Annotated in this window: 44 protein-coding genes; 34 read left to right on the top strand and 10 right to left on the bottom strand. The window is 42.0% G+C overall.

Features of this window, described 5'->3' with window-relative positions:
- Window positions 1-115 precede the first annotated feature (115 nt).
- The 12 genes from BUC07_RS16450 (at window position 116) to BUC07_RS16395 (ending at window position 15,260) form a co-directional block, all read left to right on the top strand.
- Entirely contained in the window at window positions 116-1,225 is a 1,110-nt protein-coding gene (locus tag BUC07_RS16450) for an outer membrane protein assembly factor BamB family protein (RefSeq protein WP_073172089.1), read from the top strand.
- 128 nt (window positions 1,226-1,353) lie between these two features.
- A complete protein-coding gene (locus tag BUC07_RS16445; protein ID WP_139279620.1) occupies window positions 1,354-2,640 on the top strand; it encodes a glycosyltransferase family 4 protein in 1,287 nt (428 codons plus the stop codon).
- A gap of 34 nt (window positions 2,641-2,674) precedes the next feature.
- Window positions 2,675-3,349 carry an ABC transporter ATP-binding protein gene (locus BUC07_RS16440; RefSeq protein WP_073172083.1) on the top strand — a complete coding sequence of 225 codons (675 nt, stop codon included), beginning with the start codon at window positions 2,675-2,677 and terminating at the stop codon, window positions 3,347-3,349.
- A 107-nt stretch (window positions 3,350-3,456) separates the two neighbouring features.
- Window positions 3,457-6,711, top strand: a complete 3,255-nt coding sequence (locus tag BUC07_RS16435) for an ABC transporter permease (RefSeq protein ID WP_175552552.1) — start codon at window positions 3,457-3,459, stop codon at window positions 6,709-6,711.
- Between the two features lie 369 nt (window positions 6,712-7,080).
- On the top strand, window positions 7,081-7,695 hold the full coding sequence (locus BUC07_RS16430) for a V-type ATP synthase subunit E (protein ID WP_073172076.1): 615 nt from the start codon (window positions 7,081-7,083) through the stop codon (window positions 7,693-7,695).
- Entirely contained in the window at window positions 7,692-8,558 is an 867-nt protein-coding gene (locus BUC07_RS16425; RefSeq protein ID WP_245792725.1) for a DUF2764 family protein, read from the top strand. The genes BUC07_RS16430 and BUC07_RS16425 overlap by 4 nt, the downstream gene beginning before the upstream one ends.
- Entirely contained in the window at window positions 8,542-10,308 is a 1,767-nt protein-coding gene (locus BUC07_RS16420) for a V-type ATP synthase subunit A (RefSeq protein ID WP_073172073.1), read from the top strand. Before BUC07_RS16425 ends, BUC07_RS16420 begins: the two co-directional genes overlap by 17 nt.
- A gap of 35 nt (window positions 10,309-10,343) precedes the next feature.
- Window positions 10,344-11,663, top strand: coding sequence for a V-type ATP synthase subunit B (locus BUC07_RS16415; protein ID WP_073172070.1), 1,320 nt, complete (start codon window positions 10,344-10,346; stop codon window positions 11,661-11,663).
- Window positions 11,664-11,746: 83 nt separating this feature from the next.
- The gene (locus tag BUC07_RS16410) at window positions 11,747-12,358 is read left to right on the top strand and encodes a V-type ATP synthase subunit D (protein WP_073172066.1); all 612 of its coding nucleotides are present in this window, start codon (window positions 11,747-11,749) and stop codon (window positions 12,356-12,358) included.
- A gap of 8 nt (window positions 12,359-12,366) precedes the next feature.
- On the top strand, window positions 12,367-14,196 hold the full coding sequence (locus BUC07_RS16405; RefSeq protein WP_245792724.1) for a V-type ATP synthase subunit I: 1,830 nt from the start codon (window positions 12,367-12,369) through the stop codon (window positions 14,194-14,196).
- A 32-nt stretch (window positions 14,197-14,228) separates the two neighbouring features.
- A complete protein-coding gene (locus BUC07_RS16400; RefSeq protein ID WP_073172060.1) occupies window positions 14,229-14,687 on the top strand; it encodes a V-type ATP synthase subunit K in 459 nt (152 codons plus the stop codon).
- A 114-nt stretch (window positions 14,688-14,801) separates the two neighbouring features.
- A complete protein-coding gene (locus BUC07_RS16395) occupies window positions 14,802-15,260 on the top strand; it encodes a copper resistance protein NlpE (RefSeq protein ID WP_073172057.1) in 459 nt (152 codons plus the stop codon).
- 38 nt (window positions 15,261-15,298) lie between these two features.
- On the opposite strand, the gene BUC07_RS16390 is transcribed toward BUC07_RS16395, so the two are convergent.
- A complete protein-coding gene (locus BUC07_RS16390; RefSeq protein WP_073172054.1) occupies window positions 15,299-16,597 on the bottom strand; it encodes an MATE family efflux transporter in 1,299 nt (432 codons plus the stop codon).
- Between the two features lie 179 nt (window positions 16,598-16,776).
- On the opposite strand from BUC07_RS16390, the gene BUC07_RS16385 reads away from it, so the two are divergent.
- The 13 genes from BUC07_RS16385 to fabD all read left to right on the top strand — a co-directional run bounded on the left by BUC07_RS16385 (window position 16,777) and on the right by fabD (window position 33,161).
- The gene (locus BUC07_RS16385; protein ID WP_073172050.1) at window positions 16,777-17,376 is read left to right on the top strand and encodes a superoxide dismutase; all 600 of its coding nucleotides are present in this window, start codon (window positions 16,777-16,779) and stop codon (window positions 17,374-17,376) included.
- Window positions 17,377-17,543: 167 nt separating this feature from the next.
- Window positions 17,544-18,533: a PAS domain-containing protein gene (locus tag BUC07_RS16380; protein WP_073172046.1), complete on the top strand. Its 990-nt coding sequence runs from the start codon at window positions 17,544-17,546 to the stop codon at window positions 18,531-18,533.
- Window positions 18,534-18,812: 279 nt separating this feature from the next.
- A complete protein-coding gene (locus BUC07_RS16370; RefSeq protein ID WP_073172039.1) occupies window positions 18,813-20,324 on the top strand; it encodes a peptide MFS transporter in 1,512 nt (503 codons plus the stop codon).
- Window positions 20,325-20,679: 355 nt separating this feature from the next.
- Window positions 20,680-22,707 carry a DUF4954 family protein gene (locus tag BUC07_RS16365; RefSeq protein ID WP_073172104.1) on the top strand — a complete coding sequence of 676 codons (2,028 nt, stop codon included), beginning with the start codon at window positions 20,680-20,682 and terminating at the stop codon, window positions 22,705-22,707.
- Window positions 22,708-22,714: 7 nt separating this feature from the next.
- Window positions 22,715-24,553 carry a glutamine--fructose-6-phosphate transaminase (isomerizing) gene (gene glmS / locus BUC07_RS16360; RefSeq protein WP_073172037.1) on the top strand — a complete coding sequence of 613 codons (1,839 nt, stop codon included), beginning with the start codon at window positions 22,715-22,717 and terminating at the stop codon, window positions 24,551-24,553.
- Window positions 24,554-24,692: 139 nt separating this feature from the next.
- Window positions 24,693-25,214 carry a DedA family protein gene (locus tag BUC07_RS16355; RefSeq protein ID WP_073172035.1) on the top strand — a complete coding sequence of 174 codons (522 nt, stop codon included), beginning with the start codon at window positions 24,693-24,695 and terminating at the stop codon, window positions 25,212-25,214.
- 204 nt (window positions 25,215-25,418) lie between these two features.
- Complete coding sequence (locus BUC07_RS16350; protein ID WP_073172033.1) at window positions 25,419-25,820, top strand: hypothetical protein; 402 nt, start codon at window positions 25,419-25,421, stop codon at window positions 25,818-25,820.
- A gap of 497 nt (window positions 25,821-26,317) precedes the next feature.
- On the top strand, window positions 26,318-28,024 hold the full coding sequence (locus BUC07_RS16340; protein WP_073172029.1) for a hypothetical protein: 1,707 nt from the start codon (window positions 26,318-26,320) through the stop codon (window positions 28,022-28,024).
- 163 nt (window positions 28,025-28,187) lie between these two features.
- On the top strand, window positions 28,188-29,000 hold the full coding sequence (locus BUC07_RS16335) for a ComEC/Rec2 family competence protein (protein ID WP_139279619.1): 813 nt from the start codon (window positions 28,188-28,190) through the stop codon (window positions 28,998-29,000).
- A 1-nt stretch (window position 29,001) separates the two neighbouring features.
- Window positions 29,002-29,694 (top strand): hypothetical protein, encoded by a 693-nt coding sequence (locus BUC07_RS16330; RefSeq protein WP_139279618.1) that lies wholly within the window; start codon window positions 29,002-29,004, stop codon window positions 29,692-29,694.
- A 384-nt stretch (window positions 29,695-30,078) separates the two neighbouring features.
- On the top strand, window positions 30,079-30,786 hold the full coding sequence (locus BUC07_RS16325; protein WP_073172101.1) for a polysaccharide deacetylase family protein: 708 nt from the start codon (window positions 30,079-30,081) through the stop codon (window positions 30,784-30,786).
- A 249-nt stretch (window positions 30,787-31,035) separates the two neighbouring features.
- The gene (locus tag BUC07_RS16320) at window positions 31,036-32,160 is read left to right on the top strand and encodes an ATP-binding protein (protein ID WP_073172021.1); all 1,125 of its coding nucleotides are present in this window, start codon (window positions 31,036-31,038) and stop codon (window positions 32,158-32,160) included.
- Window positions 32,161-32,273: 113 nt separating this feature from the next.
- Window positions 32,274-33,161 (top strand): ACP S-malonyltransferase, encoded by an 888-nt coding sequence (gene fabD, locus BUC07_RS16315; protein ID WP_073172017.1) that lies wholly within the window; start codon window positions 32,274-32,276, stop codon window positions 33,159-33,161.
- Window positions 33,162-33,617: 456 nt separating this feature from the next.
- Here fabD and BUC07_RS16310 read toward each other — a convergent pair whose 3' ends face one another.
- From BUC07_RS16310 to BUC07_RS16290, 5 genes are all read right to left on the bottom strand, one after another.
- Window positions 33,618-34,178 carry an FMN-binding protein gene (locus tag BUC07_RS16310; protein ID WP_073172014.1) on the bottom strand — a complete coding sequence of 187 codons (561 nt, stop codon included), beginning with the start codon at window positions 34,176-34,178 and terminating at the stop codon, window positions 33,618-33,620.
- A 12-nt stretch (window positions 34,179-34,190) separates the two neighbouring features.
- A complete protein-coding gene (locus tag BUC07_RS16305) occupies window positions 34,191-35,396 on the bottom strand; it encodes a hypothetical protein (RefSeq protein WP_073172097.1) in 1,206 nt (401 codons plus the stop codon).
- A gap of 91 nt (window positions 35,397-35,487) precedes the next feature.
- A complete protein-coding gene (locus BUC07_RS16300) occupies window positions 35,488-36,090 on the bottom strand; it encodes a response regulator transcription factor (RefSeq protein WP_073172011.1) in 603 nt (200 codons plus the stop codon).
- The gene (locus BUC07_RS16295; RefSeq protein WP_073172008.1) at window positions 36,087-36,782 is read right to left on the bottom strand and encodes a hemerythrin domain-containing protein; all 696 of its coding nucleotides are present in this window, start codon (window positions 36,780-36,782) and stop codon (window positions 36,087-36,089) included. The genes BUC07_RS16300 and BUC07_RS16295 overlap by 4 nt, the downstream gene beginning before the upstream one ends.
- Window positions 36,783-36,802: 20 nt before the next feature.
- Window positions 36,803-37,693, bottom strand: a complete 891-nt coding sequence (locus BUC07_RS16290; protein WP_073172005.1) for a cation diffusion facilitator family transporter — start codon at window positions 37,691-37,693, stop codon at window positions 36,803-36,805.
- A gap of 167 nt (window positions 37,694-37,860) precedes the next feature.
- Between BUC07_RS16290 and BUC07_RS16285 the strand changes: the two genes are divergently transcribed.
- The 7 genes from BUC07_RS16285 to BUC07_RS16255 all read left to right on the top strand — a co-directional run bounded on the left by BUC07_RS16285 (window position 37,861) and on the right by BUC07_RS16255 (window position 49,559).
- A complete protein-coding gene (locus BUC07_RS16285) occupies window positions 37,861-38,979 on the top strand; it encodes a glycosyltransferase (RefSeq protein WP_073172094.1) in 1,119 nt (372 codons plus the stop codon).
- A gap of 228 nt (window positions 38,980-39,207) precedes the next feature.
- Complete coding sequence (locus tag BUC07_RS16280) at window positions 39,208-42,279, top strand: tetratricopeptide repeat protein (protein WP_073172002.1); 3,072 nt, start codon at window positions 39,208-39,210, stop codon at window positions 42,277-42,279.
- Between the two features lie 13 nt (window positions 42,280-42,292).
- On the top strand, window positions 42,293-44,095 hold the full coding sequence (locus BUC07_RS16275; RefSeq protein ID WP_073172000.1) for a TonB-dependent receptor: 1,803 nt from the start codon (window positions 42,293-42,295) through the stop codon (window positions 44,093-44,095).
- Window positions 44,096-44,381: 286 nt separating this feature from the next.
- Window positions 44,382-46,352: a DNA topoisomerase (ATP-hydrolyzing) subunit B gene (gene gyrB / locus BUC07_RS16270; protein ID WP_073171997.1), complete on the top strand. Its 1,971-nt coding sequence runs from the start codon at window positions 44,382-44,384 to the stop codon at window positions 46,350-46,352.
- A 42-nt stretch (window positions 46,353-46,394) separates the two neighbouring features.
- A complete protein-coding gene (locus BUC07_RS16265) occupies window positions 46,395-46,985 on the top strand; it encodes an LOG family protein (protein WP_073171994.1) in 591 nt (196 codons plus the stop codon).
- A gap of 168 nt (window positions 46,986-47,153) precedes the next feature.
- The gene (locus BUC07_RS16260) at window positions 47,154-48,587 is read left to right on the top strand and encodes a Do family serine endopeptidase (protein ID WP_073171991.1); all 1,434 of its coding nucleotides are present in this window, start codon (window positions 47,154-47,156) and stop codon (window positions 48,585-48,587) included.
- A 111-nt stretch (window positions 48,588-48,698) separates the two neighbouring features.
- Window positions 48,699-49,559 carry a sigma-70 family RNA polymerase sigma factor gene (locus tag BUC07_RS16255; RefSeq protein ID WP_073171987.1) on the top strand — a complete coding sequence of 287 codons (861 nt, stop codon included), beginning with the start codon at window positions 48,699-48,701 and terminating at the stop codon, window positions 49,557-49,559.
- 116 nt (window positions 49,560-49,675) lie between these two features.
- Here BUC07_RS16255 and BUC07_RS16250 read toward each other — a convergent pair whose 3' ends face one another.
- Together BUC07_RS16250 and rlmD are read right to left on the bottom strand one after the other, a co-directional pair.
- Window positions 49,676-51,220: an OmpA family protein gene (locus BUC07_RS16250; RefSeq protein WP_083578308.1), complete on the bottom strand. Its 1,545-nt coding sequence runs from the start codon at window positions 51,218-51,220 to the stop codon at window positions 49,676-49,678.
- A gap of 58 nt (window positions 51,221-51,278) precedes the next feature.
- Window positions 51,279-52,691: a 23S rRNA (uracil(1939)-C(5))-methyltransferase RlmD gene (gene rlmD, locus BUC07_RS16245; RefSeq protein WP_073171981.1), complete on the bottom strand. Its 1,413-nt coding sequence runs from the start codon at window positions 52,689-52,691 to the stop codon at window positions 51,279-51,281.
- Between the two features lie 396 nt (window positions 52,692-53,087).
- Between rlmD and BUC07_RS16240 the strand changes: the two genes are divergently transcribed.
- Entirely contained in the window at window positions 53,088-55,040 is a 1,953-nt protein-coding gene (locus BUC07_RS16240) for an ABC-F family ATP-binding cassette domain-containing protein (RefSeq protein WP_073171978.1), read from the top strand.
- Window positions 55,040-55,774 carry a 23S rRNA (guanosine(2251)-2'-O)-methyltransferase RlmB gene (rlmB, locus tag BUC07_RS16235; protein WP_073171975.1) on the top strand — a complete coding sequence of 245 codons (735 nt, stop codon included), beginning with the start codon at window positions 55,040-55,042 and terminating at the stop codon, window positions 55,772-55,774. The genes BUC07_RS16240 and rlmB overlap by 1 nt, the downstream gene beginning before the upstream one ends.
- Here the strand turns inward: rlmB and BUC07_RS16230 are convergent.
- Entirely contained in the window at window positions 55,771-56,238 is a 468-nt protein-coding gene (locus tag BUC07_RS16230; RefSeq protein ID WP_073171972.1) for an Lrp/AsnC family transcriptional regulator, read from the bottom strand. The genes rlmB and BUC07_RS16230 overlap by 4 nt on opposite strands.
- An 81-nt stretch (window positions 56,239-56,319) precedes the next feature.
- Window positions 56,320-56,802, bottom strand: coding sequence for an Lrp/AsnC family transcriptional regulator (locus tag BUC07_RS16225; RefSeq protein ID WP_083578307.1), 483 nt, complete (start codon window positions 56,800-56,802; stop codon window positions 56,320-56,322).
- Window positions 56,803-56,962: the final 160 nt, after the last annotated feature.

Genomic DNA, 56,962 nt, shown 5'->3' with positions numbered 1-56,962 from the left:
CAGACAATGGAATTATTAGTGAATTTTCAACCTGCTAATAACGGAGTTGAACAATGCCTATTAAAAATAAATCGTTAGTTTTTCAGCAAACCCTATGTAGTTAAAAAAGAGTAATATGAAGATTATTATAAATACAATTTGCATTCTGTTTTTTGCAGTCGGTTTATCAGCCCAACCTACTGACTCCTGGCCCATTTTCAGGGGAGGGCAGCAATTAAACGGCATTTCAAAAACTGAAATCCCTGATCAGCCGGATTTGATTTGGACTTTTCAAACGGGAGACAATATTAAATCGTCGCCGGTAGTTGACCAGGGGAAAATTGTTGTTGGCTCAACCGACGGCGTGGTTTACTGCATTGATTTGGAAGGAAAGCTGATCTGGAAATTTGAAACGCCCAATACCATTGAAGCTCCGGCGCTTATTCACAACAATACGGTTTACATTGGCAACCTCGACGGAACCTTGTTTGCACTCGATTTAAAAACGGGCGATAAAAAGTGGGAATATGAAACCGATAATCAGATAATCGGTTCGGCCAACTGGTGGGAAGACGGTGACAAAACCTACATCTTTGTGGGAAGTTACGATTATTACCTCCATTGTGTTGATGCTGAAACCGGCGAAGTGCAATGGAAATACGAGTCGGATAACTTTATTAACGGTGCGGCCGGTTGTTTCAACGGGAAAGCTTTTTTTGGCGGCTGCGACGGCTATTTGCATCAGGTGGACATTGTTACCGGTGAGGCAGACAAGAAAATTGATGTGGCCACTTACGTACCGGGTTCACCGGCAGTAGAAAAAGACAGGGCGTACCTGGGCGATTACGACGGGCGGTTTTTTGAGGTGGACATTAAAAATGAAAAAACGACCTGGGAGTGGGAACACAGCGAAACCAATTTGCCATTTATCGCTTCCCCGGCAATTTCAGGCAATCGCCTGTTCACAGCCAATCACAATAAATTTCTGTATTGCTTCGATAAAAATACGGGCGAAAAAATTTGGGAATACAACACCGGTAACCGCGTGGAAGCATCGCCGGTTGTTGCCGGAAACAAAGTAATTGTAGCCAATATGCGTGGCGACCTGGCTTTGGTAAAACTTTCTGACGGGCAGGTTGTTTGGACATACGAAATCGGCAGTCAGATAATCAGTAATCCGGCAGTGGCCGGTGGCCGAATCTATGTGGCAGCGTCCGATGGATTTGTGTATTGTTTTGGGGAATAAGAGCCCCTCTGCCTTCGGCATCTCCCCAAGGGGAGAAAAATAACAGGAAGATGAGATATTTAGTACTATTAATAATTTAATCGCTCTTTCTCTCCCCCTTGGGGGAGCTGGTGGGGGCTGTGTTTATTATGAACATCATTCAAATTATACCCGGCTCGGGCGGGAGTTTTTACTGCGGCAATTGCCTGCGCGACAGTAAATATGTGGAAGCACTCCGCCAAGAGGGACACCAGGTGGTGAAAATCCCTATGTACCTCCCATTGTTTGCCGACGAGCACGATATTTCCGGCATTCCAATTTTTTATGGAGCCATAAGTACCTACCTCAAACAGGTGTATCCCATTTTCCGGAAAGCACCTAAATGGTTCGATCGCATGCTGAACTCGAAGCCAATGATGAAACTGGCTGCTTCGATGGCCGGATCTACACGTGCCAAAGGTTTGGAAGACATGACCATATCGATGTTGCTGGGCGAACAGGGGCAGCAAAAAGAAGAACTGGAAAATATGGTGAACTGGATTGCTGAACATTGCAAACCCGATATCATTCATCTTTCCAATGCGTTGCTGCTGGGCCTTGCCAAACGCCTGAAAGAGAAAGTAGGCGTCCCGGTCCTTTGTTCGTTGCAGGACGAAGATGTGTGGGTAGATGTCATGGACCCATCGGTTCAGGATAAAATATGGAAACTGATGCACACCCGTGCCGAGGATGTGGATGCTTTTGTGGCTGTGAGTAATTTCTTTGCTGAAGTCATGAAAAAGAAAATGGATCTGCCAGCCGAAAAGGTGAAAACATTTTATTTGGGAGTGGATTACGAAGATTACAAATTCATTTCGACAAAAGAAAAAAGCAGAAATGTGGGGTACATTTCGCGCTTGTGCCATGAGAACGGCTTCGATATTGTTGTGGATGCATTTATTGAGCTCAAAAAGAAGCCGGGGTTCGAAGATGTGAAACTGATTGCCACCGGCGGTTCTACCGGCGACGACACCAAATATATAAAAGAACAAAAGCGGAAAATAAAGGAAAACGGATTTTCGGATGATTTTAAAATTGTAGATGAATTCGAAGAGGAATCGATTCACAGCTTTTTCGAAAAGGTTTCACTGGTTTCGGTTCCGGTAAGAAATGGTGAAGCATTTGGCATGTACCTTCTGGAATCGATGGCATCAGGAGTTCCGGTTGTTCAGCCCGCGTTGGGCGCTTTCCCTGAGATAATTGAAACAGCGGGAGGGGGCACTGTTTATTCGCCCAACTCACCCGAAAAACTGAGCGAAAGCTGGGCCGAACTCTTAAATGATCCTGAAAAGCTGGAGAAACTCAGCCGGGCCGGGTACCAGGGAACAAAAGAAAAGTTCAACATTCATACCCATGCGAAAGAAATTATAACTTTATACGAAAATCTTAAAAAATAACACCCTTCTGCTAAGCTCAGGGTGACTGAAAACTATGTTATTACAATTGCAAAACATAACCAAAGGTTACGGCGAGCCGGGAAAACACAGCTACCGGCAGGTGCTGAAAACGTTAAACTTTGGTGTTGAAAAAGGCGATAAAATTGCCATCGTGGGACCGAGTGGTTCTGGAAAAACCACCTTGCTCAATTTAATTGGCGCCCTCGATTCTCCTGAGGAGGGAAAAGTTTTTTTCAACGAAAAAGACCTGACCAGTTATTCCAAATCGGAACTGGCCGGTTTTCGCAACAAAAACCTGGGATTCATATTTCAGTTGCATCATCTTTTGCCCCAATTGACTTTATTGGAGAATGTACTTTTGCCTTTGTTGCCACAAAGTAACTCGGTTTCCGGCGAGCAAAAAGAGTGGGCGGAACATCTCATAAAAAAAGTGGGAATTTGGGAACAGCGAAATCAAAAACCTTCGCAAATGTCGGGTGGAGAATGCCAGCGCACCGCGGTGGTGCGAGCCATGGTCAACAAACCCGAACTCCTGCTGGCCGATGAACCCACGGGCGCTCTCGACGAAGAAAACGCCAAAGCACTTACCGAATTGCTCATAAAATTAAGCGACGAAGAAGGCATAACGCTGATAACCGTAACTCACGCCGCTGATTTGGCCGACCAGATGGATAAAAAATATACATTGAAAAACGGGAAGTTAGTTTAAAGTTCAAAGTTTAAGGTTGGGTATGAATAGGACAATTAAGATTTGCACGATGATTTTGGATGACTTTTCAGTGTTCCCTATCTGACAGCATCAAACGAAAATGTTGTATGACGAGATTAAACTATATATTCAAATCGTTTTTTCATTACCTGAAAGCCAATATGCTGGTAGCGCTGGGCGTTGCAATCAGTACAATGGTGCTCGCCGGGTCGCTGATTATTGGAGACTCGGTACGATACAGTCTTGAGCAGTCAACCTTTTTCCGGCTGGGAGAAACCACTCACCTTGTTGCGGTGAAAGAACGCTACTTCAGGCAGGAAATGGCTGTTGAGATGCAGAATGAAAATCCCGGAATAGAGGCCGCTCCTGTTTTACTGCTCGAAGGAGTGGCTATTGCCGACGGTGGTCAGCAGCGGGTGAACCGCGTGCAAGTAATTGGGGTGGACAATAATTTCAGTAGAATAGCCAGCGACACACTTTACAATAACCTGGAAGGAAATGAAATAGTGATTAGCCGCAACCTGTCTGAAAGATTACAGGTGGAGGCCGGTGACAATATTCTGGTCCGCATTAAAAAAGCAAGTTTGGTGCCCTTGAACGCGCCGTTCGTTTCCGATGAACAAACCAGCGTTTCATTGCGGGCAACCATCAAAAAAGTGCTGACCCGCGATGAACTGGGGCGTTTCAGCCTGAAAAATTCGCAGTCGGCTCCGTATAATTTGTTTCTTTCCTTAGAACAACTGAACGATTTAATGGACTTCAGCAGCAAGGCAAATCATATCTTGGTTTCAACTGAATTAAGTAATGAAGAAGTTACTGAAGCAGTTGACCTGTCCCTGACACCTGTGGATGCAAGCCTTGTGTTAAAGAAGATTGAAAAAACCGGCGAAGTGGAAATATCCACCGATCGGGTTTTCATGGAACCCAAAGTGGCGCAAACCCTTGAACAGCTGCCCAAAGCGAAGCCATTGATTTCCTATTTCGTAAACGGCATTGAGCGAACCCGCACCGGCAGCGAAACGCCATATTCATTTGTTTCCTCGCTGGAAGGCAGTCAGCTGACTGACAACGAAATCATTCTTACCCAATGGGCTGCCAACGATTTGGATGCAAATCCCGGGGACACCATCCGGTTGAAATACCTTGAAATTGGACCGTTGCGCAAATTAATTGACAGGGAGGCCGAGTTTGTTTTAAAAGAAATTGTTCCAATGACGAGGCAGTGGGCCGATTCTACCCGGATGCCATTTATTCCGGGACTTTCAGATGCCGGTCATTGCCGCGAGTGGGAAGCCGGCGTGCCCATTGATTTGGATGCCATCCGCGATAAAGACGAAGATTACTGGGATGAATGGAAAGGAACGCCCAAAGCTTATGTTTCGCTGAACAAAGCCCTGGAAATGTGGGAAAACCGGTTTGGCGTTTACACCGCAGTGCGCTTTCCGGCTGATGCTTTTGATGAGGCGAATTACATGAGTGCCTTTTCCGAAAATATTCGTCCGGGCGATTTGGGGATGGCCATTGAGCCCATTCGTGAACAGGGCTTGCAGGCTGCCCGGAACGGAACCGATTTCAGCGGCCTTTTTCTGGGGCTGAGTTTTTTCATCCTCGCGGCATCTGTTATTCTTACGGCTTTGCTATTTCGCCTGAACCTGGAGACGCGTTCCTCAGAAGTAGGGTTGCTTGGTGCGCTTGGTTTTCAGCAAAAAAAGGTGCGCAGTTTCTTTCTGCTCGAAGGTATTGTAATTGCTTTTGTGGGTGCCATTATCGGGTTGGCATTGTCGGTTTTTTATACTTCCGGCGTTTTCCGGATCCTCAACACCCTTTGGTTCGAAATTGTAAGAACCAATGTGCTGCTCATAAAAATTTATCCTGCCACACTTGTTCTGGGATTGGTAATTAGCATTGTCGTTTCGCTCGGTGCCATTTTTATCTCACTCAGACGATATCAAAACCGCCAAACTGCCGAATTGCAGAAACGCACCGGACAGCAGCTTAAAAAGAGTACAAGACTGATTCTCGATATAACAATGTACATTTCGCTGATTATTCCGGTGATTATTTTTCTTTGGCAGTTATTCCAATCCGGAAACTTAAATACTATTCTGTTCTTTTTATCGGGCGGTTTGCTGCTTGTTGGCCTGCTGCTGGTTTTCCGAAAAATACTTTTCCGTTTGGAAGCCCGGAAAACCCACACACTCAGTTTGCAAAACGTAGCCCGTTTAAACCTGACCCGGAACACCGGCCGGTCGCTTACAATCGTTATTTTGTTTGCACTGGGAACATTTCTGGTGGTTTCCACGGGCTCGTATAAACTCGATTTGTTTGCCAATGCGCAGGATCAATCGAGCGGGACAGGCGGTTTTCTCTATTTTGCAGAAACTACAATGCCGGTGCTTTACGATTTAAATGATGAGGAAAGAAGGGCAGAGGAAGGCATTTACGAAGATTTTAATGCTGTGCAATTCCGCCAGGTGGAAGGCGACGATGCCAGTTGCCTCAACCTGAACCGGATTTCACAGCCTGCCATTCTGGGAGTCAATCCCGAAAATTTAAGCGGGCGTTTTTCATTTGCCACTCACATGAAGGGATTCGATACAGACGATCCGTGGAAAGCCCTGAACCAACAACTGGATGATGGTTCCATCCCGGCCATTGCCGACCAGACTGTTATTCAGTGGGGGCTGGGCAAAAAAGTGGGCGACGAGCTGCTGTATCAAAATGAAAAGGGCGATACCCTGCGCCTTAAACTAATTGCCGGAACAACGCCTTCGGTGTTTCAGGGGTATGTTATCATTTCCAATAAACATTTTCTCGAAAACTACCCCAGCAACAGCGGTTCCCATATTTTCCTGATTGATGGTGAACCCGAAAATCAGGAGCAAATTGCGGAGGAGCTGCAATCGGTTTTTCGCGATTATGGCTGGCGGATGGAATCAACTGCCAAAAGGTTGGTTGAGTTTTATTCGGTAACCAACACGTACCTGAGCATTTTTCTGGCGTTGGGAGCGTTGGGGATGATTCTCGGAACAGTGGGGCTGGCAGTTATTCTGGCGCGTACTATTTTGGAGCGCCGCCGCGAAATCGGACTCATGCAGGCCATTGGTTTTCATACACGGCAACTGTTCCGCTTGCTGGTGAACGAATATTTGCTCCTTTTGGTAGCAGGCGTTTTAATTGGTTTTGTAACCGCAGTGGCCGCAACACTACCGGCTTTCCTTTCGGCCAACTCCGATGCGTCGCTGAGTACCGTGGCGCTGGTTGTGGCACTTATTCTTATTAACGGAATTATCTGGATTGCCGCGCTGAGCTGGTTCTCCCTACGTAAAAAAAGATTGGTGAATGAGTTGAGGGAGGAATAATTTTTTGCGAATTAATCACGAAATAGAAATTATTTATTATAACGTTAACCTAATGTTAAAAGATGTAAAACTCTTTTGTTTGCCGGGGATTCGAGGATTTATTGTTTAATCGCCTATCTAATAATCTGTTTAACCAACTGATTCCCATAAATAATTAACCATTATTTATTCTGGCATTGTTTTTCATTAAACGTTTGTTTGATAAATATCAATCTTTTTCAAAAACATATTCTGCGACATAAAACCCCAAAAATTGCTGATTTTCCTTCATCCTTATTAAAATCTTGTTAGTACATTTACGACTCCGGCTTTCAAAATAAATGCGAAAATCGGACATCAGAAAACGAAATTTTTAAATATCAGGAATATATGGATTCGAAAATTCAACAATTAACTGAAACCATTTACAACGAAGGCGTTGAAAAAGCAAGAGAGGAAGCGGATGCCATTCTGAAAGAAGCCAATGAAAAGGCTGAGCAGATTGAAAAAGATGCGCAGAAAAAAGCCGACAAAATTGTGGAAGATGCCAATGGTAAATCGGAAGAGCTTAAAAAGCAGGTGGATTCAGAAATTAAAATGACGCTGAACCAGGCGGTTTCGGCGATGAAACAGGAAATCACTTCGCTTATTACCATGCAGGTAATTCAACCTTCGGTAAAAGAGTTATTCAGTAATAGCGATTATCTTAAAAAACTGATTTCGGATGTGGTGAAAGGATGGATGGATAAAGAAGATTTCGATTTGAATGTTATCCTGCCCGAATCGGAACGGGAAGATCTCGAAAAATTCTTTAAAAACAATTTGGCCGATGAGCTCAATAAAGGGTTGGAAGTGTCATTTGCCAAAAACCTGAAATCGGGTTTCAAAATCGGACCATCCGACGGGAGCTATGTCATCAGCTTCACCGATGAAGATTTTATCAATTTTCTGAAAAGTTACCTGAGGCCGAAAACCAGTCAACTTCTTTTTGAGGAGGAAAAATGATTCAACGAAACTATTATTGTCTAGTAGCCGGATTACCCGACGTTATTCCTGATGATAAAAAACTCCATTACTCATCAGCCGAATTGCGCGATTACTTGCAGGAGGAACTTCATCCTGATGATTTCAGGCTTGTGAAGTTGTTTTACCTGCCCCGGGACCACGAAAATTTGCTCAACCTGCTCTTTGAAACAGAATTTGAATGGGACGACCGGGGAAATTATTCGCGCGAATTGCTCGAACAAATGGCCGATAAAAAGCAGTACGAGTTGCTGGACACATCGGACTTTCCGCCCTATTTTGTTGAATTTATTGAAACATTCCACAACGACGAGGAAGACTTCCCCAAAGCCCAGGCTATCCGGTTTCTCACCGAGGGATGGTTTAAATGGCTTAGGGCATCCGGAAATGATTTTCTCAGGAAGTTTGCCGACTATAAACAAAACATGTCCAACATTATGATGGCGTTAAACGGTCGCAAACACGATATCCCATTCGAGGAAGCCATTATTGGCGACGATGAGGTGACCCACGCGCTGAAAAAAAGCAGGTCGCGCGATTTTGGCCTTTCAACCGAGATCGACGATATTGAAAACCTTATTCAGATTTTTGAGACCGAAAATATTCTCGACCGGGAATTGAAAATCGACAATCACCTGTGGAAGTTTCTCGATGAAATAACCTTTTTCAACTATTTTACGACTGAAAAAGTACTGGCCTTTGTGCAGAAAATTTTTATTGTTGAACGCTGGTTCGAACTCGATAAAGAAAAAGGACAACAGATATTTAATCAATTACTTGAAGAATTACAATCCAATTTTGAATTTCCTGAAGAATTCGCAATAACTTATGGAAAAAGAAAATAAAACAACTGGTACAGTGGTTGGAATTGTGTCCAACCTGGTTATGGTAGAAGTTAACGGTCCCGTTGCCCAGAATGAAATTTGTTTCATTGCGCTCGACCAAGAGCATCTGATGGCAGAGGTGATTAAAGTGGTGGGAAAACACGCCTATGTGCAGGTGTTTGAAAGTACCCGCGGCCTGAAACCCGGATCCACCGTTGAGTTCCAGGGGCACATGCTCGAGGTGACACTCGGCCCGGGAATTCTTTCCCGTAATTACGACGGCCTCCAAAACGACCTCGATAAAATGGAAGGTGTTTTCCTGAAACGCGGCGAATACACCGACCCGCTCGACAGGGAAAAGAAATGGGGATTTAAACCCATTGCCCAAAAAGGAGACGAAGTGCAGGCCGGCGACTGGCTGGGCGAGGTGAACGAAAATGACCAGCCGCATAAAATTATGGTTCCTTTTAAAATGAAAGGAACATATAAAATAAAAGAAATTGTGGGCGAAGGTGAATACACAGTTGACCACAAAATTGCAGTGGTAACTGATGCCGACGGAACCGAAACCGAACTGACGATGGTGCAAAAATGGCCGGTAAAAGTGGCCATGAGCGCTTTCAGGGAAAAACCGCGCCCGTTTAAACTACTCGAAACCGGTGTGCGTTGTATGGACACGCTCAACCCGATTACTGAAGGAGGAACCGGCTTTATTCCCGGCCCGTTTGGTACCGGAAAAACCGTGTTACAACATGCCATTTCAAAACAGGCCGAAGCTGATATTGTAATTATTGCAGCTTGCGGCGAGCGTGCCAACGAGGTAGTGGAAATTTTTACCGAGTTTCCCGAACTGGAAGACCCGCGTACCGGTAAAAAACTGATTGAACGTACCATTATTATTGCCAATACATCCAACATGCCGGTGGCAGCCCGCGAAGCCTCGGTTTATACCGCCATGACGATTGGTGAATATTATCGGGCTATGGGGTTGAAAGTGTTGCTGATGGCCGACTCCACTTCACGCTGGGCACAGGCGCTGCGCGAAATGTCGAATCGCCTCGAAGAACTTCCCGGACCGGATGCATTCCCGATGGACTTGTCGGCTGTGATTTCCAACTTCTATTCGCGTGCAGGGTTTGTTTACCTGAATAACGACAAAACAGGCTCCATCACTTTCATTGGAACGGTATCGCCGGCAGGTGGTAACCTGAAAGAACCGGTAACCGAAAGTACCCGAAAAGCTGCCCGCTGTTTTTACGGATTGAGCCAGGCCCGCGCCGACAGTAAACGCTATCCGGCAATCGACCCAATCGATAGTTATTCGAAATACCTCGAATACCCGGAAGTACAAAAAAATCTGGAAGAAAATGTCAGCGAAGAATGGCTCAGCCAGGTGAATAAAGCCAAAGATGCCTTGTTGCGTGGAAAAGAAAGCATGGAGCAAATCAATATCCTGGGTGATGACGGTGTGCCCATCAGCTTTCACGAAACATTTTGGAAATCGGAGTTAATCGATTTTGTTATTCTGCAGCAGGATGCTTTCGATAAAATCGATTCCTCCACGCCCATGAAACGGCAGAAATACATGTTGACTAAAGTACTGGAAGTGATCAGCAGGGAGTATTCGTTTAACCATTTTGAAGAAGTAGGTGGCTTTTTCAAGGAGGTAATTAACGAGTTCAAACAGATGAACTACTCCGAGTATGAATCGGATAAATTCAGGCAGCATGAAAAAGAGCTGGAAGAATTGTTGAAAAAACAGGCAAATTAATATTGAAAAGAATATAACACTGAAAAAGAAATATAATGGAAAGCCAGGCATTTCAGAAAGTATATACCAAATTAACAAATATTACCAAGGCTACCGTTACCCTTAAGGCCGATGGCGTAGGTTACGACGAGATAGCCAGTGTTAACGGCAAACTGGCCCAGGTAGTAAAAATTACAGGAGACGAAATTACGCTCCAGATTTTTGAGGGAACAGAAGGCATTCCTACCAACGCCGAAGTGAGTTTCCTGGGAAGGCCGCCACAGCTGAAAGTCAGCGACGAACTGGCCGGGCGTTTCTTTAACGCATTTGGCGATCCCATCGATGGCGGCCCCGAAGTTCAGGGTGAAGTGCGGGATATCGGTAGCCCGTCGGTAAACCCGGTTCGGCGCGAACAACCTTCCAATCTTATTGCTACAGGTATAGCAGGTATCGACCTGAATAATACGCTGGTGTCGGGGCAGAAAATTCCGTTTTTTGCCGACCCCGATCAGCCCTACAACCAGGTGATGGCCATGGTGGCCCTGCGTGCCAAAGCCGATAAAATTATCCTCGGGGGAATGGGATTGACCAACGACGATTACCTTTATTTTAAAAATGTTTTCGATAATGCCGGGGCGCTCGACCGTATTGTTAGTTTTGTGAATACCACAGAAAATCCACCGGTAGAGCGGTTACTGGTTCCGGATATGGCGCTGACTGCTGCCGAGTATTTTGCGGTGGACAAAAACGAGAGTGTGCTGGTACTGCTAACCGACATGACACTTTTTGCCGATGCACTGAGTATCGTGTCGAATCGCATGGACCAGATTCCGTCGAAAGACAGCATGCCCGGTTCGCTCTATTCCGACCTGGCAAGAATTTACGAGAAAGCTGTTCAGTTTCCCGAAGGCGGCTCAATTACCATTGTTGCGGTAACCACATTGTCGGGTGGAGACATTACGCATGCGATTCCTGATAACACAGGTTACATTACTGAAGGGCAGCTCTTCCTGCGCCGCGATTCCGAAATTGGAAAAGTAATTGTGGACCCGTTCCGTTCGCTTTCGCGCCTGAAACAGTTGGTAATTGGTAAACAAACCCGCGATGATCACCCGCAGGTGATGAACTCCGCTATCCGCTTATATGCCGATGCTGCAAATGCACGCACCAAGCTGGAAAATGGTTTCGACCTGACCGATTACGACGAGCGTACCCTGGATTTTGCAAAAGAGTATTCCAATCGTCTGCTGGCTATTGATGTAAACGTAGGAACAGACAAAATGCTCGACATTGGATGGGAATTGTTTGCAAAACACTTCAAGAAAGCTGAGGTGGCTATTAAAGAGAATCTGGTTGAGAAATACTGGAAAGATTGAGGAGAAAGTAGCTGGAAGTTTGATGACCAGCGACCGATGACTAATAACTCATGATCAAAAAAATAAGATAAAGAACAAAATACGTGGCCATAAAATTTCAATATAACAAAACAGCATTACAGGCACTCGACAAGCAGTTGAAGGTTCGCGAACGGGCTTTGCCAACCCTGAAGAACAAGGAGTCGGCATTGCGTGTGGAAGTGAAAAAAGCAAAAGATAAAGCTGCATCGCTTGAAGAAGAGTACAACAAGCAGATTCAATCGTTTGAAAATATGGCCCGTTTGTGGGGCGAGTTCGATCAAAGCCTGTTAAGCATCAGCGATGTGGAGCTCAGTTCGAAAAAAATTGCAGGTGTTTTTACGCCGGTGCTGGGCGAAATTCAATTTGAAATAAACAACGAAAACTTGTTTAACCAGCCAGTTTGGTTTCCCGACGGAGTGGCCATCATCAAAAAAGTGGCTGAAATAGCTATTCAGCGGGAAGTTTTTCTACGTAAAATGGAACTGCTCGATTTTGCCCGCAAAAAAACTACACAGAAAGTGAACCTGTACGAAAAGGTTCAGATTCCGGGATTCCAGGATGCCATTCGTAAAATCAAGCGTTTCCTCGAAGACCAGGAAAACTTGTCGAAAGCAGCGCAGAAAATTGTTAAAGACCGACAGGAAAAACAAAGACAGGAGGAGGTTGAAGTATGATTGTACCCATGTATAAATACTCGTTCCTGGTGTTTCACTCCGGTTATCAGGATTTCCTGAAGGATATCCGGAAAATAGGAGTGGTTCATATCAACGATAAAATTAAAGAACCAACTCCCGAAATGCAGGATCTTTTCAGGCATCTCACCGAGGTTTCAAAAGCCATTCAAAAGCTGGAGATGATTGAGCCTGAAGCAACCGAAAAGAAACCTGAATTAAAAACGGGCGAAGCGGTTTTTAATCGGTTGAAAGAAATTGAGAAGGAGGGCGAACACAATCATCACCAGATGCAACAGCTCGAAAAGGAACGCAAACAGTTGGTTCCGTGGGGCGATTTCGACTGGAAGATGATTGAGAAACTGCAGAAACAGGGCGTTGAAATTCGTTTCATGTCATGCCCCATCCGAAAATTTGAGCCTGAATGGGAAGAGGATTTTTATATTAAAGTGATTAAAGACTGGGAGGGTTACCGGTACTTCGTAAAACTCGAAAAAACTGACAAGGAAAATGAGGAGAATGGGTTCGAAGAAATTTCGGGTGCCGATGAGCTGATTTTGCCCAACCACTCCATTAGCCAGCTGGATGCTGAAATAAAAAAACTGAAAACCGAAGCTGACGAACTGCGTCACGAACTCCATCGGATTGCTTATTTCTGCATTCCTTTACTGGAAGAATATTACCAGGCTATTGAACAGCAGCTTTCGGAAAAAAATGCGTTGCTGCAAACATCCGAAGAGGTGGAGGGCAAAGTAAAAATGCTTGAAGGCTGGGTGCCCGAAACAAAAAAAGAAGAGCTGGATAATTACCTCGAAGAAAATAAAATACTTTATACAGCCGATCAACCTTCCGATGATGAAGAAAAGGTGCCTATTTTGTTGAAAAACAACCGTTTTGCAAAGCTCTATGAAATCATCGGTAAACTTTACGAACTGCCCAATCATAAGGAACTCGACCTGGTGCCGTTTTTTGCACCGTTCTATATGATGTTTTTCGGATTCTCGCTTGGCGATGCCGGTTACGGACTGGTTATTATTGGCCTGGCAGAGTATATGAAACGAAAAATGCCCAATCTGCGTTCGGTTATGAAACTGGCCCAGTTGCTGGGGTTGGCAACGGTTATTTTCGGTATTCTCACCGGAACATTCTTCGGAATCGATCTCATCAATTCCCAAATTCCCTGGCTCGAAAATATTAAAGAGTACATGGTTGATACCGATGAACTATTCAATCTGGCTATCATTCTGGGAGTCATCCAGATCTTGTTTGGTATGGTGCTCAAGGTGATTAATATTTCCCGGGTGAAAGGATTTATGTATTCGCTTTCAACCATTGGCTGGCTGATATTGATTATTGGCCTGGGCGCGGTTATCGGGTTAAAAACCGTGGGAACATTAGATGAACAGACTGCCAGTGTTGCACAATATGTGGTTTTGGGAGTTGCCGGAGTTTTCATTCTGGTGCTTAACAATCCCAAACGAAATATATTAATGAACATTGGTGCCGGTTTGTGGGATGTTTACAACATGGCCACCAGCCTGCTGGGCGATATTCTTTCCTACATCAGGCTGTTTGCGCTGGGAGTATCGAGTGCTATTTTAGGAATGGTTTTCAACAACATGGCCATGAGCATGAAACCGGATAACGTGATTTTTGGCCCGCTGGTCATGATTATAATTCTTGTAATCGGGCATGGCATCACCATATTTATGTCGGGGCTGGGCGCATTTGTGCACCCTATCCGCTTAACTTTTGTTGAATTTTATAAGAATGCCGGGTTTACGGGAGGCGGAAAACCTTACAAACCTTTTGCAGAACCGGCATCAAAAATATCAGAATAATAATAAGTAATAACGTTTAAAATAAATCGAGAATGGAACCTATTGTTTTAGCTTACATTGGAATTGGATTAATGGTCGGCCTGTCAGGGGTTGGCAGTGCTTTTGGTACTACTATCGCAGGAAATGCGTCGGTGGGGGCAATGAAAAAGAACGGAGAAGCATTTGGTAATTACATCATGCTCACGGCGCTCCCGGGCAGCCAGGGGCTGTATGGTTTTGCCGGGTACTTCCTGCTCGACAGTTTCGGCCTGTTGCAAAGCGATATTGGCTGGGGAGTTGCTGCATCTGTTTTTGGTGCCGGCCTTGCACTTGGTTTGGTTGGATTGCTGTCGTCAATTCGTCAGGGACAGGTTTGTGCCAACGGTATTGCCGCAGTTGGTGCCGGACATGAAGTAGCTGGTAAAACACTTATACTTGCCGTATTCCCCGAGCTGTATGCGATTATTGCGCTGGCTGCTACCTTCCTTATCGGAAGCGCAGTTGCTGTATAATCAGAAAGAGAGCATTAAATTTCCGGCATGTTATCGTGCCGGATGAGTTATAATTTATAAGTATCCATTGCCAATAAATGGCAATGGATACTTTTTTATTTTATTCCGGGAGAAATGAAAGACACTGTTTTTTTATTCATCTTTTGTTTGGGTTTTCTGGTTTTTGTTGGGTGTCGTAATTCGACAAAAGAAACAGAAATTTCAAAAGATGGCACTGAAACTCTTGCGGCACTACCCGATATGCACACATCGCAAATCGCAATCGATTATCATGGAACCTACAAAGGAGTTGTTCCATGCGCCGATTGTGAAGGAATGGAAACCGTTATTACTTTGAAAGAAAACGAAGAATATGAGATTGCTGTAAAATACCTCGGGAAAAGTGATGCTGTTTACAAAGAGTCAGGCAATTTCAGCTGGGGTGATGACGGCCGGATTATAACCCTTGAAGGCCTTGAAAACAGGGCATCGCAATACCAGGTTGGCGAAAACAAACTGTTTCAACTCGATTTGGAAGGCAATCGAATTACCGGGGATCTTGCTGAAAATTATATTCTTGAAAAAACGAACTGACGAAAGTTGTGATTCATCCTCCGGGGAAACAGAATAATTCACTGCGCCTTTAAAATGGCTTTTTTGAAGAAAAGCGTTTGAAAAAGTCCTCTGCCGAACATGAACAGAAACATGGCCAGCCAAAGCGCATGATTTTCCCAAACCGGGTGGAGCAGATAATAAATAGGTGCAAACACCAGAAATGCCGAAATCAGCAGTGAGTTTCGCATGGCTTTTGAAGCTGTTGCTCCAATATATATCCCATCCCAGATGTAGGAACTGAAACTGGCCAGGGGAATGAAAATAATCCACACCAAAAATGGCTGTGCGCTTTGTATCACTTCTTTTTGCGAGGTCAGTAATTTCAAAATAATATTCATTCCTGAAAAATACACCAATGTGAATGCTGCCGCAAGGCCGGTCCCCCAGAAAAAAAGCAGCTTAACCACTTTTTTCAACTGAGCGATTTCCCGGGCGCCTACATATTTTCCAACCATGGCTTCACCTGCAAATGCAAATCCGTCGATAAAAAATGAAAAGAAGAGTAACATTTGAATCAGCAGTGAATTTACAGCAAGAATAGTGTCGTTGGTGCTGGCCGATTCCGAAGTGAAAAATGTGAAAACAAGTATGATGCAAAAACTGCGGATAAAAATATCAGTATTTACCCGGAAGAATTCTGTTAACCGTTTCAGGTTGAAAATCAGATGTGGGTGAACGTGGACAAGCAGTTGACGGTATTTTTTCATGAAAAGTACAACTGCCAATAATAACCCTGCATATTGCGAAAGTGCTGTTCCCAGCGCCACACCCTCCGATTTCATGTTCAGCCCAAAAACAAAAAGCACGCTCAGTAGAATATTGATGACATTTGCTGCAATCGCAATTATCATGGGGTAGCGGGCATTTTGCATACCCAGAAACCAACCACTGAAAACAAACAGGCTCAGTGCTGCCGGGGCTGCCCAAATCCTTATCAGAAAATATTCGCGGGCAAGTGTTTTTACTTCATCGCTGCCGCCAATTACTTCAAAACCTGCCCATGCAATGGGGAGTTGGAGTGCAAGAATAATTATACCAGCAAACAGCGCAACAGCCAGCGCTCGGGCCAGCACAGTAGTCGTTTCAGTGGTATCGGTTTTACCATAAGCCTGTGCCGCAAACCCCGAGGTACTCATGCGCAAAAATCCAAAACCCCAGTAAATAAAATTGAAAATAACACCACCCAGCGCAATGGCGCCAATATAAACTTCAGAATTTAAATGCCCCATTAAGGCCAGGTCGATTAAACCCAGCAGCGGCACTGTGATATTGCTCACAATATTCGGAATGGCTAAACGAAGTATTTCGCGGTTCATAAACACTAATTGAAAAATGCAAAGGTAACAGAATTCAAAATATTGTAATGGTCAATGAACAATAGGGGATTTAAATGTGTTTTTATCCTAAAATATTTGGAAGGCGGTTAACCGTTACTTATATTTGCAAATAAAGACTTAAAAGTATTTAATTAATAAAAATAAAAAGTTAAAAAGATATGGCATTTGAACTACCAAAATTAGGATACGATTACAACGCACTTGAACCTCATATTGATGCACGAACAATGGAAATACACCATTCAAAACATCATGGAGGTTACACAACAAAATTAAACAATGCAGTTGAAGGAACAGATTTGGAAGGAAAAAGCATAGAAGAAATTCTGAAAAATGTTTCGTCACATTCTACTGCAGTAAGAAACAATGGAGGAGGATATTACAATCACAATTTATACTGGCAGGTAATTGCACCGGGTGGTGCAAAATCACCCTCGGGCGAATTGCTCGATGCCATTAACGAATCATTTGGATCATTGGAAAAATTCCGGGAAGCTTTTGTTCAGGCTGCTTTAACGCGGTTTGGATCAGGTTGGGCCTGGTTGGTTCTTCAAAACAATAAGCTGGCGGTTTCGTCCACGCCCAATCAGGATAATCCGCTGATGGATGTTGCGGATGTTCAGGGAACACCCATTCTGGGAATCGACGTGTGGGAACACGCGTACTACCTGAAATACCAAAACAAACGTCCGGATTATGTAAATGCTTTCTGGGAACTCATCAACTGGGATGAAGCCGCCAGGCGGTTTAAAGGTTAGTTGATTTTTGGTTTTTTTCCCCGGGGCAGAGGCTCCGGGGTTTTTCTTACATTTACTTCAAATATTATGTTAAAAACAAATTTCACTGTTGTGAATCTTAATACGATTGTTTAATTTTATTGTCTCATGCCAAATAAATTTCATTTCAAAAAAATTATGTTTTTAAGATGAGTGGCAGACAAAATGAACAGGCTTCAAATCGTGCAAAGGAACTGGAACTAAAACTTTCGGAACTAAAATTTGAATTTGAAGAAGTAAAAGCGCAACTCCATGAAGAGCAGGAACAACGCCTGTTTTATCAGCGGATAGCTGACTTTACCTTTAGCTGGGAGTTGTGGTTTCATCCCAACGGAAAAATTAATTATTGTTCCCCTTCATGCCACGATCTTACAGGCTACACGGCCAACCAGGTTATGTTGGCACCTTCGGTTTCCGAACTGATTGTTTATAACCCTGATCGCGAAAAATTCGATACGTTTATTTCCGGGGCACTCGATCAAATGTTCGTGAAACCTTCGCTCGAATTCAGGATTCTCACACGCACACGGCAAATGCGCTGGTGCTCAATTAATGTTCGCGGGGTTTATTCCAGGCAGGGGCGCTACCTCGGTATCCGTGCTTCTGTTCACGATACCACAAAACTCAAGCGGGCGCTGGGGCACATCAATAATCTTTCGGAAGGCAGGGAAATTGAATCCCGGAACAAACAGCGCCTGAAGTCGGAACTGGAAATGAAAGAGCGCGACCTGATTACTTTTCTGCTCCAGCTGTCTCAAAAAAATGAACTCATTGCCACGGTTACTCGGCAGTTAAAACGCCTGAAGGAAGAGGCGCCCAATCAAAAAAGCGAGCGAATGCAGCAACTTTTGAAACTTTTGGATAAAGCTGCTGTCACAACCATTGACTGGGAAATGGTAGAAAGCCAGCTGGAAAAGCTGCACCCGGGCTACATGGACCGCTTGCTGCAAAAGCATCCGCGGATTAGCTCAAACGATAAAAAATTATGTGCCTGCCTGCGGCTCGGCCTTTCAAGCAAGGAAATTGCAGGGCTGAAAAACCAGTCGCCGCAAAGTGTTGAAGTAGCCCGCGTGAGGCTTCGAAGGAAGCTGAAAGTCAGTCATGAAGAGCGGTTGGCAAATTATCTCTCCGAAATTTAATTCCTTTTATAAAGTTTTCGTTTGTTGCACTTTTCCAGTTGCCACGTAATTTTGAAAATTTAAAGTTTCCACATATTTTTTTTCACAATATGAGAAATAACACCTAAATATTTCTGACAAACTGTATTTTTGCCTTGTCTTGCGGATGAACTTGTGGGTTTCTATATTAATTTTCGGCCTGTTTATTTGTTGTCTTTTTAAGCAAGAGTTGACAATGAGAAAGGTTTCATCCTCATTTTTGAGAATAAATGAAATTTTAAAATTATAAAATTTGAAAGAATGAATACACCATCTCAAAAACATCCATCCGGACTTTGGGTGCTTTTCTTTACCGAAATGTGGGAAAGGTTTAGTTACTATGGCATGCGTGCCCTTTTAGTATTGTACCTAACCTCAACTATTGTGAACGGTGGTTTTGCCTTTGCCGAAAACCATGCACTTGAAATTTACGGAATATTTACAGGACTTGTTTATCTGACGCCGATTATAGGTGGGATTGTAGCCGACCGTATGATTGGCCAGCGAAAAGCCATTATGATTGGCGGTCTTGTAATGGGCCTGGGGCAGGCAGCCATGGCCTATTCCGAATCCATTAGAAGTGTGGTGAGTATGTCGCCCGAGGCGATGATGGAAGCTCGTCAATACTGGCTCTACATTGGACTGGGATTGCTTATTTTGGGTAATGGCTTTTTCAAGCCCAACATTTCCACAATGGTAGGGCGGCTGTATGCTGACGGCGACCCGAGAAAAGATTCGGCATTTACTATTTTTTACATGGGAATCAACATTGGTGCTTTCCTTGCACCACTGGTGGCCGGATACCTTGGCGAATCAGTCGGCTGGGCATGGGGATTTGGCTCAGCATCGGTTGGTATGTTTGTAGGTACTTTCTGGTTTTGGACCCAGGAATCCAAACTGGGGACAATCGGTTTCGGTCCCAAACGTAAGTTTACTACCGAAAAAGCGAAACTTAACGGACGCGACTGGTTGGATGTGTTGGTTTGGGCAGGTGGTATGATTGCCGTTGTTTATCTTTTTGTGAAAACATGGTGGACATTGCCGGAAACAACTACAACCATAATTATTCGTGTAGGAATTTTTGTTGCAGTTGCTGCTATTGCTTATATCATTATTAAAAATACAACGGGAAAAACAGAGTGGAGCCGTATCGGGGCTATCCTTGTTTTTGCCTTCTTTAATGTGTTCTTCTGGTCAGGTTTTGAACAGGCCGGTGGCACCTTTAACCTTTTTGCCCGCGATTTAACCAACCGCATGGTGGGCGACTTTGAAATCAATGCCACATGGTTCCAGTCGGTGAATGCCATTGCCATTGTTGCACTGGCACCGGTTTTTTCCATGTTGTGGGTGGCACTGGGCCGCAGAAATCCCTCAACACCCGTGAAATTTGGATTAGGATTGTTCCTGCTTTCACTGGGGTTTGTGGTAATGTTTACTGCCGATTCAATGGCTTCACCGCAAAACCTGGTTAGCCCAATGTGGCTGGTGGGAGTTTATGTGCTTCATACCACAGGCGAACTTTGCCTGAGCCCAATCGGACTGAGTATGATCAGCAAACTTTCTCCACCCAAAATTACTTCGCTGATGATGGGATTGTGGTTTGCTTCTATTGCGCTTGCCAACTACCTTGCAGGTGCCCTCAGGAGTATTCTGGAAAATTATTTGCCCGATATGAATATTTTCCTCTTCCTGGTAATTACATCCGGGTCGGCTGCATTGCTCATGTTCGCTATTTCTCCCTGGCTGAAAAAGATGATGCGCGGAATAGATTAATTTCCGTTGGTTAGCGGATAACGAGGGTAGCTGAAAAGTTTTTTGCAACGTCATTCTGAAATTCCTGCCGACTGGTCAGGGGCAGAATTTAACCTGAAATTCAAGGGGACGTGTATTGCAGAAACAAAACCTTTCAGCTACCTTTTTTTATTCATGAAATTTTAATTATATCAGGTTTTTTTTAATTTGTTTTAACTTTGTGTTTTGTTTTAATATAATTTTTTTTGTTTAAAATCAGTTTATTGGATTTTAAGTGATAGGTTTACTGATTGGTTATTTATGTTTTTGTTATGTTTTTTGATGGGTGATTGGTTTTAACTGCCATATATTTGGTTCATCGAAAACATACCAGAACATGAAGAGACACAAAGTAGAAGATTTCTATCGCCCGATAAATAATGATGAAATTGGCCAGTTGATTTACCAGGGGTGTTCTTCGCCCGACTGGAACCTGGTTAAGGTCTCCCCCGATTTTTCGCCCGATAATATAGAAAATACCAAGTTCACTGGGTACATCCGCCTCAACAGTTTCATGAAGTCGGTGAATCTGGTGGGTGGGATTACCTTCCATACAGGTATTTATAATGCCTGGTTGCATAATTGTGAGGTAGGTAAAGACGCACTGATTCACAATGTGCGAAGCTATATCGCCAATTACTACATCGGCGAGGGGGTGGTTATCCACAATGTGACTACAATTGCCGTGGATGGTGAATCGGCGTTTGGCAACGGAGTGGAGGTGGAAGCCATAAATGAAAGCGGAGGCCGGGCCATTCCAATTTACGACTTCCTTTCAACCCATATTGCATACATGCTGACACTTTACCGGCACCGGCCCACAGTGGTAGCCAACCTGAAAAAAATGGTGGGCAATTATGTTGAAAACATTAAAAGTTCGGTGGGGACCATTGGCGCCCATTCCAAAATATTAAACTGCAACACAGTGCTGAACGTGAAAATCGGACCGCAGACTTCGATTGACGGGGGAAAAAAATTGCAAAACGGGAGCATTAACAGCACCCGCGAAGCGCCGGTAGTTATTGGAGAAGGGGTGATTATGGAAGATTTCATCGTTTGTTCCGGAAGCCGGATTACTGACGCTACACTTATTTCAAAATGTTTTGTAGGGCAGGGGTGTATTCTCGATAAGCACTATTCGGCAGTAAACTCGCTGTTCTTTGCCAATTGCCAGGGATTTCACGGCGAGGCCTCCTCTGTTTTTGCCGGCCCATACACAGTTACGCACCATAAATCTACCCTGCTGATTGCCGGAATGTTTTCGTTTTTAAATGCCGGGAGTGGCTCCAATCAGAGTAACCATTTGTATAAACTGGGGCCAATTCACCAGGGAATTATGGAGCGCGGTGCCAAAACCACCAGCGACTCGTACCTGCTCTGGCCATCGCGTATCGGCGCTTTTTCGCTTGTGATGGGGCGCCACTACAAACACTGCGATACCGCCGATTTCCCGTTTTCGTACCTGATTGAAAGCAACGACGAAAGCATACTGGTACCGGGCATAAACCTGAAAAGTATAGGAACCGTGCGCGACACCCAAAAATGGCCCCGCCGCGATAACCGAAAAGATTCCAATTTGCTCGATTTGATAAATTTTAATCTGCTCAGTCCTTACACCATTCATAAAATGCTGAAAGGCCGGCAAAAGCTGATGGATATCCAAAAATATTCAGGCGAATTTGCCAGTGAATACAGCTACGACAAAATGAAAATTGAAAAGCGGGCACTCGAACGCGGCATTAAGCTTTACGAAATGGCTATCTGGAAATTTTTGGGCAATTCACTGATTTCCCGTCTGCGGGGCAAAAACTATCGCTCAAACGATGAAATTAGGGAAACACTTAATCCGGACACCCCCGTAGGCAAAGGGTTTTGGGTTGATTTGTCGGGGTTGATTTGCCCTTTTGAGGCGCTCGACAGATTATTAAAGTCGGTTGAAAATAGTGAAACAACCACCCTGGAAGAGGTAAACGCTGCTTTGTTCGCCCTTCATAAAAATTATTACAATTACGAATGGACCTGGGCTGCCGATGTGTTGGGCGCGTTTTACGATAAACCCATAAACGAATTCACAGCTGCTGACGTGATTACAGTGGTGGAAAAATGGAAAGAGAGCGTGTTGGGCATCGACCGGTTGCTCTACGAAGATGCGAAAAAAGAGTTTTCACTCACTAAAATGACCGGCTTCGGAGTGGATGGCCAAAACGGCGCCCGCGAGCTCGATTTTGCTGAAGTGCGGGGAGAGTTCGAAAAAAATGAAACGGTAAATGCCATCCGGCAACACATGAAAACCAAAGAAATGCTTGGCGACGAGTTGATTACCCGGATGAAGCAGACCATGAAACTGAAGGTTGAAATAAACTGAATTAATTATGTGCGGAATTGTAGGATACATTGGAACCCGGGAAGCATTCCCTGTTTTGTTAAACGGATTGAAAAAACTGGAGTACCGCGGATACGATTCGGCGGGTGTGGCCTTGCTGAACGGATCGCTGGAAGTTTTTAAAAAAGCGGGAAAGGTATCCGATCTTGAACGGTTTGCCGGAACACAAAATATTTCCGGCGACACAGGTATTGGGCACACCCGCTGGGCAACACACGGCGAACCCAGCGACAAAAATGCGCATCCGCATTTATCGGCGAACCGGATTTTTTCGGTAGTACATAATGGGATAATCGAAAATTACGCCCGGCTGAAAACTGATCTGGAAAAACATAAATTTAGTTTCAGAAGCGAAACAGACACCGAAGTGCTGGCTAACCTGATGGAATATTTTTACATGCAAAGTGATGAGGTAACCGCTGAAATGGCGGTTCAGCTGGCATTGTCGAAAGTAGTAGGTGCATACGGAATTGCCGTGTTGTGCAGCCGCGAAAAAGACAAGCTGATAGTTGCCCGGAAGGGCAGTCCGCTGGTGGTGGGACTGGGAAAAAACGAATACTTTGTGGCCAGCGATGCCTCGCCCATTGCCGAATTCACCAGCCATGTGGTTTACCTGAACGATTACGACATGGCCGTTCTTCAAAAAAATAATTTCACCCTGAAAAATATTGAAAACAAACCGGTCTCGGTTACCATTTCAAATCTCGACATGCAAATTGGCGAGCTGGATAAAAATGGTTTCGAACATTTTATGCTGAAAGAGATTTTCGAGCAGCCGCAAACCATCGAAGATACGTTTAAAGGCCGCCTTAAACCCGAATATTCGGATATTGTGCTGGGGGGCCTGCACCATGTTTTTCCGCGAATTGCCAAAGCCGGGCGGATTGTTATAATTGGCTGCGGCACTTCATGGCACGCGGCGCTTATTGCCGAATACCTGCTGGAAGATTTTGCCCAAATTCCGGTTGAAGTGGAATATGCATCCGAGTTCAGGTACCGCAAACCTTTACTAAACAAAAACGATGTGGTGATTCTGATAAGCCAGAGCGGAGAAACGGCCGATACGCTGGCTGCCCTGCGGCTGGCCCGTGAAAAAGGTGCGCTGGTGCTGGGCATCTGCAACGTGGTGGGCTCCACATTGTCGCGCGAAACAGAGGCGGGCGTTTACACCCATGCCGGTGTGGAAATCGGGGTGGCTTCCACCAAAGCATTCACGGCGCAGGTGACGGTGCTCACCCTTTTTACCCTGAAACTCGCCAAAACCAGGGGGACGATTTCAGATGAAGAGTACAGTTTGCTGGTGAAAGAGCTGGCTGAAATACCCAAAAAGGGGAGGGCCATTCTCGAAAACAATGAAAAAATCAGGCAGGTGGCCGAAAAATACAAAGATGCGGTGAATGCCCTTTACCTGGGACGCGGTACCCTGTTCCCGGTGGCGATGGAGGGCGCGCTGAAACTGAAAGAGATTTCCTATATTCATGCCGAAGGGTATGCCGCCGGCGAAATGAAACACGGCCCCATTGCCCTGGTTGACGATAACCTGCCCGTGGTGGTGGTTGCCCCGCAGGATGCGTGGTACGAAAAGATTATCAGCAATATACAGGAGGTGAAAGCCCGGAAGGGCAATGTAATTGCCATTGTTACCGAAGGCGACACCGGGCTGAAAGAGCTCACCGACGATGTCATCGAAATCCCTCGCTCACATCCGGCGCTGGCACCGCTGCTGGCAGTAATTCCGCTGCAACTGCTGGCCTACCACATTGCCGTTTTGCGCGGCTGCAATGTGGATCAGCCCCGCAACCTGGCAAAATCGGTTACCGTGGAGTAGTTTGAAATGGGGTGATTTGATTTTTCCGGAAAGGTTGCCTTGTTTGTTTACCTGTATAACGAATATTTCAGGTAACTTGTCGATAAATTTTCATGTACAGGTTTTTGCTACGTAGTTTCATCATACTGTCGGGGCAGTTATGGAAAACAAAAAACTATCGATACCGAAAATAATTGGTGTAATCCTTCCACTGGTTGCAGCAATTGTAATATTTTCGCTAACCATTGGCAGAGAATTGTACGCCGACCGAACACAAAGCATCCAGTCGTTCGTGCTCATTCATTTTTCAGGCTACCTCTTCTTTTTGCTCATGCCGGTTGAAATGGCATTTGTATATTACCTCTCTTTTTTCAATGCTGCCCAATTGATTGCAATCGCACTTTTAACAGCCACAGCCGCGCAAATTATCGATTACTTTATCGGGCTTTCATTTAGCGGAAAATTCATTCACTATTTTGTGGGAGAAAAACGGATCCGGAAGGCTGAAAAAAACATTCGAAAGTATGGTATGCTCACTGTTTTTATTTTTAACCTGTTCCCGCTTTCATCGCCCATTATCGCACTTGTGGCCGGAATGTTAAAATTCAGGTTCAGGGATTTTTTGATTTACAGTGTTGCAGGTCTTTTGATCAAGTATCTCGTTTTGAGTTTGATTTTTTGAAACTGCTGTGCTTGAATTGCTTTTTAACAAAATATTGGTATTTTTAACCGGTGGAAAAATTACAAAGTAATAAGTACATCTGCTCAAGCGTTGTGGTAAAGCATGCAAAAAAGATATAAAAACCGCGTCATATAGAGGCTTTAGCCATTAAAGCCGGACAATAGTGGTACTAAGCATAAATTATAAATCTTTAAAAATTACCGAATGGACCAAAAACAATCTTTTAACCTGAATGCCGACTTTTTAGGAGGCTTTACCTCGATTTTCATAAAATTGGTTTTTGCAATTATTGTAGTTTACCTTCTTGTAATGGTATTAAATTTCCTGAGGGACAAATACATTAACAAAGAGACAAATAAGCAAAAAGACGATATTTCCGACTTGCTAATCATTTTAAATAAATTATTCTATATCTCTGGGTTTGGATTTGTAATAGCAAATATTTTTCAATTTTTACTCTCCCAAATTGGTGGTCGGCAAAGTAATTTTTCATCAGTGAATTTCAGAGGTGAATGGGACTATTTGACATTTGGGATTATTATAATCTTTGTTGGTATTGGTTTTAAGGTGGGGTATAAGATGTTAAAAAAGAACCCAAAAGAATAAATGCCAGTCGCCGCTGGCGGTGGTGCTGACGGAAACAAAATAACAATGCAGTTTTTTCTGAGGAAGTGGAATACCTGAATTTCAGCACATTTTCTTGCCCTTCCAAAAATGTTTTTCTACTTTTAATGGCTGAAAACCAATAATCAACCATTGAACAAAAAACTGCAAATACCGCTTGGCAACACAACATTTCACTTCCAACAGCGAAAAAGGTTACCGTATATTCAGCTTTTACCGGTTTCAATGGATTCCGGTGCACCAGTTTTTATTTCCGGAGGGAGTGAGAATTGTTACCCATTAAAAACCCGTTCGGTGAAATGGAAATACGAAATAAGAAAGGTTTACAATATTTCCGCTATAAAGAAATATTGTATAGCTGTGGATCGCAGACAACAGAGTTATGTGGCATTTTGAAATACTGGGATAAAAATATAAGCCTTTATTATGTAATTACTTTTTAAACCTTATAAAATCGCATTTACCTAAAACTAAATATTATGAAAAAGACCGAATTAGTTAAGACGGAGAAAAAATTAATTTCTGTTGAGAAGCAACTGATTGGTGAATTATTCCTTACCAGAAATACTAATGATATAATAGCTTTTACACAAACTTATGTGACCAATTATATCCCAATTCTATATTATGCGGTGAAGCACTTTGACACAAATCAAATTGCTCGATTAATGAATTCAAGCATTCTTATTGACAGGTTACTTTCAGGTCGGATAAATGATGCAATAAACCTTCAAGTCCACAATGATGTGAAAGAATTTCTTTCTAAAAACCAGATGAAAGATAAATCAGAAGTAATTAAATTAATTAATAATCAAACGATTGTTAATAAAGCAAATTTATCATCTACTATTCTATTTATGTTTTCTTTTATGAGAAGTACCTTATTCTCTCTATACTGTAATAAAAAACTTTATTTGAACTATGGAGTGGGTTGGAATAACATGTTAATACATTTTGTTCAAAACCCACACTTGATTTTTTTACTAGACAATAAAGATATCGAAAAAGCAGAAAAGGAGCTTAAATTTATTAAAGATGATATTGCATTAATTAATGGAAAACTGGCAAATGAGATAAAACAAGAATTGCTTGAAAACAACCTTTGTACTAAAAAAGAATTTTCCAAAATTACTATTCATTTTGTTGGTCTTAAAATTGATTGGTTAAAAAGTAAATCACTTTTGTCATATTGCAAATACTTAAAAACAAGCGATAAACGTGAACTAAATAAATCAATTAAATATTCGAACTTATTATTGGATACTTTGGAGAATGAAGAAATAGATTATCATAAATTTAGTTTCAGAAAAAAAATTACTTTTCCTGGCCCTGCTCCCGATTTGAAAGAAATTATTGGAGATAAACAAAAGTATTCGTCGATAATAAAGTTATTCAATTATATAGCATACTTTGAATCAAAAGACGATAAGATGGTTATTGTTTTTCCGACAAGTTTAGAGTATTACTTTAATTTAGACCAGACATATAAGAAAAACGATGTTGATGTTAGAATATTAGAGGATGAAAATTTTATACTTGAAATTAACAATGGAGGTTGTGGAAGTATAATTGGCTATCTAAATTCAATAGTAAAACCATATGAATCACAATTTCATAGAGATTGGTTTCCAATACATGAAATTCTAACTTCTTTTAAAAAGGATGGTATTTCAAACAAATTTATTTATGACCAATTAAAAAAATCAGAAATTAAAGACCAAATAATCTCAAACTTTGAAAGAAAAATAAATAAAAAAAGGTTACTATCTAACGCAATGGGCGTATCCTTCCTTGCAGGGATAAACTATTATGCAGAAGCAAAAGGTTTTACTCAGGTTCCGCTATATTTAAGTACAACCGTACCATTACTTACGGAAATAGTTCTAAAAGCCTTATACAAATCAGGATATGAAGAGATTTTAGTTGACCTGACCAAAGAAGATAAAGATGAAACAAATGCTCTTGGTTTAAGTGACATGGATGATGAATATGGTTCTCTTAAAGAACTTGAAGAACAAATAGAAAATCTTGAGAGTACCTCAGAGGAGCTAATGGATTACGTCAAAATGGATGGTTTAAAGTTAGTTATTGATACAAATACCAAAATAAGAAACTTAATAATGTCTTCTCGTCCGATTAATGAAATCAATTCTGAGTTAAAAAAAATATATGAATCATTAGAATAAAAAACGCCACATAACAAATTGTAAATTGCATTGCGGGGTTCGTGGTAAGTCGTTCGCTGGATTCTCGCAACATCGTTCCGCCCTACCGGACAAGAACGAGCTCCGAAATCCGCAACGACAACTTACAAGTGACCGTTGGGGGTAATAGTAAAAAATAATCGACATGGAAGTACATTTTATTAACGTTGGACAAGGGAATATGGTATTAATAAAAATACCTAATAGTAAAATAATCGTAAAAGATTGTAATATAACGGATGAAAACGAAGAGAGAATCCTAGATTATGTAGAAAGTGAAATAGGAGAATCCTCTATAGATATTTTTATTAACTCACACAGAGATGGAGACCATTCAAGAGGTGTAAAAAAACTGCATGACAAATTTGGAATTAAGGAAATTTGGGATAGCGGAGTTGCTGGAACAACAATTGAATCATCCGTTTATAAACAGTATATGAATTTAAAAAGGCAAATAGGAAAAGAAATCAGTGCTAAGAAATACTGGACTTTTGGCGAGTGTAAGCTGAGGGTAATGAATGGTAAGAACTCAGATTTTGATGATTCCAACGACCAAAGTTTAGTAGTTAAACTTGAGTATAAAGGAAGTAGTATTATGTTACCAGGGGATACAAGTTATAAATCATGGAAAGATTTTATTATTCCAAATTATTCAGCCAGTAGCTTAAAATCTACGATACTTTTAGCCAGTCATCATGGTTCTATCTCATTCTTTGATGACCCTGATGACAAACAATACTATTATACATCACACATTAAAAAAATAGCACCAAAATTAACAGTTATATCTGTTGGAGATAACAATACTCATCCCAATCCTGAAGCTGTAAAGATGTACGAAAAATATTCCACAGGTTATGGTGATAAGAAAGTTAAATTATTGACAACAAAAGACAACAATACAATTAAGTTTGAGTTTGGACCAAATGGTTCAAGTAAATATAGATGTAATCTTTAAAATGAAAGATTTAATAAATAAATATAATATACAAGCTCGTTTGATTCCTTCAATATTAATTGCCATACCCTTATTTCTTTTTCAGTATGTGAATCTGGATTCATCGCAAATAAATTTTTTAAAACAGCTTGGTGAAATAGAATTCTTGGGAAATATTACAATATCTATAGCATTGATTTACTTTTTTATGCAATTAAATAGATATTTAGGTAAACACCTTTTTGAAAAATATTATTTTAAAAAGCAACTTTATTTCCCTACAACAACATGGTTAATGCTATATGACACTAGCCTATCAGAAAACTTTAAAACTAAGCTAAGAACTAAAATACAGTCTGATTTTAATATAGTTTTACTTAATATAGACGAAGAACAAGAGAATGACAATTTAGCTAGAAAAACAATTAGAGATGCAAATGGATTAATAAGAAGGAAAGTCGGTAATGGTAAATTAACTTTACAACATAATATTGAATACGGATTTTTTAGAAATCTAATTGGTGGGACTATAATAGCGTTACCTATCACAGTAATTATTTTTCTAATTAACTTAGATAATAATAATTTTATTTTGGGATTGACAGTATTATTAGGATTTATTTATTCTTTATTATTAATATTTTCAAAACAAATTTTATGGAACAAAGGATGTTTATATGCAGAAATATTGTTTCAAGAATTTATGACACAATAAACTACTACCCCCAATAAATAGGAATATGAGCGGTCGGCACGACCCAGCGATTATTCTGTGTTGAACTACAACCGGTTTCTTTTGCAGGATTTTTTTCTATGTACTTAACGACGGTTTTAGGTTTGGTTCTTGTTGAAATTCAGGTAATTATTTATTTTTAAAATTACTCTGTCAGAAGAAGTGAGTTATACAAAAATAAGAATTTTGCTTGTGACATACTATAAATTTTTAAGGAGAATAATAATTGGAACATTGAATTAAAATGAAATACGTTTTCAACAGAATAAATGAACACTTTGAGCGTACTTTTGAATCAGCTATCCCGCAGGGATTTAGTTCAACATGTACCAAACGTTAGCGGTTATTATGAAAACGACAATGTCAATGATAAACAAAAAAACATATAAAATAGTAGCCTTCATACTACTGATTTTTATGTTATTAGTGGGTTTGTATTATTTAGCTAGTTCAAAAACATTCCAGTTTTTTGGAGGAATTTATCCGAGAATAGAAACAAACGAGAAAGTTGTTGCATTAACATTTGACGATGGACCTTCTCCTAATACAGACACGGTTATAGCAATATTAGAAAAACTGAATGTAAAAGCAACGTTCTTCCTGACAGGAAATTCCATGCACCATTATTTTTCAGAAACTGAAAGAATTATTGCTTCAGGACACGAAATAGGAAATCATACATATTCACATAAACGATTAATTTTCAGGTCATACAAAACCATTGCCTCCGAGATAGAGAAAACTGACTCGTTGATAAGAAAAGCCGGATACAAAGGAGACATTCATGTTCGACCACCTCATGCTAAAAAGTTGTTGGCATTACCTTACTATCTTGAACAGAATGCCCGCAAAACAATTTTATGGGATATTGAACCTGAATCAATTGAAAAAATTTCAGATAGTTCTGATTTGATGGCACAATATGTTGTCGAGCATTCAAAAAATGGCTCAATAATTTTATTACATCCCATGTATGATTGGGGAAATGAATCAATAAATGCAATTGAAATGATTGTAAATGGTTTAAAGAATAGAGGATATGAATTTAAAACTGTTTCAGAACTGCTTGAATAAGAGGGGGGTGGAGTGGATTCACAACCGCTAATAAACAGGACTCTGAGCGACGTGCAGCGCCCGGCGATGAGTTCCCGGTAACTGTCGGAATTGCACCCGCCTGAATGACACCGCCGGGCAGGCTCTTTGGAATCCGCTTCGCAACATTTACCAACGTTAGACACAAGCGAAATTCGTGAACACAATCCGCAAATAACATAACAAACAGGGAATATAATCGCTAATTATTAGTATATTTGCTAAAAAAAGATGTATAACAGATATTTAACCGATAGAATAATCAAAAGAATTGGTTCAGGAAAAGCAATTGTTGTAATCGGTCCCAGACAAGTAGGAAAAACCACAATGATTGAATCAATATTAAAATCAAATGATTATTTACTTCTTGATGGAGACGACCCAAAAACCAGAACATTATTAACCGGACCAACAACACAACAAATCAGGTCAATTCTTGGTAAGTATAAGTATATTTTTATTGATGAAGCACAACGGATTGAAGGAATTGGGTTGACTATGAAAATTATCACAGACAGGTTCAAAGATGTGCAACTATTCACGAGTGGTTCTTCCTCATTTGATTTGTCAAACAAAATAAACGAACCCCTAACCGGTAGAAAATGGGAATATCAGCTCTTTCCTATTTCCTGGGAAGAATATGAAAACCATCACGGATACTTATACGCAGAACAAGATATAGAAAACAGATTGTTATATGGATTCTACCCTGATGTTCTAAATAATGTTGGCGATGAAATTGGTATTCTACGCAATTTGGTAAACAGCTATCTATACAAAGATATTTTATCGTTTGCCGATATTCGTAAGCCAGAGATACTTGATAAATTAGTTCAAGCATTAGCTCTTCAAATAGGAAGTGAAGTGAATTATTCAGAACTAAGTCAAATAGTTAATGTGGACAAAAAAACAATTAGTAAATATATCGATATTTTACAAAAAGGATATATAGTTTTTAAGCTAAGTAGCTTTAGTAGAAATGTAAGAAACGAAATAAAAACCAATAAAAAGATTTATTTCTACGACAACGGTATTCGAAATATGGTAATTGGAAACTTTAACCCTCTTAGTTTAAGAACGGATAAAGGCGCTTTATGGGAAAATTTCCTAATCTCGGAGAGAATTAAGCAGATTGAATACAAGGAAAGTCTGGCTCGCACGTATTTTTGGAGAACAAGACAACAACAAGAAGTCGATTTCGTGGAAGAATATGAAGGTAAAATATTTGGTTATGAATTTAAATGGAACAAAAAAAAGATTCAAAAACTACCAAAAACTTTCACAAAAGCATATAATTCTGAAAATAAAGTAATTGACAGAAATAATTTTAGAGATTTCGTAACGATAAACAAATAAATTCTTGCTGGCGCAGATTTGTAATCTGTGCCGTTTAATACCTCTTTCTCAGCTGTCTTCCCGCAACCCATCCAAAATTTATATATTTGCCCCGAAATTAAAAAGCAGCAAAAATGAAAGCATTCGTTTTTCCCGGACAGGGAGCACAATACCCCGGCATGGGGAAAGACTTATACGAGAATTCGGCGGAAGCAAAACAACTGTTTGATAAAGCCAACGAAATTTTGGGTTTCCGCATTACAGATATCATGTTTGAAGGTTCGGCTGATGATTTAAAGCAGACCAAAGTTACACAGCCCGCTATTTTTCTGCACTCGGTGCTGCTGGCCAAAACACTGGAAGATTTCGCGCCCGGCATGGTGGCCGGTCACTCACTGGGCGAGTTTTCGGCGTTGGTGGCTGCTGGCGCGCTGACGTTTGAAGACGGCCTGGCGCTGGTATCGAAACGTGCAATGGCCATGCAGAAAGCCTGCGAGGTGGAGCCTTCCACCATGGCGGCCATTGTTGGCCTCGACGATGAAGCCGTGGAAGAGGTGTGCAGCTCAGTTGCCGGTGTGGTGGTGCCCGCCAATTACAACTGCCCCGGTCAGCTGGTCATTTCGGGGTCGGTTGAAGGAATTGACAAAGCCTGCGAATTGCTCAAAGAAAAAGGGGCCAAACGTGCCCTGAAACTGCCGGTGGGCGGTGCTTTTCACTCACCCTTGATGGAGCCGGCCCGCGAGGAACTGGCGGCAGCCATTGAAACCACCGATGTTCAGAAACCGGTTTGCCCGGTGTACCAAAACGTGAACGCGCAACCGGTTACCGATCCTTCGGAAATAAAACAAAACCTGATTGCCCAGCTGACAGCTCCGGTGAAATGGACGCAAACGGTGAAAAATATGATTGCCGGTGGCGCCACATCATTTACCGAAATTGGCCCGGGAAAAGTGTTGCAGGGACTCGTGAAAAAAGTCGATCGCAGCATGGAAACTTCCGGGATAGATAAATACGAAAAATAAATTATCAAATAACAAATATCAAATAACAAAAAAGATCCAAAAAACAATATTCAAAATTCAAAACAAGATTAACTTGAGAATTTTGAAGATTCACTGTCATTTCGACGACGCAGGAGGAGAAATCTGTACAAACAGGCAGGGATTCCTCGTCGCTTCCCTGCCAATGACAGATTTTTATAAATAACTAATAATGAGATAAATTAGAAAACCATACGCTGATGTCATTTCACGCGAAGCCCACGAAGTGATGCCAATGGCAGATCACTTTGTGAGAATCCCGGTATTCCGGGAGAGAAATCCCTGTAATTGAAACAGATTTCTCCTCGCATACTCGTCGAAATGACAGTTGCCGGTTATGTCATTTTCTCATTATGCCCAATAAAATTGGGTGGACACTCGGAATGACAGCAAGTTTAAGCTCTGTCATTACCACGAAGATTACATTGAGCATCAATTTCATCGTTCAGACAAAATCATTTCCTTCAGCAATTGCGTTTTCCACTGCACATCGTCGGTAATGGCATGAACTGAAACCGTGGCCCCGGAAATGCCGTCGATGTTTTTTCCTACATCAAGTGTGTCGTCCGTTGTAAAATCCCGGAACTGTTTCAGCCATCCACGGGCAGCTATTTCGTGCCCGTAACTGGCCTGGTAGTTATAAATTTTTACTGCCTGCACGCTGGCATCGGTGCCAAAAACAATCAGGTAATCGAAATATTCGCTGTCGGTTCCACTGTCGTTTCCCCCGGGCAGTGCGCATCCTCCGGCCCGGCAGGTTTTTACCCGTCCGTAGTGCAGGTAACCTTCGGTGGTGGAATCGCTGTCGGACAGAATTCTGAAAAATTGGCCCGTTTTGTCAGGTAAAGCAGCGTTGTTTTCTTCTGCCAAAACAACTTCATTCTTGCCAAATTGCTTTTTTAACTCCCGTGAAACCTGGCGGGGCAGATCATCCGGTATTCCATTTCCAAACGAAGCCAAAGCAGTGAATAAAAATGAAAATAGAAAAAGTTTTTTCATAACGACTGGTTTTTAAAACATGATGCCCACACCTGCGTTGAACGTTTTCACGTATTCGGATTGCGCGGCTGATTTTACAAACTGAATGTCGGCCTTAAGCAATGCTCCACGGGCCATTTCCCATTCCAGTCCGCCGATAATGGCTTTTTTATCGTAAGCCGGATTTGGCGACCCCTGTTCCACCGAGTTTTGGGTGTTCCATTTTTCGTAACGGACAAACGGCGTGAGCTCCGACTGCACGTTGGCCAGCGGCCGGAAAACGTTATATGCAGCTTCCAGGTAATAACCTGTGAGCGAACTTCCCAGGTCGTTGGGAACTCCGGTAGCACCGGCTGTAAATTCGTTGTATTGTCCGGTATTTGAAATTCCGGTGTAATAGTATTGTCCTTTCAACTGAAGTCCTTTCACCGAATAGCGGGCATCGAGGCCCAGCATGGCAACTCCCACCACTGACGAATCGGCTGTAGCCAGCGCCGTGTTATTCTCTTTTTCAACACCGTTGTATAGTGTACTCTGCGTGTTTCCTGTATAAACCGATGCCCCCACGTTGAGTCCGCGAATCCCGAAATATTCTACTTTACCTGAAAAACTGGGTGAGCTGAAAATGCTTTCGGCACCTTTTTGCCGCCCGCTGCGCAAACCACTTCCGTTGAGAATGGCACCGCCGTCGTAACTTTTAAATCCATTCATCAGGTACGCCTGGTATTTTAAAGAAACCGGCAGAATGTAACCCATGAAACCGGCGCCAATTTCGCGCCAGGTAGTGGGCGAAATGTGCTTGTCGATGAGCGGGCGTTCCACTCCCCTGAACAGGTTGGGCTCGTGGTACTCGTTGGTAATACCCATGGGCGTGAGCATCAGTCCGGCCCTGAAATTGATGGAATTGTTGATTTTGTGCTGCAAAAAGGCCTGTTCAATATACACCTCTTTTACATGTTCAAACTCGATTTCGGAAATAAACTGGGTGTTGTTGCTGAAACTGTACCCAAGCAGCATGATAAAACGGTGCACGTCCATGTTGCCGTTTAGCTTCATTTCCGAATCGAAGGGCTGGTTGTAGTGCACGCCGCCGTAACCACCAATTTTCAGATTGCCGTCGGTGTACAAAAGTCGTTCGGCAACATTCATATAAAGATTGCCCGGCAGACTGTCAGCGGGTTGTGCATTTACTAAGACGGAGCATATAAAAAGAAGTATAAAAATCAAATTTCGTTTCATGTTGTTTTTATTTAGATTAATTACCAATAACTTTTTGGTAAAACTACATGAACGAAACGGGGCCGGAAATCCCAACATGTTGGGATTTTAATCAGATTAAATCTTCGGGATTGATATTTTCGGTGTCGATGAGGTTGTTGAGGATGGCGTAAACCGTTAATCCTGAGATGGATTTAATGCCGGTTTTTTCGGTTATGTTCTTCCGGTGCGAAATTACGGTGTGAATGCTGATGAAGAGTTTTTCGGCAATCACCTTGTTGGAATGGCCGAGTGCCACCAGTTTCAGCACCTCTTTTTCGCGCACTGAGAGTTCTTCGCTTTCGTTATTCTGGGTTTGTTTCCTGGTCTTGTTCAGGCAGCGCGAAACCATTTTTTGCAGTTGGACGGCCCCGGTTTGGGTGGTGATATAAAACTTGCAAAAGGGGAGCGGTTCATCACGATCTTCTTTTTCATTGATGAAATCAATCCACTTCACCTCGTTGTTTGTTTGCAGCAGCTTATAGTTATTGATTTTTGTGGCTGTAATATTCTCGCCGATAATAACAATTTCCTGGCCTTTCAATTCGCAAAATGCCTTCAGCTCTTCAGTTTTTTCGAGCATAATAATTTCAGCATTGAAATAACTGCGCAAAATGGCGTTTATACCTTTGCGGATAATTTCCGAGGAGTGGATGATGAAGATCTTTCTGTTCATTTCAGCAGCTTGTTTTCAATTTCAATGGTTAAGGGCATTAAAATTTTATCCTCAATCCGCGCGTGATCTTCCAAATCTTTTTCAAAAAGGGAGAGGGTAATTAAAAAGTCGTTGCAGATATTTTCGTCGTAATCGGGCGTAATGTATTTAATAAGAAGGTGTTTCAGGTCATTTAACTTTTCTTCCACATTCGAGTGTTCTTCTTCAAAATTACGGATGGTGTATTCGCTGTCTGGTTGTTGTGTTTTTACGAGGTTGATTACATACGGAAAAACTTTCTCTTCTTCGTGGTCGATGTGTTGCCTCAGCTCTTTTTTGTATTTTTTGTAGAAAACATCCACCATTTGGAGTCCTTTGAAGTCGGAGGGGCTGCTTGCAATCAGCCGGTTCAGCAAATCGTCGAGTTTGGGTATGGTGTACGAAAAGTAGTAGCTGTGTGTTTTTCGCAGGTAGCTGATTATTTCCAGCGGCGAAAAAGTGAGCAGTTCATTTCTTGGAAAATACTCCTCGTTGTGGTAGGTGTTCACAATGGCCATGAAAAAACCGGTGTTGATGTTATGTTCAAGGCAAATTTCTTCCACTGTTTTATCGCGAAACCCCAAATTTATCCCAAACCGGTTCAAAACGGGCAACAGGTGATAGTTGTGGTCGATGATGTGGTACAGTTTGTCGTTCTTCTTAAAAATTTCCATGCTGTTTTAAAATTTCATGTTTAGCAATCGGTGTCGCATAACTGTTGCAGGTCACTGTTTTCAATTTGAAATGTGGTGTGACCGATGTTAAACTTTTCACTCAGTTCTTTTTGTAAATCGGTAATAAACCGATCATTGTTTCCGTTGGGCATAACCAGGTGTGCCGTAAGTGCCACCTGCGTGGTGCTCATGGCCCAGATGTGCAGGTCGTGGAGGTTTTCAACGCCCTCTTTTTCTTCAATAAAGGACCGCACTTTTTCCACGTCAATATTTTTGGGAACCGCGTCCAGCGCCAGATTTACCGAATCGGAGAACAGTTTCCAGGTTCCCCATAAAATCACGGCAATAATGATGAAACTCATCACGGGGTCGATCCAGAGTTTTCCGGTAAGCAGAATGAGCAATCCGGCAACAACCACCCCCAGCGAAACGCCTGCGTCGGCAGCCATGTGTAAAAAGGCACCACGGATGTTCAGGTCGTCTTTTTGTCCTTTAATAAAAAGCAGCGCGGTAATTGTGTTGATAACAACGCCTATTCCGGCAACAATCATAATTTGTGTTCCGCCCACGGGCTGCGGGTTTTGCAGTTTCATTACAGCATCCCAGCCAATGGCCGTTACGGCACCAAAAAGCAATATGGCATTTAAAATGGAGACCAGAATGGTTGTTTTCCGCAATCCGTAAGTATATTTTCCGCTGGGCTTGAGTGAGGCCAGCCAGGCAGCTGCCCATGCAAAGGCCAGTCCCAGCACATCACTGGCATTGTGACCCGCATCGGCCAGCAGTGCCGATGAGTTGGCAATGAGCCCGTAAACAATTTCAATCGCCACAAAAATTATATTCAGTGCAATGCCAATGGCAAAAGCTTTGCCGTGGGTTACCTGATGTGTATGTCCGTGCGAATGTGCCATGTTACAATTTTATTTGCTGCAAAATAACAAAAAATTAAGCGTAAAAAGTCTTTTTCATTGTCCCCTAACAAACGAACGGCGGCGGGGTTCGGTGTTAGTTTTCATCGTTATGTTGCATGGCTTCAAAATTTTTTCCGATTTTTACAGTGAAATCCAAAAACAGTAATTTGAAATTAGCAGCCAGAAAAAGAATAATTGTATCGGTTACCAACGATTTGGTTTCGGACAATCGCGTGCACAAAACCTGTTCTACATTAGCTGACATGGGTTTTAACGTGTTGCTTGCGGGCCGGAAATTGCATCACAGTCCCAAACTCACTCCGCGAAGTTATTCCACCCGAAGGTTTAAACTGCTGTTTAATAAAGGCCCGTTGTTTTATGCCTGTTATAATTTCAGGCTGTTTTGGATTTTGATTTTCAGGAAGTTTGATTTGCTGCTGGCCAATGATCTGGATACGCTTCCGGCCAATTATTTGGCAGCGAAAATTAAAAAGAAACCGCTGGTTTACGACAGCCATGAGTATTTTACCGAAGTGCCTGAGCTGGTGAACCGCACCACGGTGCAGCGGATTTGGGAAGGACTGGAAAAGCAACTCGTTCCGAAAGTGAACGCGGCTTACACGGTGTGCGATTCCATTGCCCGCATTTATACTGAAAAATATGGAGTTGATTTTCGGGTGGTGCGGAATGTGCCGGCTAAGCAAAACTTTAACCCCGGCGATGATAATACTTCAGAAAACCACGAGAAAATAATTCTTTACCAGGGAGCAGTGAATATTGGCCGCGGACTGGAGCAGGCCATTTTGGCCATGAAATATTTGCAGGGCGCAAAACTGCTCATTGCCGGCGACGGCGACATTATAACTGAACTGCAGCAGTTGACCGAAAGGGAAGGGTTGCAAAACAAAGTGCAGTTTTTGGGGCGTCTGCCCATTGACGAGCTGGCGCAACTCACCCCGCAGGCCCATCTGGGATTATCAATTGAAGAGGATTTGGGCCTTAATTACCGCTACGCGCTGCCCAATAAGTTGTTCGATTACATCCGGGCGCGGGTGCCCGTGCTGGTAACTGATTTGCCTGAAATGGCCACGTTGGTAAAGCACTACCAAATTGGCGAAACCATCCACGCGCTGGAACCGAAACTGTTGGCCGAAAAAATGGAAGAAATGTTGGAAAATCAAGCAAAACAGGCCGAATGGAAACAAAACCTGGAAACCGCCGCCCGTGAGCTGAACTGGGAAAACGAAAAAGGTATTTTAGTAAAAATATTTCAGCCTTTTTTATAACTCAGGGCTGCATTTCAGTTTTCTCATTATGTACATGCAATTTTAATTTTTTCATCCGTTTGAATACTAAACAAAAGAAATAAACAGTTTCTTGTTAAGAAAATTGAATGTTTTTTAGCAGTCCATGAAAGCGATTATGTCTATTTTAGAAATTTGATTCAGGCTGAAAAATGCCGCGTTAACAGGCAGTCAGCAGGAAGAATCAAATGATTTTCAAAAAAATAAAGCATGAGAACTATACGAATTTTAGTAGTTATTCCACTTTTTCTATTTTTTTCTTTCCCGGCATTTGCGCAGCAAACTGACTATTTTGAAGATATTAGCGAGCGGATTCAAATGGCGCGTGAACTGTACAGGCAGGAAAAATACAACTCTGCCTACCAGGAATTTGACAAAATTACCCGGCAGGTTGATCCCAAATCGGAAATCTATTCGGAGGCCCAATTTTACAAAGCAGTATCGGCTTTAAAGTCAGGATTAACGGCAGGCTACAAAATGGTTGACCGGTTCATTGAAGATTTTCCTGAAAGCCCTTATCTCAACCGCGCGTGGTTCAACCTGGGCAGCTATCAGTTTGAGCGGAAGCATTATGCCGCTGTTTTGCGAAGCTACGCCGAGGTGGATCAGGCTGAGCTGGATGAATTTGAACGCGTTCAGTTTAAATACCAAAATGGTTACTCGCACCTGATGATGGATAACGAAGAGCAGGCCCTTGCGGAGTTTGAAGAAATTAAGGATGCCAATAATATTTACAGCCGGCCAGCCAGCTATTACTGGGCGCATATTATGTACCTGCGCGAGAATTACCAGTCGGCACTGGAAGGGTTTTCCAAACTTGACAACGATCCCACCTATTCACGTGTTATTCCGCTTTATGTAAGCCATATTTACTACAAGCAGGAAAAGTACCAGGAAGTTGTTGATTATACCGTTTCAATTTTAGATGACGTGGAGGAGGAGCACCGCACCGAATTGTCGAAAATTGTGGGCGACTCCTGGTTTCATTTGCGCGAATACGAAAAAGCAATCCCTTACCTTGAAACCTATTACGAAACTTCCGGTCCCAAAACCCGGGAAGACAACTACATTCTGGGGTATTGCTACTACACAACAGAAAATTATGAAGGAGCCGTTCCACTGCTCGAAAATGCTTCGAAAGGAAAAGACGAAATGGCTCAAAACGCCTACTACCACCTGGCCGATGCCTACGTAAAAGTAGATGAGAAAGAGAAGGCAAGAGTCGCTTTTGAGGCGGCATCGGAACTCGATTTTAATGAGCGGATAAAAGAAGATGCCTTGTTCAGCTACGCCAAATTAACCTACGAGCTTTCTTATTCGCCTTTCAACGAAACCATTAAAGCTTTCGATCGCTACATTGAACTGTACCCCAATTCAGAAAGAAATTCGGAAGCCTACCGCTATTTAACCGAAGTTTTTATGGTTACCCGGAATTACCAGGATGCCATCAGTTCAATCGAGAAAATCGAAAATAAAACACCTTCAATTTTGAGGGCCTACCAGCGGGTAACTTTTTTCAGGGGGCTCGAACTGTTCAATAATCTCGCTTACAATCAGGCTATTGATTACTTTGATATTTCGTTAAGCCACGGCAGCCACAGCCGGGAAATAAATGCCCGGGCACTGTACTGGAAAGCTGAAGCTTTGTTCCGCGTGGGCGATTACAACAGTTCGATTGCAGCTTATTCAGAATTTTTACGAACGCCCGGTGCTTTTTCACTGTCCGAATTCAGGGATGCGGAATATAACCTGGGCTATGCCTATTTTAAACTGGAAGATTACCAGTCGGCTGGTCAGCATTTCCGGAACTACATTAATGCGGCCAAAGACCAGCGCAGTGAAAAACTGGCTGATGCCTACAATCGGGTGGGGGATTATTATTTTTTGAATGAAGATTATACACTGGCAAAGCAAAACTATCAGCATTCGCTTGACATGAATTTGTTTGAACCTGATTATGCTCTTTACCAGATTGCCTTTTGCCAGGGATTGTTGCGTCAGTACCAGGCAAAAATTAATTCACTGGAAAGGTTGCAGACAGGTTTTCCGGATTCTGAATATGCCGATGATGCCCTCTTTGAGCTGGGCCGCGCCAACGAAAGACTTGGCAATAACACGGCAGCAACACAAAATTACCGACAGATAATAAACAACCATGCTGAAAGTAACTTCTACCGGAAGGCGCTTTTGCAAATGGGATTAATTAATTATAACAGCGGCAATTTCAGCCAGGCGGTGAGCCATTTTAAAAACGTGGTGGAAAATTTCAGGGGTTCGTCCGAAGCTCAAACGGCTTTGATGGGAATTAAGAACTGTTATGTTGAAATGAATAATGTAGATGAATATTTTGCCTATACCAACCAGCTGGGCGGTGGGGTAAATGTGACCACATCGGAACAGGATTCAATGACCTACATGGCAGCCGAGCGGCTTTACATGTCGCAAAACGACCAGGCTGCCTCGCAGCTTTCAAATTATCTGCGGCAGTTCCCCAATGGCAGTTTTGCCACCAATTCCCATTTCTATCTGGCTGAATTGCTTTATAAAGAAGGTGAATTCTCAGAGGCCAACGAACATTACACTTATGTGGCACAGCAGCCCAATAATATTTTCAGTGAACAGGCGCTTTCACGGGCATCGGAATTAACGTTCAATGCCAATAATTATGCACAAGCGCTTGAGTTGTTCAATCAGCTCGAGAGAGTTGCCGGCAGCAAATGGAATAACCTGAAAGCCTATACCGGCCAGATGAGGTGTAATTTTGAACTGGAAAACTACCAGGCAGCTATCAGTGCAGCACAAAAAGTAAAAAACTCGGATGTGGTAAATGAAGCGTGGATGCGCGAAGCCAACTTTATTTCAGGGAAATCCCATTACCTCAGCGGAAACCACCAGGCTGCCATTGAGCCACTGAAAGCTGTGGCAACCGACACCAAGCTGGAACAAGGCGCTGAGGCGAAGTTTTTGATTTCTGAAATTTATTACAACAGCGATCAGAAACAGCAGGCAGAAGAGGAAATTATGGATTTTATTGCGAAAGGAACACCGTTTCAGTTCTGGCTCGGGAAATCATTTTTGCTCCTTGCTGATATTTACATCGACCGCGGTGATGATTTTCAGGCAAAACATACCCTGCGCAGTGTAGTTGAAAATTACGGTGCCGACAACGATGGGGTAAAAGAACGGGCCGCTCAAAAGCTGGCAGCCATTGAAGCCCAGGAACAGAAAGACGAGCAAAATGCCCGCGACAGTTCTTTCCAGTTAGAATTTAACGACAATTAAAAAAACAATGAATATGTTCAGGAATAAGTTAAAATACATATTGTTTTCATTTTTTGTAACTGCTTCAACTTTTGCTTTTGCACAACAGGATACCACGCTGACACAGGAAGTTGAAGTAGTGAAAGATTACACCCCTACCATTTCAGGTGCCAATAAAATAAGCGATATGCCGAGGATTGAAGATGAGGATCAGGAAAAACCCAGCTTTACTTACAGCATATTTTCGCAACCCATTTTCAATACTTTTTCGGTGAATACATTAAAAGCGGCCACATTCAGTTCGGAGCCTGATGAACCTGAAGGACTGGGATTGGTAAGGGCCGGTGTAGGAAATTATAACCGCCCTTACGCGGAGGTGTTCTTTAATAGTAAAAATGGCCGGAACACGCTTTTTGGTTTACATGGAAGGCACTTGTCGTCGCACGGGAAAATTAAGCTTGAAGGTGATGACCGCGTGAAAGCACCGTATTCTGAAAACGAAGCCGAGATGTTTGTCAAGCACCTCTACCGCAACGCGATCCTGTCAGTAAACCTTAAATTCGATCATGAGGGGTTCAATTATTACGGTTATCCCAACGAGCCCGTGCCGGAAATTCTGCTTGAAGAAGACCACGGAATTAACTATTTTGGGTCAAGGCAAACATTTTCCAAAGGAACCTTTAATATCAACCTCGACAACAGCATGGCCCGCAACCGCGAATTTGCTTTCGATTTCGATTTTTTGTATCACTATTTCGGAACAAAAACCGACCAGCGCGAGCATTACGGAAATTTTACAGCCGATGTCAGAAAACCTTTTGATTCAGGCGAAGGATTATTGAAAGCTGGTGCCACATTTGTGCAGGCCACCGATGTTTTTAACCGCACTTTAATGGAGGTTGGCAAAGACCAGCAAACCTGGCTTACCGCCCAGCCGGCATACCGGATTGGAGGTGATGTGGCTAACCTGAAAGTGGGTTTTAAAAGCTGGTTTGTGCTCGACAACGATACGAATGCAGTGGCTAAAATTGCGCCGGATGTGAGAGTCAATTTTGCACCGGTGAAAGAGATTATCAATATTTTTGCCGGCGTTGACGGCAATTTCATAAATAACCACTACTCAAAAATTGCCTACGAAAATCCGTTTGTGGATCCGCAACACGATGTGAAAAATAGTTTTGAGAAATTTCATTTTTATGGCGGTTTCGATGGAAAATTTGCCACAAAAACCAATTTTAAAATTGCCGTTGATTATTCAATGATAAAGGATCAGCCGCTCTATTACCTTTTTAAATATGTGTATCCTGACCCGGGAACTGTTCCGGCACCATCAATTACCGATAATGATTTTGATGTTTTGTATGATGACCTCGACCTGCTGAAATTTAACGTGGAGATTTTCCATGCTGCTTTTGAAAAGATGAACCTGCTGATTTCGGGTAATTACTATGTATATAAAATGAAAAATCAGGAGGAAGCATGGAATATGCCACAGTGGGATGGAAAAATATCAGCCGGTTACCAGGTTTCAAAACAGTTAGATGTAACTGCCGACCTGTTTTTAACCGGCCAGCGAAAAGCCCTCATTCTTGAACACGACGGTTTTGATCCGCGTCCGGTTTTATCTGCCAAACTTCTGGCTGATCCTGATGTGCGGCAACATTCGTATAATTTGCCCATGGTTTTCGACCTGAATTTTAATGCCAATTACAAGATTACCGAAAGGTTTTCGGTATTCGCGCAACTCAATAATTTTGGTTTTCAAAAATACCAGCGCTGGCTGGGCTATCCGGTACAAAGTTTTAATGTACTCGGAGGGCTGAGTTACGCATTTTAGCCGATGTTAAGTTTGTGAATTTTTAACAGTAAATTTTACATTTCATCTGCAGGCTGTAAGACTTCTTTTTGTGCTCATTTTCAGGTTGATAACTTGTTGAAAAAACGTGATTGTAATCAGCATGAAATCCCCGTCTCTTTGGTTATTTTTGTTATATTTGCACGATGATTTTCCTGACTTCCTGATTTGTTGAAAAGGAGTTGAAAATCAATGTTTTGAAGTGAATGATAACCAGTGTATTATCATTCATTTTTTTAAAATAGTTTATTAAATTAAAAAATATAGAATGACTGATATAAAAAAGGAAATTATCCCCCTTGACGAGAGTAAAATTTATTCAGCAGAAAGTATTCAGATACTCGAAGGACTCGAAGCTGTAAGGAAGCGTCCGTCGATGTATATTGGCGACACCAATGAAAAAGGGCTTCACCATTTGGTTTACGAGGTGGTTGATAACTCTATTGATGAGGCGATGGGAGGCTATTGCAACAATATAGAGGTTATAATCCATGAGGATAATTCCATTACAGTACGTGACGATGGCCGTGGGATTCCAACTGAAAAACATTCGAAAGATAATAAGTCGGCCCTTGAAATCGTAATGACGGTTTTGCACGCCGGAGGTAAGTTTGATAAGGATTCTTATAAAGTATCAGGCGGGTTACACGGTGTTGGTGTTTCCTGTGTAAATGCCCTTTCATCCTATTTAAAAGCCGAAATTCACCGCGACGGAAAAGTCTGGACGCAGGAATATTCAATTGGAAAACCTAAAGGTGAGGTGCAGGTAATAGGTGACTCGGACGTTACCGGTACCATAATTACTTTTAAACCAGACGAATCCATTTTTCAAACCACCAATTATAAATACGAAATACTGGAAGCCCGCATGCGTGAGCTATCCTTTTTGAATGCCGGCATCCGGATGGTACTGAAAGATGAACGCCAAAAAAATGAAGAAGGGGAGATCAGGGTTGATGAATATTACTCTGAAGAAGGATTAAAGGAATTTGTTCAGTACCTCGATGACACCAGGGTGAAATTAACGCCCGACGTGATTCATATTATTACTGAAAAGAATAATGTTCCGGTGGAGATTGCCATGCAATACAACAACACTTTTTCGGAAAATATTCATTCATACGTAAACAATATCAATACCATTGAAGGTGGTACGCATTTAACCGGTTTTCGCAGAGGTTTGACCCGGACACTGAAAAATTACGCCGAACAATCGGGGATGCTCTCCAAATTGAAATTTGATATCAGTGGCGATGATTTTCGTGAAGGGTTAACTTCCGTTATTTCGGTAAAAGTGGCAGAACCCCAGTTTGAAGGACAAACCAAAACAAAATTGGGAAATTCAGAAGTCAGTCTTGCTGTTGACCAGGCAGTTAGCGAAGCCTTGTCGCTTTATTTGGAAGAGAATCCGAAATCGGCCAAAATTATTGTGAATAAAGTTGTTTTGGCTGCACAGGCTCGCCACGCTGCCCGCAAAGCCCGCGAAATGGTGCAACGTAAAAGCGCCCTGTCGGGTGGCGGTTTGCCCGGTAAGTTGAGCGACTGCTCGGAGAAAGATCCTACCCTGAGTGAAGTTTTCCTGGTTGAGGGTGACTCTGCCGGTGGTACTGCAAAGCAAGGCCGTGACAGAAAGTTTCAGGCCATTCTTCCACTGCGCGGAAAAATCCTGAATGTGGAGAAAGCTATGCAGCATAGGATCTTCGAAAACGACGAAATCAAAAATATTTTTACAGCTTTGGGCGTAACAATTGGTACCGAAGATGATTCAAAAGAGCTAAATCTCGATAAGTTACGGTACCACAAAGTTATTATCATGACCGATGCCGATGTGGATGGAAGCCACATTGCAACGCTGATTATGACATTCTTTTTCAGGTATATGCAGGAACTTATCAAACGCGGATATTTATATATCGCCACTCCTCCGTTATATCTTCTGAGAAAAGGGAAAAAAGAAACTTATGCATGGACCGAACAGCAACGGCGCCAGGTAATTGAGGAATGGGCCGGCGGTGTTGAAAGCGCCATCCATCAGCAAAGGTACAAAGGCTTGGGTGAAATGAATTCTGAACAGCTGTGGGAAACAACCATGAATCCTGAAAACCGGACCTTGCAGCAGGTTACAATTGATAATGCTGCTGAAGCTGATCACATTTTTTCAATGCTCATGGGCGACGATGTGCCTCCACGCCGTAAGTTTATTGAGGACCATGCAACATACGCCAATATTGATGCATAGTTTGTAAAGCAGGATCTCACTTAATTTATTTCGGAATTATTTATGAACATTTGCGTATTTTCTTCGTCAAGCAATGCCATTAATCCGGTCTATTTTGAAGAAGCCAGGACTTTGGGAAAATTGATTGGCGAAAACGGCCATACCCTGATAAACGGAGGGGCAAATGTGGGGTTGATGGAGGCTGTAACCGTTGCAGCCTCTGAGGCCGGAGCAAGAACAATTGGAATTTTACCTGAACGATTGATTGAACGATCGCTGGCTTCAAGCAATGCACACCAGGTTATTACAACCAAAGACATGCAGGAACGAAAAGCCAAAATGCGTGAGCTGTCTGATGCATTTATTGCGCTGCCCGGCGGGTTTGGAACACTTGAGGAGATACTTGAAGTTTTAACTTTGCGGCAATTATCTTATCATTCAAAACCCATTGTTTTCATTAACACCAACAACTTTTTTAAATACCTTTTCAAACAGTTTGAAGTCTCTTTTTCCGAATTGTTTGCAAAAGAGGTGTACCGGAAGTTATACTATTCAGCACATAATGCAGCAGAAGCATTAAATTATATTTTAGAATATAAACCGGAAGAACTCGATTCGAAATGGTTTGTAGTACCAGAAAAAGGTACAAAATAACATAACTGACAAAATTTCATTTTTAGTGAAATTTTTTTTGTCATTTTTTGACAATTACTTGTTTTGTTTGTTAAATAATGCAAAATGAACCTTTTAGGTTTGAGTGAAAAATAACACTGGCAGCATATTTGCGTTCATTTATACGCAAAATTTTAAAAAATTAAAACCATGAAGAATACAAGAAAATATGCTTTAACTTTTTTGTTGGCAGTGGCAAGTGCCTTTTTGGCTGTTTGGATCTACAGCTCTTTTTTTGCCAAAAGCGAAGTTGTTACAATTAAAGAAGAACAACCGGTTCGGTTTGCTGCCTATTCGGATGGAGATGCATCGCTTCCCGATCTGACTTATGCTGCTGAAAAATCGGTGCACTCAGTTGTGCATATTGCCACCCAGTCTGTGCGTGGTGGCGGATGGTCAACCGGAAATCCTTTATTTGATGAGTTTTTCGGATTTCGCCAGCAGGAACCACAAATTGCCAGGGGATTCGGATCTGGCGTTATCATTTCAGACGATGGATATATTGTTACCAACAACCACGTCATTGAAAGAGCACAAAAAATAAAGGTCATTCTTAACGATAAGCGCGAATTTGAAGCCCGCCTGGTTGGTGCCGACCCATCAACCGATATTGCATTGTTAAAAATTGAAGCAGAAGATTTGCCGTTTCTTACCTATGGCAATTCAGATAATTTGAAAATTGGGGAGTGGGTACTGGCAGTTGGTAATCCTTTCAACTTAACATCAACTGTAACCGCAGGAATTGTTAGTGCGCGTGCACGTAACCTTGGAATAAATGCCGAAGAATTATCAATTGAGTCATTTATACAAACCGATGCAGCGGTGAACCGTGGCAACAGTGGGGGAGCTTTGGTAAACCAGCAGGGAAACCTTGTAGGAATAAATACAGCCATTGCCTCGCGTACCGGTTCTTATGCAGGCTATTCATTTGCTGTGCCGGTTTCAATTGTGAAAAAAGTTGTGGAAGATTTAGTTGAATTTGGCGAAGTTCAGCGCGCGCTGCTCGGAGTGAGAATTGGAGATGTTACAGCAGCTGTTGCTGAAGAATATGACCTCGACAAGGTGGAAGGTGTTTTTGTTGGTGAAGTTACGGAAAGCGGTGCTGCACGCGATGCCGGCATAAAATCAGGCGATGTAATTATCAGTGTGGCAAGCGAACGGGTAAATTCTTCGGCCGAGTTGCAGGAAAAAATCAGCCGCTACCGTCCGGGAGACGATGTTGAAATTGGTATTAAAAGAAACGGCGACAGGAAACAATTTACAGTTACCTTACGTAATAAACACGGTGACACTCAAATTGTGCGCGATAATATAACTGTTCTCGGTGCCCGGTTTGATGAAGTCAGTACAAGAGAAAAAAGAAATCTTGACATTGAGAATGGCATCAAAATTATAAAACTGGAAGATGGAAAATTAAAAGATGCCGGTTTGGAAGAAAATTTTATTATAACACATGTGAACAAAAAACCAATTTACGAGGTAAATGATTTAAAAAGAGAGATAGGGAATGCGAGAGGAGGAATTTTAGTTGAAGGCATTTATCCCAATGGAGAACTTGCTTACTATGTTTTTGGTGTTGATTAATAAATGTATTTGGTACCTTTAAATAAGTATTAACAATAACTATAAGATGGATTCCACCTTGATCGCTAAATAATAATATTCTATATTTGCACGTTTTTTTAAGAAGAGTTTATGAGACAGCTAAAGATCACAAAGTCTATTACCAATCGTGAAAGTGCTTCGCTGGATAAGTATTTGCAGGAAATTGGCAAGGAAGAATTAATTACTGTTGAAGAAGAAGTTGAACTGGCCCAGCGTATTAAGAAGGGTGATCAGGCTGCTTTGGAGAAATTGACACGGGCAAACCTGAGGTTTGTGGTGTCTGTTGCTAAACAGTATCAAAATCAGGGGCTTAGTTTGCCCGACCTTATTAACGAAGGAAACCTGGGGCTGATTAAGGCAGCAGAAAAATTTGACGAAACCCGTGGTTTTAAATTTATTTCTTATGCGGTTTGGTGGATTAGGCAATCTATCCTTCAGGCACTGGCAGAACAATCGCGTATTGTCCGGCTTCCGTTAAACCAGGTGGGGTCATTGAATAAAATCAATAAAGCCTTCTCCAAATTCGAACAGGAACACGAGCGGAAGCCCTCTCCCGAAGAGCTGGCTGATTCACTCGAATTGCCTGCCGATAAAGTTTCCGACACGCTCCGTGTTTCCGGAAGGCATGTATCGGTAGATGCTCCTTTTGTTGACGGAGAAGACAACAGCTTGCTCGATGTGTTGGTTAACAACGATTCGCCCAATGCCGACCGTACCCTTATTCAGGAATCGCTGGCGCGGGAAATCCACAGGGCACTGGCTACGCTAACCGAAAGGGAAGCCGATATTATCCGCTTGTTTTTTGGAATTGGTTGCCAGGAAATGACTCTCGAGGAAATTGGTGAACGTTTTGGTTTAACCCGTGAAAGGGTTCGTCAGATCAAGGAAAAAGCCATTCGCCGGTTAAGGCATACCTCGCGAAGCAAGTTACTTAAAACGTATTTGGGATAAACTTTGTGTAAGAAGAATTTATTATGAAACGGTGTCATTTATGGCACCGTTTTTTGGTAAAAAAAAGCTGCCTTAAAAGTTAAGACAGCTTTCAAAGTATAGTAATTCTTTTGAGATTAATCCATGCCCAAAATTTTAAATTCAGTACGGCGGTTTTTCCGGTGTTGTTCCTCCGTGCAGTCAACACCATCGTCGCATTCATTTACAAGCTGGGTTTCCCCGTAACCTTTTGCAGTTATGCGATCCCTGGAAATTCCCTGCGAAACGATATAGTTTACAGCAGAATCCGACCTTTTCTGGCTCAGTTCTTCATTGTATGCATCGCTTCCGCGGCAGTCGGTGTGTGAGCCCAGTTCAACTTCCCATGATGGGTTATCTTTCATTATTTTCACCAGCTTGTCCAGCTCAACTTCCGATTCAGGTAAAATATCCCATTTGTCGAAATCGTAATAAATATTCTCCATTACGAATTTTTGACCGACCTCAACTTTTTCAATATTCAAAACAACCTCCACTGTGCCATACGGTTTGTTTTTGGTTGAAAATGACTTAGATTCGTTTTGATAGCCTTCGTGTTCAGTTATGGCTGAGTATTCCGTATCGCCATCAAGATCCCTGGTAATTATTCCCTGGTTGTTGGTATAAAGCGAGGTGTTATCATTAAAATTCACCTTAACATTGCCAATGGGGTCGCGTGTGTTGGCATCCTGAACCAGTAACCTGAGATCGTACTCGCCTTCAAAAATAACTTTGTAGATGTCGTCGTCACCTTCTCCACCGGATTTTTGCGAAACCAAATAACCAACTTCGCCTTCGGGATGGATAACCAGCCCAAAGTCATCCTCAGGTGAATTTAATTCCCTTAGGTTTTCCGGTGTTTTAAAGCCGGCTCCCGACATGTTTGCGTAATAAATATCAAGGTTGCCTTGCCCTGATGATAATCCGTTTGAAGCGAAAATTAATCGTTTGCCTTCGTGCAGGAATGGAAACATTTCATTGCCGCTGGTATTGATTTTTTCGCCCAGGTTTACCATTTCTCCCCATTCTCCGTTTTCCCGAACGGTCATGTACAAATCAGTTCCGCCATTTCCTTTTTCGGGAATGTCGGAAGCAAAAATGAGCGTGTCGCCGGTAACTGAAATTGCCGGATGACCTACTGAATACTTCGAGCTATTGAAAGGTAAATCACTAACGTAGCTCCACCCTGAACCCGATTTTTTCAGTACAATAATTTTTAAAGGAATGTTGGCTTTTTGAAAAACTACATTCTTCACATCCGGATTTTCGAAATTACTCAATGTTACATACAGTTCTCCGGTTTGTTGGCAGTAGGAAACCGGTCCGGCATGATACCCGGCGCTGATTTCATTAAGTTTTCCTTGCTTGCCGGATTGAAGGTGTCCTTTTGAATCAACCGGCGAAGCAAAAATGTTGTAGAATACATTTTCGGTTTCACCTTGTTGTAACTTGTTTATTTCAGCATTGTCAAATGCTGAAAACCACAGTTGGTTTTCGACAAATGCAGGGCCAAAATCACTGGCTGCGGTGTTAATTTGTGTTTTTTCAACCTTGATGGTTACGTTTTCCAGAAATTCCTGATTAGTTTGACCCAATAAGTACATAGGTAATAAACCCATTAAAAGTAATAGTGTCCTTTTCATTTTCCCGATTTTATAGATTTTGGGTTATCAATATACTAAATTTAAGACAAATAACCTCTCAAATTATAATTTTTTCGAGAAGCACCACATTTTCCACATGATGGGTGTGTGGAAACATATCAACCGGTTGTACCTTGCTCACCTTGTAGAATTCACTCAATAATGAAACGTCGCGAGCCTGGGTTGCAGGATTACAACTGACGTACACAATTTTATCAGGTTTAATGGCAGTCAAAGTTGCAACTACGTCTTTATGCATTCCAGCTCTCGGCGGATCGGTTATCACAACATCCGGATGGCCCAACTGTTTAATAAATGCGTTCCTCATTACTTCTTTAATATCCCCTGCAAAGAAGTGGGTATTGTCAATTTTGTTTATTTCTGCATTTATTTTTGCATCGTTTATGGCTTCCGGGACATATTCAATTCCTACCACTTTTTTTGCATTGCGGGCAATAAAATTAGCAATTGTGCCTGTACCGGTATATAAATCATAAACTGTTTCACTGCCTTTCAGGTCGGCAAAATCGCGTGCCACTTTATACAGCCGGTAAGCCTGTTCTGAATTGGTTTGGTAAAAGCTTTTCGGGCCTATTTTAAACTCCAGGCCTTCCATCTCCTCAAAAATATGGTCGCGCCCGTGAAAAAGTTCAATCTCCTGGTCGGTAATGGTGTCGTTTCCTTTTTCGTTTATAACATACATGAGTGAAGTAATCTCAGGGAACTCATCTTTTAACGCCTCAAGCAGTTTTATTCTTTTATTTTCATCTTCGTGAAATAATGAAAGAATTACCATTGTTTCGCCGGTACTGCTGGTCCTGATAATTAATGTGCGCAGAAAACCTTTCTTCTCGCGGATATCGAAAAAATCGAGATTGTTTTCAATCGCATAATTGTAAATGAAGTTTCTGATTTTATTGGAAGGCTCAGGTTGCAACCAGCATTTTTCAATGTTAATTACTTTGTCGAACATGCCCGGAGCATGAAAACCCAGGGAATCCGAATTGGAAAAATCTTTGCCTGATTCAATTTCTTCTGCTGTCAGCCATTTTTTGTTCGAAAAGGTAAACTCAAGTTTATTTCGGTAGAATGTATTTTTTTCTGAACCCAATATAGGAGAAACTTCAGGTAACGAAACTTTGCCAATTCTTTTCAGTTGATCTTCTACCTGCTTTTGCTTGTAGGCAAGTTGTTTTTGGTAAGGAAGGAATTGCCATTTACAGCCACCGCAAGTGCCAAAATGCTCACAAAACGCCTCCACTCTGTCTTTTGAATACTCGTGAATTTTTGCAACAAATGCTTCCTGGTATTTTTTGCGTTTCTTGGTAACCTGCAAATCAACTACGTCTCCCGGAATGGCTAATTTGGTAAAAACTATCAATTCACCAACTCTTGCCAGTGCTTTTCCTTCCGAGCCGATGTCTTCAATCTGAATTTTCTCGTAATATGGTTTTTTCCTGTTTCTTCCCATTTTTTTTCTGCAAATATAGTGTTTATGCGTTATTTGAGCGTTTTTATCCAAGAATCCTTATTCCCAAATAGATACAATGATTCCCATATTGGGAAAACAGTTGGGGCACCCCCTGTTTTATCCATATTTGTAGGGTAACTATTTTTATTGTAGAATCTTTTTTACCTATATTTGTTATGATTTAATGGTTGGTTTTATTTTCAGAAATAGAGCTAAAAAAGGGGAAAGCATCTTCTGTATTTATGATTGGTTTTGTGTTTAGGGGTTTGTAAATCATCAATCATCTTCAAAAAGCGTCCATAGCTTTCCCCTTCCTTTTTTTTACCCGCGAGGGTATTTTTTTTGCCCTAAACTTTCTTCATTATCATTATCTTTGGCCACTCTGATTTAGTATTTATGATTTCATTAAATAAAGTAAGTATAAGTTTTGGTGGTTTTGATTTGTTGCACTCCAGCAGTTTTTTGATTCAGCCCGACGATCGCATTGGTTTAATTGGTAAAAACGGCGCTGGTAAAACCACGCTGCTTAAGCTCATTGCCGGAAAACTTGAGCCCAGTTCGGGAGAAGTAAGTTTGCCTAAAGACACTACAATTGGTTACCTCCCGCAGGAAATGAAGTTAACTGATACCCAAACATTGGTTGACGAAACAATGCTGGCTTTCGATAAAATATTAAAAATTGAAAAAAAGATTGCCGCGTTAAACAACGAAATATCTTCAGAAACTGATTTTCATTCTGATGGCTACCTGAAGAAGCTGGATAAGTTATCGGAGCTGAACGAGCGATATTCAATTCTTGGCGGCGATAACTACCAGGCAGAGCTGGAGCAAACGCTCCTGGGACTGGGGTTTGAGCGAACTGACTTTGACCGGCCAACATCCGAATTCAGCGGAGGCTGGCGGATGCGTGTTGAACTGGCAAAACTCCTGTTGAAAAAGCCGGACTTGATTTTACTCGATGAGCCCACCAATCACCTCGATATTGAATCAATCCAATGGCTTGAGAATTTTTTGAAAAACTATAAAGGCTCGGTGGTTTTGGTTTCGCACGACAAAGCATTTCTCGATGCAGTTGGTAACCGCACCATTGAAATTTCGCTTGGAAGAATTACCGATCAGAAAATGAAGTATTCCGATTTTGTGGAATGGAAAAAAGAACAGCGTGAAGTTCAGCTGGCATCCTACCGCAACCAGCAAAAAATGATTGAGGATACTGAAAAGTTTATCGAGCGTTTCAGGTATAAAGCAACCAAAGCGGTGCAGGTGCAATCGCGTATTAAACAACTTGAGAAATTGGACAGGATTGAGATAGAGGAGGAGGATAAATCAGCGATAAATATTAAATTTCCTCCGGCACCACGTTCAGGAAGAGTTGTAGTTGAGGCCAAGGCAATCAGCAAAAAATATGGCGAAAACCTGGTGTTGAATGATATTAATTTGAATGTGGAGAATGGAGACAAAATCGCTTTTGTAGGCCGTAACGGAGAAGGAAAAACCACACTCGTCAAAATTATTCTGAATGAAATTGAACATGAAGGGTTTTTAAAATTAGGCCATAATGTTAAGGTGGGATATTTTGCTCAAAATCAGGCGCAACTTTTAAATGAAAATCTCACCGTATTAGAAACAATAGACGAAATTGCCACCGGTGATGCAAGGACTAAAATACGCGATATTTTGGGCGCATTCCTTTTTTCGGGCGAAGATGTGGAGAAGAAAGTGAAAGTGCTTAGCGGGGGCGAGAAATCACGACTGGCCATGATCCGACTGTTGCTTGAGCCAGTAAACCTGCTTGTGCTCGATGAACCAACCAATCACCTCGATATGCAGTCGAAGGAAATTCTGAAAAATGCGCTGATTCATTTTTCAGGAACTATAATAGTTGTTTCACACGATCGTGAATTTCTCGATGGAATGGTTGATTGTGTTTTTGAATTCCGAAATAAAAAAATTAAGCAACACCTTGGTGGTATTTACGAGTTCCTTCAGAAAAAGAAGATGGAATCGTTGAAAGAACTGGAGGCAGCAAACAAAAAAAGTCAATCAAGGAAGGGCAGTGACCGAAAAGCCGTTTCCAATACCATGGATTTAAGCTTTGAAGAACGCAAGGAAATCTCGAAATCGATTACCCGTTTCGAAAAGAAGGTTGAAAATACAGAAGACGAAATTGAAAAGCTTGAAACCGAAATTTCGGAGATGGACGAACAACTGTCATCTTCCGAAGTGGTTAATGATAACACGGTATTTAAGAAATACGATGAACTGAAAGCCACACTCGAGGAGACGCTAAAAAGGTGGGAAAGGGAGCATGAAGAACTGGAAAACTGGAAAAAGAAAAAATACTGGTAATGAATAAAGAAGATTTTATTTTTGGAACGAGGGCTGTTATTGAGGCCATTAAAAACGGCCGGCCTGTTGAAAGAGTTTTGATTAAAAAAGGGCTCGAAAATGACTTATTTCGTCAGCTCTTTGATTTGGTGAAAGAGAATAGTATTCCTTTCCAGTTTGTGCCGTTAGAAAAAATAAACCGCGTTACCCGGAAAAATCATCAGGGCGTTCTGGCTTTTGTATCGGCAGTTGAATTTGCTGATATTGAGATGGTTGTGCCTGGTTTGTTTGAGTCGGGCGTTGAGCCGTTGGTGCTTATACTCGACCAGATTACTGATGTGAGAAATTTTGGCGCCATTGTGCGAACTGCTGAATGTGGTGGTGTGCATGCCATTGTCATTCCTGAAAAAGGAATGGCGCGGATTGGTGCCGATGCCGTTAAAACCTCGGCAGGTGCCCTGCATTCAATTCCCATTTGCCGGTCTTCAAATTTAGCTTCGGCAATTAACTTCCTGAAGGATTCAGGCATGAAAGTGGTTGCTTCTACCGAGAAAGCAGAAAGAAATTATACCGAGGCAAAAATGGATGTACCACTTGCCTTGGTTATGGGAGCTGAAGACACGGGCATTTCGCCGGCAATATTAAAATTGGCTGACGAGCAGGTAAAAATTCCGCTTTTTGGAAATATTGAGTCGCTGAATGTTTCGGTTGCTGCAGGTTTAATGATTTACGAGGCAGTTCGCCAGCGTGGTTAACTGTTTACCGGAATGGTTCTTTTGAAAGATTCTTCGAGCGATATAAAAGTTTCGGTACTCGCAATGCCGGGTATTTTTTGAATCTCGCTGCTTAGTACCTTTTTCAAATGTTCATTGTCTTTCGCATAAACTTTTATAAAAATAGCGTATTCCCCCGTGGTATAGTGGCATTCCACAATTTCAGGAATCAGCTTGAGTTTTTCAACTACTTCTGAAAAAAGCCCGCCTTTGTCGAGAAAAATCCCGATGTAACTGCAGGTTTTAAAATCAACTTTATTCGGATTTATATGGTACCCGGAGCCAATAATTACATTTAGGTCGATCATTCGGTTTACGCGCTGGTGCACGGCTGCTCTGGATACTCCAACTTCTTTGGCAACATCTTTAAAGGGGATGCGCGCGTTTTGGGTTATACTGTTTAGAATTTTTAGGTCAACATCATCTAAATTATTTCTGAGTGTCATTTTTACTGTTTTCTGTCAAATTTAGAAAAAATCAAAAAATAATGGTCAAAAAAAAGCCGGATTAGTACCGGCTCATTTAGTTTATTTTATTGGAACCTGCCGTTTAAAGTCCATTTCAAGCGACATAAATGTTTCTGTCCGGGCAATTCCTTCAATTTCCTGAAGGTAGTTATCGATAATATGCTTTAAGTGTTTGTTTGTTTTGGTTTGAATTTTTATAAAAATGGCATACTGTCCGGTGGTGAAATGACATTCAACAACTTCGGGGATTGCTCTTAACGCTTCCACAACCTGTGTGTGGAATTTAGCTTTTTCAAGATGTATGCCCATGTATGCACAGGTGTTGTACCCTAATTTTTGCGGGGTGACAATAAATTCGCTTCCTGAAACAACTCCTATGTTTTGCAGCCTTTGTACCCGTTGGTGTATTGCTGCTCCTGAAACACCGCATTCCCTGGCTACCTCCAGGAAAGGTATTCGTGCGTTTTGGGTTATAAGTTTCAGAATTTTTTCGTCAAGCTTGTCGATATTGACAGCCTGATCGAGGTAATCTGGTGTATTCATTTTTTGTATTGTTCTTTTAAAGTTTCAATTTATTAAGCAAATGTATCAAATTTTTATGATTGCTAAGAAACTGTTTAAATTTTTAAAATTATATGATTAATATATTGACTATCAGTTGGTTGATTACGTTATTTATCGTATCTTTAAGAGTACCAACTAC

The sequence above is a fragment of the Tangfeifania diversioriginum genome, assembly GCF_900141875.1.
In the GTDB taxonomy this organism is placed as follows: Bacteria; Bacteroidota; Bacteroidia; order Bacteroidales; family Prolixibacteraceae; genus Tangfeifania; species Tangfeifania diversioriginum.
The sequence above is the reverse complement of the archived record's forward strand: the minus strand, read 5'-3'. Positions and strand labels throughout refer to the sequence as shown.

What these genes read in the sequence shown, in the direction of transcription:
- BUC07_RS16450 (WP_073172089.1), top strand. Translation starts at nt 116, where the DNA reads ATGAAGATTATTATAAATACAATTTGCATTCTGTTTTTTGCAGTCGGT.
- BUC07_RS16445 (WP_139279620.1), top strand. Translation starts at nt 1,354, where the DNA reads ATGAACATCATTCAAATTATACCCGGCTCGGGCGGGAGTTTTTACTGC.
- BUC07_RS16440 (WP_073172083.1), top strand. Translation starts at nt 2,675, where the DNA reads ATGTTATTACAATTGCAAAACATAACCAAAGGTTACGGCGAGCCGGGA.
- BUC07_RS16435 (WP_175552552.1), top strand. Translation starts at nt 3,457, where the DNA reads ATGACGAGATTAAACTATATATTCAAATCGTTTTTTCATTACCTGAAA.
- BUC07_RS16430 (WP_073172076.1), top strand. Translation starts at nt 7,081, where the DNA reads ATGGATTCGAAAATTCAACAATTAACTGAAACCATTTACAACGAAGGC.
- BUC07_RS16425 (WP_245792725.1), top strand. Translation starts at nt 7,692, where the DNA reads ATGATTCAACGAAACTATTATTGTCTAGTAGCCGGATTACCCGACGTT.
- BUC07_RS16420 (WP_073172073.1), top strand. Translation starts at nt 8,542, where the DNA reads ATGGAAAAAGAAAATAAAACAACTGGTACAGTGGTTGGAATTGTGTCC.
- BUC07_RS16415 (WP_073172070.1), top strand. Translation starts at nt 10,344, where the DNA reads ATGGAAAGCCAGGCATTTCAGAAAGTATATACCAAATTAACAAATATT.
- BUC07_RS16405 (WP_245792724.1), top strand. Translation starts at nt 12,367, where the DNA reads ATGTATAAATACTCGTTCCTGGTGTTTCACTCCGGTTATCAGGATTTC.
- BUC07_RS16400 (WP_073172060.1), top strand. Translation starts at nt 14,229, where the DNA reads ATGGAACCTATTGTTTTAGCTTACATTGGAATTGGATTAATGGTCGGC.
- BUC07_RS16395 (WP_073172057.1), top strand. Translation starts at nt 14,802, where the DNA reads ATGAAAGACACTGTTTTTTTATTCATCTTTTGTTTGGGTTTTCTGGTT.
- BUC07_RS16390 (WP_073172054.1), bottom strand. Translation starts at nt 16,597, where the DNA reads ATGAACCGCGAAATACTTCGTTTAGCCATTCCGAATATTGTGAGCAAT.
- BUC07_RS16385 (WP_073172050.1), top strand. Translation starts at nt 16,777, where the DNA reads ATGGCATTTGAACTACCAAAATTAGGATACGATTACAACGCACTTGAA.
- BUC07_RS16380 (WP_073172046.1), top strand. Translation starts at nt 17,544, where the DNA reads ATGAGTGGCAGACAAAATGAACAGGCTTCAAATCGTGCAAAGGAACTG.
- BUC07_RS16370 (WP_073172039.1), top strand. Translation starts at nt 18,813, where the DNA reads ATGAATACACCATCTCAAAAACATCCATCCGGACTTTGGGTGCTTTTC.
- BUC07_RS16365 (WP_073172104.1), top strand. Translation starts at nt 20,680, where the DNA reads ATGAAGAGACACAAAGTAGAAGATTTCTATCGCCCGATAAATAATGAT.
- glmS (WP_073172037.1), top strand. Translation starts at nt 22,715, where the DNA reads ATGTGCGGAATTGTAGGATACATTGGAACCCGGGAAGCATTCCCTGTT.
- BUC07_RS16355 (WP_073172035.1), top strand. Translation starts at nt 24,693, where the DNA reads ATGGAAAACAAAAAACTATCGATACCGAAAATAATTGGTGTAATCCTT.
- BUC07_RS16350 (WP_073172033.1), top strand. Translation starts at nt 25,419, where the DNA reads ATGGACCAAAAACAATCTTTTAACCTGAATGCCGACTTTTTAGGAGGC.
- BUC07_RS16340 (WP_073172029.1), top strand. Translation starts at nt 26,318, where the DNA reads ATGAAAAAGACCGAATTAGTTAAGACGGAGAAAAAATTAATTTCTGTT.
- BUC07_RS16335 (WP_139279619.1), top strand. Translation starts at nt 28,188, where the DNA reads ATGGAAGTACATTTTATTAACGTTGGACAAGGGAATATGGTATTAATA.
- BUC07_RS16330 (WP_139279618.1), top strand. Translation starts at nt 29,002, where the DNA reads ATGAAAGATTTAATAAATAAATATAATATACAAGCTCGTTTGATTCCT.
- BUC07_RS16325 (WP_073172101.1), top strand. Translation starts at nt 30,079, where the DNA reads ATGATAAACAAAAAAACATATAAAATAGTAGCCTTCATACTACTGATT.
- BUC07_RS16320 (WP_073172021.1), top strand. Translation starts at nt 31,036, where the DNA reads ATGTATAACAGATATTTAACCGATAGAATAATCAAAAGAATTGGTTCA.
- fabD (WP_073172017.1), top strand. Translation starts at nt 32,274, where the DNA reads ATGAAAGCATTCGTTTTTCCCGGACAGGGAGCACAATACCCCGGCATG.
- BUC07_RS16310 (WP_073172014.1), bottom strand. Translation starts at nt 34,178, where the DNA reads ATGAAAAAACTTTTTCTATTTTCATTTTTATTCACTGCTTTGGCTTCG.
- BUC07_RS16305 (WP_073172097.1), bottom strand. Translation starts at nt 35,396, where the DNA reads ATGAAACGAAATTTGATTTTTATACTTCTTTTTATATGCTCCGTCTTA.
- BUC07_RS16300 (WP_073172011.1), bottom strand. Translation starts at nt 36,090, where the DNA reads ATGAACAGAAAGATCTTCATCATCCACTCCTCGGAAATTATCCGCAAA.
- BUC07_RS16295 (WP_073172008.1), bottom strand. Translation starts at nt 36,782, where the DNA reads ATGGAAATTTTTAAGAAGAACGACAAACTGTACCACATCATCGACCAC.
- BUC07_RS16290 (WP_073172005.1), bottom strand. Translation starts at nt 37,693, where the DNA reads ATGGCACATTCGCACGGACATACACATCAGGTAACCCACGGCAAAGCT.
- BUC07_RS16280 (WP_073172002.1), top strand. Translation starts at nt 39,208, where the DNA reads ATGAGAACTATACGAATTTTAGTAGTTATTCCACTTTTTCTATTTTTT.
- BUC07_RS16275 (WP_073172000.1), top strand. Translation starts at nt 42,293, where the DNA reads ATGTTCAGGAATAAGTTAAAATACATATTGTTTTCATTTTTTGTAACT.
- gyrB (WP_073171997.1), top strand. Translation starts at nt 44,382, where the DNA reads ATGACTGATATAAAAAAGGAAATTATCCCCCTTGACGAGAGTAAAATT.
- BUC07_RS16265 (WP_073171994.1), top strand. Translation starts at nt 46,395, where the DNA reads ATGAACATTTGCGTATTTTCTTCGTCAAGCAATGCCATTAATCCGGTC.
- BUC07_RS16260 (WP_073171991.1), top strand. Translation starts at nt 47,154, where the DNA reads ATGAAGAATACAAGAAAATATGCTTTAACTTTTTTGTTGGCAGTGGCA.
- BUC07_RS16255 (WP_073171987.1), top strand. Translation starts at nt 48,699, where the DNA reads ATGAGACAGCTAAAGATCACAAAGTCTATTACCAATCGTGAAAGTGCT.
- BUC07_RS16250 (WP_083578308.1), bottom strand. Translation starts at nt 51,220, where the DNA reads ATGAAAAGGACACTATTACTTTTAATGGGTTTATTACCTATGTACTTA.
- rlmD (WP_073171981.1), bottom strand. Translation starts at nt 52,691, where the DNA reads ATGGGAAGAAACAGGAAAAAACCATATTACGAGAAAATTCAGATTGAA.
- BUC07_RS16240 (WP_073171978.1), top strand. Translation starts at nt 53,088, where the DNA reads ATGATTTCATTAAATAAAGTAAGTATAAGTTTTGGTGGTTTTGATTTG.
- rlmB (WP_073171975.1), top strand. Translation starts at nt 55,040, where the DNA reads ATGAATAAAGAAGATTTTATTTTTGGAACGAGGGCTGTTATTGAGGCC.
- BUC07_RS16230 (WP_073171972.1), bottom strand. Translation starts at nt 56,238, where the DNA reads ATGACACTCAGAAATAATTTAGATGATGTTGACCTAAAAATTCTAAAC.
- BUC07_RS16225 (WP_083578307.1), bottom strand. Translation starts at nt 56,802, where the DNA reads ATGAATACACCAGATTACCTCGATCAGGCTGTCAATATCGACAAGCTT.